Genomic DNA, 57,671 nt, shown 5'->3' with positions numbered 1-57,671 from the left:
AAAACCGGATTTTTTCTCGATCAGAAATACAATCGGGCTGCGATTGCACGCATTGCGAAGGGAAAGCATGTTCTGGATTGCTTTACCCATACCGGCAGCTTTGCTTTGAATGCCGCAAAGGGTGGGGCAGCGCATGTACATGCCGTGGATATTTCTCAGACAGCGATTGATATGGCACAGCACCATGCGGATATAAACGGATTACAGGAGCGGATGAGCTTTGAAACAGCGGATGTATTTGATCTTTTTAAGGCTTTGAAAAAACAGCCGCGTGTATATGATATGATCATTCTGGATCCACCGGCCTTCACCAAATCCAGAGAAACGATTTCTCATGCAGTAAAGGGATATCGGGAAATCAATACTGCTGCTATGAAGCTGTTACCAAGAGGCGGATATCTGGCAACCTGTTCCTGTTCTCATTTCATGAATGAGGGTCTGTTTAAAAGCATGCTGCATGAGGCGGCGCTGGCAGCAGGCGTATCTCTTCGCCAGATTGAGGCAAGACAGCAGAGCTGCGATCATCCGATCCTCTGGAACGTACCGGAAACATCGTATTTGAAGTTCTATATCTTTCAGATTGCATAATTGAAGGAAGCTGCGGTTCATACTAGAAATAAATGAGGTAGTAAAGTTATGGTTCATATATATATTGATGCAGAATTTGACGCAGTAAAAATCAATGGGAAGTACTGTCAGATGGTGGTGTCCCTAGGGGCGGTTCTGAAAAAGGATGCGCAGGAGGCAACCTTTTATTCACTGGTCTGTCCTAAAAACTTTCGGCGTCTGACTTCTGTGGTACGTAAAATGACACATTTAAAGGATAGCGATATCCGCAATGCAAACAGCTTTCCGGATGTTTTAAAACAGTTTATGCAATGGCTGCAGCCCTATATGGAATCTTCTTCCTGCCGTATGTATAGCTTTGGACCGGATGATCGAAGAACCCTGTTGCAGGAATGTGCACGACATCATTGCGATCCGTCTTTGTTTGAAGGAATTCTTGATTTACAAAAGCAGATTTCAGCAAAGGTAACGTATCAGAATGTGCTGGTATCCGCAACCTTATCACTGGATGATTTAAAGACTGCTTATGCGATAGAAGGGGCAGTGGAGCATAATGCCCTGACAGATGCATCCGATCTCATGCGGATTCATCAGGCTTCCCTGCTGCAGGATCCGGACCGTAAGGCTGTACAGGAAATCGTAGAGCGTAAGCTGGCAAAGCAGCGCGAAGTTGCACAAAAACAGCAGGAAAAGCTGCTGCGGATTATGAAGGAGCGTTTTTCACAGTATACCGTATTGAAGTGTCCTGTTCGATTGTATCCGGAAATTGTTGAACAGTTTCGCCTGTGGGAGGAGCGTGATCGTAATTTCCATATCAATATTCAGAAAGACAGCATCCTTCTGGATGGCAGAGAGCTTCCAAGAGAGCAGACGAAGATTTCTATGCGGATTGATATCGAAGAGATTCCAAGTGTAACCCTTAGCTTCACACAGGGCGAGAATGTCATTGAAAAGAAATATCTGCTCATTTACCGCAATGCCACCATGGTGGAGAATATACTGAGAAGGATGCTGCAGCATGGAAACGGCTAAGCGGCAGGCTCAGCTTTTGCATCTGTATCTTCTGGAGCTGAAGAACACCTTGAAAAAAGTGGATGCATTAAACGTATTGCAGAGAAATCCATATATAAGAAGTAAAGCCGCAAAGCTGGTATTGCAGGAAGTAAGTGAAAGTATGCAGCACTGTCTGGATGCACAGCTTGTATTTCTTGCTTCTGTATCCCGTTTACAGCTAAGTGATGAAGCGGGATTAAAAGGTGTGCGGGGAGCCAGTCAGATTCTATTTGATTTTCAGGATGAGATTTTGCGGCAGGAAATTCTGCATCAGCTGCTGTTGAAGGAAGAAACACTGCAGCATCGCTTACAGCAGTTCATGACGGTAAATGAACACCTGCTGCATAAAGTGCTGGAGCTACCAGATCAAACGAGATATGAAAAACAGCCCTGATAGCTGCCTGGGCTGTTTTTATCGTGGTTATTCATATCATTTGGTTATATATGATCATTGTATGGAATCTTTTCACTCTATGGAATAGGAATTTTTATGAAGAAAGGTTTTCTATATGTACCTGTGTGAGTAATGAAAAAGCACTGATTCATTTATGATGGGCTTTACTTGAACGTATGGTTGTCCGAAATAAGCTTTTTGTTCCTGCGTTTCTTTAAAAAACAGCTACTTCTATATTTAATGTGTCTTATTCACTGCATTTTGTAAACAATAAGCTGAGTTCCTCCTGCATGCGATTTGAAATTCATCATCTTAGTTTCCTAGTGCCGTCCTTATGAAAGATTCTGTGCAGTCTGCATTCTACAATAAACAGTGTGAAAAGAAGGACAATACATTGCAGGAAACAGAGAATGACTCCGTAGATTCCGCATGCTGTATCACTTTTTCCATACAGCAACAGCATACAAGGAAAAGAAAACGCAGCACTGAACCAACCCCAGATCAACCAGACTCTGCCAAATTGTACATGTGCTGTTTTCCATGTATCTTCATTTTTCATAGACAGGGGTGTGCGGTATCCGAAAAGTTCATTGATTTCCTTTGGGGGATGCTTTTGAAAATAGAAGCCAAATCCTATCATGGAAAAGGGGATCAGAAGATTCATGATGAGCATAAACAACCAGAAAGCCATAAGAAAACCTCCTATTCAAGCATAGTATAGCATCATTTAACATTCATGTCATGGAAATGTACTGTCTGCTTTTCTTCGTCTTCTCTTTTTGTTTATACAACTAAGAGATTACGTATTCGCGAATCGTGCGGAGAAGCCAGCTAAGCAACTGCCGTGGTATATGAAGATCTGTGAAACTGCTGTTTTCTATTGTAGAATGCTCAGTTGATATATTCATGTTATTTCGTTGAAAACGCTTATTTCATATAATATAGAACAGGGAAAGCCAATCCTTATGAACTCCATGTAAAAAAATCTTGCAATACGTCAGATATATGGTAAAATACTGAGTGATAAAAGGTCCTTTAAGATAATCCAGAGAGGTTATGAAGGCGAACACCAAACCTGAAGTGTATAGAAAGGGTCCTTTTGTGTATCAAAACGGACCCTTTTATGATAGGACCGGCAGGAGGAAAGCATATGAACAAGAACAGTTTACTGAAAATCTGTGACTTAACGAGTGAAGAGATTTTTCACATTCTTGAGGATGCTGCTGCTTTTTCCAGTTCTCAATCAGATTGGCAATTTCCGCGTAAAACGCTGGTTGCTAATCTTTTTTTTGAGCCGAGCACGCGGACACATTTCTCATTTGCCAGCGCGGAGCATCAGCTGGGCGCCTGTGTGGAAAATTTCACTGCACAGGGAAGCAGCGTGGAAAAGGGCGAAAGCCTGTATGACACGGTAAAGACATTTGAAAGCATCGGCTATGATGCCGTGGTCATCCGTCACAGTCAGGATGAATACTTCAAAGAGCTGGAAGATATCCGAATTCCAATCCTGAATGCAGGTGATGGCTGTGGGAATCATCCGACCCAGTGTCTGCTGGATCTGCTTACCATATATCAGGAATTTCAGACATTTCAGGGAATTAAGGTGGCGGTCATTGGTGACATTACACATTCCCGTGTTGCAAACAGCATCAAGGAAGCACTTGGTATGCTGGGGGGAGAGGTAGCCTTCTCCGGTCCCGATGAATGGGTCGCAAAGGATGCCTATTACAAGCGTGTGGATGAGGCAGTACAATGGGCGGATGCTGTTATGATGCTTCGCATTCAGCATGAGCGTCATAAGGAAACCATGGCAATGAGCAGGGCGGAATATCTGGAGCGCTACGGTCTGACGAAACAGCGTGCAGCCATGATGCAGCCGCATGCCATCATCATGCATCCGGCACCGGTCAACCGCGGTGTGGAAATCGACAGCGATCTGGTGGAGGCGGAAAACAGCCGCATCTTTAAGCAGATGAGCAATGGAGTTCTTGTGCGCAAGGCAGTGATCAAACGCGCACTGGGATATGAATTTGAATAAGAAGCTACATAAAAATACATAGAAAAGAGGTGCAGTTATGAAACTGATTCAGCAGGCCCGCATCCTTACAAAAGGAAATGAAACAGAGATAATGGATGTGCTGTTTGATGAAACACAGATTGTGAAAATCGCAAAGCATATCGATCCTGCATTGGCGCAGGAGGTAATACCGGCAGAGAATTGTGTACTGCTGAGCGGATTGATCGATGTACATGCCCATCTGCGTGAGCCGGGCTATACGCATAAGGAAACAATTGCCAGTGGGACGGCTGCTGCAGCCCATGGCGGCTTTACCACCATAATGGCAATGCCCAATGTCATCCCGTATCCGGACAATACGGAAACGATGAAGACATATCTGACGAAAATCAAACAGGACAGCCGTGTGCATGTGATTCCCTATGCCTGTATCACAAAGGCGGAGGCGAGTCAAAAGCTGAGTGATATGGAAGGACTGAGCGCCATGGGGATTCATGCCTTCAGTGATGACGGTGTTGGTGTGGCAACAGCGGATATGATGAAGGCGGCCATGCAGAAGTGCCGTGATGTTGACGGTATCATCGCTGCCCATACCGAGGATATGAGCTATCGCAAGCCGAATGCCTGCATGCACGAAGGCATCCGCAGTAAACAGCTTGGTCTTACCGGGATTCCCAGTGCCTGTGAATATGCACAGTTCCAACGGGATTTGGCACTTGTCAGGGAAACCGGCTGCCGCTATCATGTATGCCATATGAGTGCGCAGGAAAGTGTGGAATCCCTGCGCAGGGCAAAGAAGGAAGGACTGGATGTCAGTGGTGAGGTAACGGCACATCACCTGCTGCTGAATGAAATGGCAGTAGAAAATGCCAATCATAAAATGAACCCGCCACTGCGCAGCGAGGAGGACCGTCAGGCTCTGATTCAGGGACTGCTGGATGGTACGATCGATATGATTGCCAACGATCATGCACCGCACAGCGAGGAAGAAAAAAGCAGAGGGATGGAAAAGGCTCCCTTTGGTATTGTTGCACTGGAAACCGCGTTTCCACTGCTGTACACCCGCTTTGTGAAGGAGGAGGGCATCTTCACGCTGGAACAGCTGGTGTACTGGATGAGCGAGGCGCCTGCCAAACGCTTTCAAATGGAGCGCAGGGGAAAACTGAAGGAAGGAAACGCTTCGGATTTTGTACTGATGGATCTGGACAGCGTACGAAAGATAGAGAAACAGGGATTCTATTCCATGGGAAAAAACACACCGTTTGACGGTATTGTCTGCAGCGGCTTTGCGGTGAAGACATTTGTGGATGGAATCTGCGTATACGATAACAGGGAGGGTTTGCTGAAATGAAAAAGCGACTATTGATTCTTGAAGACGGCAGTGTTTATGAAGGAATCGCCTTTGGAGGCGACCGGTATCAGATGGGAGAGCTGATCTTCCAGACAGGAATGAGCGGGTATCAGGAAATTATCTCCGATCTGTCCTACTATGGACAAATCGTCATGATGACCTATCCTGCCATGGGAAACTGTGGAATCAACCGTGATGACTTTGAGAGTATTTCACCGAAGATGTTCGGCTTTGTTGTCAAGGAATACTGTGAAACACCGAGCAACTTCCGCAGTGATATGACACTCGATGCGTTTATGAAGCTGAAGGGCATTCCGGGAATTGCGGATATCGATACGCGTGAAATTACAAGAAAGATCAGAGATCATGGTACATGCAAGGCAATCATGGCGGATGCGGATGCCGATGTGGAGGCGATTGTGAAGCAGCTGCGGGAAAGTGAGTTACCAAAAGACGGTGTACAGGCAGTATCTACAGTGAAGCCGTTCCCGATTCCATCCCGTGGGCAGAAGGTCGTTATGGTGGACATCGGAACAAAGTTTGCCGTGATCCGCGAGTTTAACATGCGCGGCTGTGATCTGATTGTCGTACCTTACAATATGAGTGCACAGGATATTCTGGCCATTCATCCGGATGGCATCGTCTACAGCGGCGGACCGGGAGCACCGGAAGATATTCCGGAAACGGTAGCTACCTGTAAAGAGCTGCTGGGCAGTGTGCCGATGCTGGGCATCGGTCTGGGACATGAGGTCATTGCGGCTGCATGCGGCGCAAACGTTGTAAAAATGAAGGTTGGTCACCATGGAAACTCTTCTCCGGTGCGCAATCTGAAGAAACAGAAAATCGAGTTTACTGCACAGAATCACGGCTATGAGGTGGAACCGGACTCCATAAAGGGAACCGGACTGATCACCACCTATACCGCACTGAATGATGGCTCCATAGAAGGCTTTACCCATGAAACCTATCCGCTGTACTCTTACTCCTTTGAGCCGGAGGCAGCACCGGGTGCGGATGACTGTACCTATATATTCGATGATTTCTGCAATGTAATGAAGGAAAGGAGTGCTGAATAGAATGCCGAAAAGAAACGATATAAAGAAAATCATGGTGATTGGCTCCGGTCCGATCGTCATTGGACAGGCAGCGGAGTTTGACTATGCCGGCTGTCAGGCCTGCACCTCTTTGCGCGAGGAAGGCTATGAGGTTATTCTGATCAACTCCAATCCGGCAACGATTATGACGGATACTGTTATTGCGGACCGTGTATATATTGAGCCGCTGACGCTGGAATTTGCGAGCCGTGTCATCTATAAGGAACGTCCGGATGCTATTTTGGGCAGTCTGGGAGGACAGACCGGTTTAAATCTGGTTGTTGAGCTGGCAGAAAGCGGTATTCTGGATGAATATCACGTGGAAATTCTGGGAACGGCACTGGACGCCATTGAGAAGGCAGAGGACCGTGATAAATTCCGTGAGCTGATGTATGAAATCGGGGAACCGGTACCGGAAAGTGTGATCGTACATACGATTGAGGAAGCGGTGGCATTCGCATGTGAAAACGGCTATCCGGTTGTGGTACGTCCTGCGTTTACTCTGGGTGGAACCGGGGGCGGTTTCGCACACAGTGAGGAAGAGCTGCGGGTAATCTGCGATAACGGTTTAAAAATCTCTCCGGTTCACCAGTGCCTGATCGAACAGAGCATCGCCGGCTATAAGGAAATCGAATACGAGGTTATGCGTGACAATGCGGATAATGCAATCGTTGTCTGCAATATGGAAAATGTCGATCCGGTTGGTATTCACACCGGTGATTCCATCGTTGTTGCGCCAACGCAGACGCTGACGGACAGAGAATGCGGCATTATGCGTGCATCAGCGCTGAAAATCATCCGCGCATTGAAAATCTGCGGCGGCTGCAATGTACAGCTGGCACTGGATCCAAACAGCTTCAACTACTATGTCATTGAGGTCAATCCGCGGGTATCCCGCTCCTCTGCTCTTGCCTCCAAGGCGACCGGCTATCCGATTGCCAAGCTTGCGGCGAAGGTGGCTGTCGGTCTGACACTGGATGAAATTATCAATCCGGTCACAACGACCAGCTATGCCTGTGTGGAGCCTTGCATCGATTATGTTGTCACAAAATTCCCGCGTTTTGCCTTTGATAAATTCCCGAAGGCAGATCGTACGCTGGGTACACAGATGAAGGCAACCGGTGAGGTTATGTCCATAGGACGTACCTTCGATGAAGCGATTTTAAAGGCTATCCGCTCTCTGGAAATGAAGACGGATCACCTGGAACAAAAGGATATCAACGCGATGAATGAGGATGCCTTATGGAAGAAGCTGGCACAGTGTGATGATGAGCGCATCTATGTCATAACCGCATTGCTTCGAAAGGGTGCGGATATCGAGGATATCTTTGCAGTAACGAAGATGGATCGCTACTTCCTGAACCGCTTTAAAAACATCGTTGCACAGGAAACCGTTATCCGGCAGCATCCGATGGATCTAAACGTTCTGCAGGCTTCCAAGAAAATGGGCTTTGCGGATTCCTGGATTGCAAGAAGCTGGAATGTAGAGGAAGCTGCTCTCTACGATACAAGAAAACAAAACGGCATTATGCCGGTCTATAAAAATGTGGATACGTGTGCAGGGGAGTATGTATCGCATACACCGTATCTGTATTCCACCTATGAGCATGAAAACGAATCCGTATGCAGTGACAACCGCAAAATCATCGTACTCGGCTCCGGTCCGATTCGTATCGGTCAGGGTGTGGAGTTTGACTATGCGACCGTACACTGTGTAAAGACGATTCGTGAACGCGGCTATGAAGCGATTGTTATCAACAATAATCCGGAAACCGTGTCAACGGATTATTCCATTTCCGATAAGCTGTATTTTGAACCGCTGACGATTGAGGATGTTATGCATGTCATTGATCTGGAACAGCCCCTTGGTGTTGTCGTGCAGTTCGGCGGGCAGACGGCAATCAATCTGGCAGACAAGCTTGTTGCGCGCGGTGTAAAAATTCTGGGAACCTCTCTGGAAAATATCGACCGTGCCGAGGACCGTCATGAATTTGAGGAAATGCTGCACCAGCTGGATATTCCGCAGCCGCAGGGAGAAACTGCCGTCGAGGTTGAGGAAGCAGTGAAGATTGCGAATCGTATCGGATATCCGGTACTGGTGCGCCCATCCTATGTATTGGGCGGACGTGCGATGGAAATTGTGCACAACGATGACGACTTGCGTGTCTATATGGCAACGGCAGTGAAGGAAATCAGCCATGATGCACCGATTCTGGTCGATAAATATATCATCGGTAAGGAAATGGAAGTGGATGCAATCTGTGATGGAGAGCATGTGTACATTCCGGGAATCATGGAGCATATCGAGCGTGCCGGTGTGCATTCCGGTGACTCCATCAGTGTCTATCCGGCTCCGACGGCAAGTCAGAAGGTAAAGGATACCATTATCGATTATGCGACACGCATCGGTAAGGGATTCCATTTCATCGGTCTGTATAATATACAGTTCATCGTGGAAACCGATAAGAAAAGCGGGGAAGAAAGAGTGTATGTTCTGGAGGTTAATCCTAGAAGCTCCCGTACCGTACCATTCCTCAGCAAGGTTACGAATGTTGGGATGTCCTATGTGGCAACACGCTGTGTTCTGGGAGATTCTTTAAAGGATCAGGGCTACGAGGAAGGCGTGCATCCGGAAGGGGAGCGTGTCTTTGTCAAGGCACCGGTATTCTCCTTTGCGAAGCTGCGAAGTGTTGATACGACACTGGGACCGGAGATGAAATCAACCGGAGAAGCACTGGGCGGCGATGTAACGCTGGAAAAGGCATTATACAAGGCGCTGCTGGCAAGTGGTGTGAAGATTCCGCTGCACGGCAATGTTCTGATTACGGTTGCGGATGATGACAAGCAGGAGGGGCTGAAGATCGCGAAGCGCTTCTCTGCCATCGGCTATGGTATTTATGCGACGAAGGGAACGGCACAGTATCTTTCCTCCAACGGTATCTATGTGAAAACCGTAGACAAGGTAAAGGAAGAAACAGACAACAATGTGATTGATGTCATCCGTAAGGGACGCGTCAACTATGTGGTCAATACGATGAGTATCTCCAGTGAGGTAAACCGGGACGGCTTTGAAATCCGCCGTGCTGCCGCTGAGAATAATATCAGCTGCTTCACATCGCTGGATACCGCCAATGCGATTCTGCGTGTGCTGGAATCCCAGACGTTTACCACCATTTCCATGAATGAACTGGAGGGATAAGATGCAGGAAGAAAAAGGACTGATTTTAAGTAATAAGAGGATAGCGAAGGATACCTACCGTATGGAAATACAGGCATCCATCGCAAAGGATATGAAGTCGGGACAGTTTGTAAATGTAGCGGTGGAGGGGTTTATGCTGCGCCGCCCCATCAGTATCTGCTCCGTTGAAGATAAAACACGCTTTGTCATCATCTACAAGGTGGTAGGGGATGGCACTGCGAAGCTGGCTACGCTGCGCACACAGGGGATTATCGATGTGTTTGGTCCCCTTGGCAGTAGCTATCCGATTCATGAAGAAGAGCATGAGGTGCTGCTGATCGGTGGCGGTGTGGGTGTGCCGCCGCTGTATGAGCTGGCAAAGCAGTATCGCAGCAGGGATGCACGTGTGTATGTGGTCCTTGGCTTCAACGATAAAGAAAGCGTATTTTATGAAAATGAGTTTCAGCGTCTCGGGTGCCATGTTGCGGTAGCGACAATGGATGGCAGCTATGGGACAAAGGGAACGGTGATGGATGCGATTAAAGAGCATGGCATCACAACAGAGTTTACCTGCAGCTGCGGTCCAAGACCGATGCTGAAAGCAGTGGAGGAGCGCTACACCCGCGGCTATATGTCCTTTGAAAGCCGTATGGCATGCGGTATCGGAGCCTGTATGGCGTGTGTGGCAAAGGATAAGAAGGAAGAAAACATGTACCACCGCATTTGTAAGGAAGGTCCTGTTTTCCCGATCGGAAAGGTGGAATACTGATGGATCTGCATGTAGAACTGCCGGGACTTCATCTGAAGAACCCCATTATTCCGGCCAGCGGCTGCTTCGGCTTTGGCCGCGAATTTGCCGAGCTGTATGATCTGAGTCTTCTTGGAGGCATTGCGATCAAGAGTGCGACACCGCACAGCCGATTCGGAAATCCGACACCGCGTGTTGCGGAAACACCGTCAGGCATGCTGAATGCCATTGGTCTTCAGAACCCGGGAGTGGATGTGATTATGGAACGGGAGCTGCCATGGCTTGCGCAGTTTGATACGGATATTATTGCCAATGTGGCAGGTGCCAGTGAAGAGGACTATGTCGAGGTCATCACGAAGCTGAATCAAAGCGATGTTGTCAAGGCATATGAGCTGAATATCAGCTGTCCGAATGTAAAGCATGGGGGAATCGGTCTGGGAACCGATCCTGCTCTTGCGGCTAAGGTTACCCGCATGGCAAAGGAAGCGGCACAAAAGCCGGTCTATGTGAAGCTGTCACCGAATGTAACAAATATTGTGGAAATTGCCAAAGCCGTGGAAGAGGCAGGTGCAGATGGTCTGGTGCTCATCAACACCTTGATGGGCATGCGTATGGATCTGCGTACGGGAAAACCATTGCTTGCCAATGTGACCGGAGGACTGAGTGGTCCTGCGATCAAGCCGGTGGCGATTCGTATGGTGTATCAGGTGGCATCTGCCGTCAATATACCGATTATCGGTGTCGGCGGTATCACCAGAGCAGAGGATGTACTGGAATTTCTGTATGCCGGAGCAAGTGCGGTAGAAGTGGGAATGCAGAACTTTATCGATCCGCTGTGCTGTGTTAAAATACTAGAGGATTTGCCAAAGGTCCTGAAGAAATATGGGAATAACAGCTTGACTGATGCTGTTGGAAGGAGTTTTCGTTGATGAGTAAAACAATGGTTGCGTTGGATTTCTCCACACGTAAGGAAGTATATGAATTTTTATTAAAGTTTAAGGAACCGATTTATGTAAAAATCGGTATGGAGCTTACGTATTCTTTTGGATTTGAAATTGTTCGAGAAGTGAAGGCGATGGGACACCAGATTTTTCTGGATTTGAAGCTGCACGATATTCCAAATACGGTTAAACAGGCGATGAAGAATTTGGCAAAGCTGGATGTGGATGTTGTTAATCTGCATGCGGCAGGTGGAAGTGCCATGATGAAGGCTGCTATCGAAGGCTTAAAAGAGGGAGCTGTCAATGGCAAACGCCCGCTTTGTATCGCTGTAACTCAATTGACAAGTACATCACAGGAAGCGATGAATGAAGAGCTGCTGATTCCCGGAGATGTAAAGGATGTTGTCATCTCCTATGCGAAGCTGGCAAAGGAAAGCGGACTGGACGGTGTCGTGTGCTCTGTTCATGAAGCAAAGGCAATTCATGAGGCTTGCGGGTCTGACTTTCTGACAGTTACACCGGGGATTCGTCTTGCGGATGATTCCAAGGATGATCAAAAGCGTGTGGCAACGCCGGTATTTGCCAAAGAACAGGGCTGTGACTATATCGTCGTGGGTAGAAGTATTACAAAAAGTGCCAATCCGGTAGCTACCTATCATGAAATTGAAAAAACGATGGAGGGAAAATAAATGAAGATTGAAAAAACTGTCGCAAAGAATCTGCTGGATATCCAGGCAGTATCTCTGCAGCCCAACGATCCATTTACATGGGCAAGCGGAATCAAATCACCAATTTACTGTGACAACCGTCTGGTGCTGTCTTTTCCGGAAAAACGCAGTGTCGTTGTGCAGGGCTTTGTAGAACTGATTCAGAAGGAATATGCAGAGGCAGAGGTTATCGTCGGTACGGCAACTGCCGGAATCCCATGGGGAGCAATGGTAGCTGACAAGCTGGAGAAGCCGTTTGGTTATGTACGCAGCTCCAACAAGAGTCATGGAAAAGGAAATAAAATTGAGGGAAACATCAAACAGGGTGCCAAGGTTGTTGTTGTAGAGGATCTGATTTCCACCGGCGGCTCTGTCAAGGATGTCATTGAATCCCTGCGTGAGGCAGGTGCCGAGGTACTGGGCGTTGTGGCGATCTTTACCTATCTGTTACCGGCATCCACAGAGCTGTTTAACAGCATTTCCTGTGAATTTAAGACATTGAGCAATTACGATGTTCTGATTGATGTGGCATTGGAAAATGACTATATCAAGGATGGTGACCTTGAGAAATTAAAGGCTTGGAAACAGGATCCAAAGGATGAATCCTGGATGGAAAAATAGAAGAAAGAACAGTGCATTGGGGCATAGAATACAATCGTATTCTATGCCCTTTTGGTGGGAATACAGAGTGTAAGGACTTACAGGGAGTTCAAAACATGAACACTCCTGTGACACGAAACAGCAAAGTGCTGCTGCATGCTGTGTCATAGAAAAACCGTGTAAAAGCTCAAACGGAATGTACGAAATGATGGAACATATATCAAATTTATAAGAATTTATGCTCGTGCGTAGCGAGAGAATGGAGGCAAATATGATGAATATGATGTCAAAACGTTTACTGATACTGGAGGATGGCAGTGTGTATGAAGGACACGGCTTCGGATCCCATCATTATCAGGTGGGAGAGCTTGTATTCAATACCGGGATGAGCGGCTACCAGGAGGTGCTGTCCGATTTATCCTATTGCGGACAGATCGTCATGATGACCTACCCAATGATTGGAAACTACGGTGTCAACCGGGATGACTTTGAGAGTCTGGATCCTGCTGTGTTCGGCTTTGTCGTAAAGGAATATTGCGAGCAGCCAAGCAATTTTCGCTGTGATCTGACTCTGGATGAATTTTTAAAGCTAAAAGGGATACCCGGAATTTGTCATGTGGATACCCGCGCAATCACAAAAAAGCTGCGCAGCAGCGGTACGATGCGTGCCATCATGGCGGATGAGGGAGCGGATGTACAGGCAGTGGTAAAGCTGTTGAAGGAAACCGATTTCCTGCATGATCAGGTTGCACGTGTATCCACACAGAAGCCGTTTCCCATCCCATCCCGTGGAAAAAAGGTTGTTTTAATGGATTTTGGCGCAAAGCATGGCATCATCCGAGAGCTGTCACGCAGAAACTGCGATCTTGTCGTTGTACCATACAATACCTCAGCAGAGGCGATTCTTGCCCTGCATCCGGATGGAGTGATGCTGAGCAACGGTCCGGGGGATCCAAAGGATATGACAGGTGCTATCGAGGTCATCCGTGAGCTGATCAAGCATGTCCCCATCTTTGGCATCTGTCTGGGACATCAGCTGATCTCTCTGGCATGCGGCGCTAATACCGTTAAGCTGAAATTCGGTCACCGCGGCTGCAATCATCCGGTCTTGAATCTGACGACTGGTAAAGTGGAAATCACCTCACAGAATCACGGCTATGCAGTGGAAACAGAAAGTCTTGCGGACACGGATTTGATCATGACGCATCAGGCGCTGAATGATCGAAGTGTGGAGGGTGTCAGCCATACACGTTATCCGGTATTCAGTGTACAGTATCACCCGGAAGCTGCACCGGGGCCGGAGGATGCCAATTATCTGTTTGATCAATTCATGGAACTGATGGAAAAGGAGAATGCATAACTATGACAAAGCGTACGGATATTAAGAAAATACTTGTGATCGGGTCTGGACCAATTGTCATTGGACAGGCTGCGGAATTTGATTATGCCGGAAGTCAGGCCTGCCAGTCCCTTCGTGAGGAAGGCTATGAGGTTGTCCTGATCAATTCCAATCCGGCAACCATCATGACCGATACAACGATTGCGGATCGTGTTTATATTGAACCGCTGACGCTGGAATTCGCCAGCCGTATCATTTATAAGGAACGCCCGGATGCCGTCCTGGGCAGTCTGGGAGGACAGACCGGATTAAATCTGGTTGTTGAGCTGGCTGAATCCGGTATCCTTGCGGAATACGATGTGGAGATACTGGGAACGGATTTAACTGCCATTAACAAGGCGGAGGACCGCGAGCTGTTTCGAAACCTGATGTATGAAATCCATGAACCGGTACCGGAAAGTGATATTGTACATACCGTGGAAGAGGCGATTGCCTTTGCGGATTCCATTGGCTATCCAGTTGTTGTTCGCCCGGCCTATACACTGGGAGGAACCGGCGGAGGCTTTGCGGATACGGAAGAGGAGCTGCGTATCATTGCAGATAACGGATTAAAGCTGTCCCCGGTACATCAGTGTCTGATTGAACGAAGTATCGCAGGCTTTAAGGAAATTGAATACGAGGTTATGCGGGACAATAACAATAATGCAATCGTGGTCTGCAACATGGAAAACATCGATCCGGTGGGAATTCATACCGGTGACTCTATGGTTGTGGCTCCTGTACAGACGCTGTCCGATCGTGAGCATCAGATGCTGCGCAATGCCAGTCTGAAAATCATTCGTGCTTTGAATATATGCGGAGGCTGCAATGTACAGCTGGCATTGGATCCCAACAGCTTCAAATACTATATTATTGAGGTGAATCCAAGAGTATCCCGCTCTTCTGCGCTTGCCTCCAAGGCAACCGGCTATCCGATTGCAAAGCTGGCAGCTAAGATTGCGGTCGGTATGACGCTGGATGAGATCATCAATCCGATTACCAGGACGAGCTATGCCTGCTTTGAACCGTCACTGGATTACATTGTGACAAAGCTGGCACGCTTCCCGTTTGATAAATTTGAGCGTGCCGACCGCCGTCTGGGAACACAGATGAAGGCTACCGGTGAAGTCATGTCCATCGGTCGCAATTTTGAAGAAAGCTTTCTGAAGGCAGTACGATCTCTGGAAATGAAATGTGATCACATCGATCATAAGGAAATCAATGCCTGTACCACAGAGCAGCTGTGGGAGAAGATCGCGGTAAAGGACGATCTGCGCATGTTTGGCATCGCTGAGCTGATTCGCCGCAGGGAATCTCTGGCAAGTATTCATGAAATTACGAGAATCGATATGTTCTTCCTGCATAAATTTGCGAATATCATTTCTCTGGAAGAAGAAATGATGGCACTTCCACAGGATCTTTCCGTACTCCGTACGTTGAAGGAAAATGGCTTTGCGGATTCCTATATCGCCCGCAAGTGGGGGATGAAGGAGCGCTCCGTCTATGAGCTGCGGAAGAAAAACGGCATCATACCGGTATACAAAATGGTGGATACCTGTGCAGCGGAATTTGAAAGTGCGACACCGTATTTCTATTCCACCTATGAACAGGAAACGGAATCCTTCCGTACAGACCGTAAGAAAATCATTGTTCTCGGCTCCGGACCGATTCGTATCGGACAGGGTGTGGAATTCGACTATGCGACTGTACACTGTGTCATGACGCTGCGGGAGTGCGGCTATGAGGCAATCGTTATCAACAACAATCCGGAAACGGTATCGACAGATTTCTCGATTTCCGACAAGCTGTATTTTGAACCGCTGACGATCGAGGATGTTATGCACGTTGTGGATCTGGAACAGCCACTGGGCGTGATTGTTCAGTTTGGCGGTCAGACGGCAATCAATTTGGCAGATAAGCTGGTGGAACGCGGTGTGAAGATTCTGGGAACCTCTCTTAAGGACATTGACCGTGCCGAAGACCGTCATGCATTTGAAGCGATGCTGCACACGCTGGATATCCCGCAGCCGAAGGGAGAAACAGCGGTGGAGGTAGAGGAAGCCGTAAACATTGCGAACCGCATCGGGTATCCGGTGCTGGTGCGTCCATCCTATGTCCTTGGCGGACGTGCAATGGAAATCGTGCACAATGATGATGATCTGCGTATTTATATGGCTACGGCAGTTAAGGAAATCAGCCACGATGCACCGATTCTGGTCGATAAATACATTGTCGGTAAGGAGCTGGAAATTGATGCGATCTGCGATGGTGAACATGTGTATATTCCGGGAATCATGGAGCATAACGAACGCGCAGGTATTCATTCCGGTGACTCCATTAGTGTCTATCCGCCGCAGACCATATCGGATAAGGTGCGGGACACCATCGTCGATTACAGTATTCGTATCGGAAAGGGATTCCATTTTATCGGCTTGTTTAATATCCAGTTTATCGTGGAGGCACCAAAGGATGGAAATGAGGAAATGGTATATGTTCTGGAGGTCAATCCGCGAAGCTCCCGTACCGTGCCGTTTCTAAGTAAAATAACCGGTGTGGCGATGAGTCATATCGCAACGCGCTGCGTCCTCGGTGACTCATTGCATGAGCAGGGCTATGCAGAAGGGCTTCGTCCGTTTGAAAACCGCGTTTTTGTCAAGGCTCCCGTGTTTTCCTTTGCAAAGCTGCGCAGCGTAGATACCGTGCTGGGCCCGGAAATGAAATCAACCGGAGAAGCACTGGGTGGTGATGTTACCTTGGAGAAGGCGCTGTACAAGGCACTGCTTGCCAGCGGTATCCGTATTCCGAATCATGGTAATGTGCTGATGACGATTGCGGATGATGACAAGGAGGAAGGCCTGCGTATTGCAAAGCGTTTCTCTGCCATCGGGTACGGTATCTATGCGACTTGCGGCACGGCTGCTTTCTTACAGGGAAACGGATTGTTTGTGAAAACCGTCAATAAGATTTCCCAGGAGGGCGATTTGAATGTCCTGGATGTGATCCGTAAGGGTAAGGTGAATTATGTGATCAATACCATGTCCAGTGAAGATAAGGAGGTAACCAATGATGGCTTCCTGATTCGCCGGGTATCCGCAGAAAACAATATCAGCTGCTTCACTTCCTTTGATACAGCGAATGCAATACTAAAGGTGCTGGAATCTTTAAACTTTACGACCATCTCTATGAATGAGCTGGAGTATTAAATACGTCTTTATCAGAGTTATAAAAGCATAAGGCAAAAAATATTCAGCATTTGCATGTTTTATATCTTCGAGTTCTTATGAAAAAGGAAATCCAAACGATTGAGTAATTTCAATAGTTTTGGATTTCCCTTTTTTGAATATACAGCCTTAAGAAAAAAAGCATATGCATTGTCAAAAAGGCATTGTTATTTCCAATACAGCACTTTATGCTCCACAATCTGACATGCTTCATATAAAAGAAGTCCCAGCAGAGAAAGCAAGAATATTGAAGAGAGAATCATATTTAAATCATACATTTCTGCACCGTTTGTCAGCAGATAGCCAAGACCGGCTTTTGCTCCCATCATTTCTCCGATGACAGCGCTTGTAATTGCCTGTGTAACTGCTATTTTGCTGCCGCTGATGACCTCATGGAAGGCACAGGGAAGCTCCATACGTATGAAAATCTGCCATCGATTTGCCTGTAATATATTCATGAGGTCCATATATCCGGTATTGATTTTCTTCAATGAACTGCTTTCCGCTACCATGATAGGGAAGGATACTACCAGAATAACCAATGCTATTTTGGAAGTCAGTCCAAGCCCAAACCATAAAATGAATAGCGGAGCAATGGAAATTTTCGGTGAAATCTGCATGATGAGAAGCAATGGCATAAACAGATTCTCTAAAAGTCTATTTTTCGCAAGTAAATAACCGAGAATCATACCAAAGATAATACCCCAGAAGGTGCCGATAAAAATTTCATACAGCGTTGTTGTGATATGCAATCCCATGTTGCCGCTTTGCATAAATTGTATAAAATATTTGAAAAAATCAACAGGAGAAGGAAGATAATAGCTGGGGATATGAAATATAATGGTGATAAACTGCCACAGTATCAGCAGGCATGTAAGCAGTACGCACATTTCCACATAGATTCTTGTTTTTTTCATGATGCACCTCCCGGTTGAACTATGAGCTCATCTGCAGGAAAGGATGTCTTGAATAATCCGTTTTTTTGCAGCAGGTCAATGTAAATCTGATAATCATGGAGATTACTGTAGCCATATCCATACACTGCGGTATCTTCAGAAACCCAAAGATTTTTTACAAATTCCTGCGAAATAATATCTATGTATTTCTGTTCACTTCCGGCAATGCTTGGTGTAAATTTTTCCTTTGCGATATTCACAGCTTCCTGCACCTGACCTTCTATAATATCCTGCATACCACGATTCAAGGCATTCGTAAAACCTCTGCATATTTCCGGATGCTCTTTCAAGAAAGTCTGTGAGGTGATTACTACATTTCCATAGGAGGGCATATAGTCGTTGCTGAGAAACTGTTTAACGTCGATTCCACTAGACTGAAGCTCATAGGTGCGAAGCTTAGAAAAGCAAATTGCATCTACCTGATTGGAAACGAGAGCATTCACAATTGCACCTGTTCCGATCACTTTGATTTGCACATCATGGATGGATAGGCCGTTCTGCTGCAGAATAACCTTCAGCTGAATATAATTGGGACTGCCATAACTTGTAATGGCAATTGTTTTGCCCTTCAGATCCTGTATTTTATGAATGCCAGATTCGCTTTTGTAAATGATTGCTCCCAGCCCCTTCTGATAGGTAGTATGAATGATGTTGACTGGAACACCGTTTCCCCGACCCAACAATACAGTATCCGCATTAGGAAAACCGAAGGGTACATTTCCTGCCCCCACGTTTTTAACAATTTCTGCAGCAGATGCATAATAGAAATTGACCTGCAGTCCTTCCTCCTTGAAATAGCCCTTTTCCTGTGCGAGATATAGCGGCGCATAATAAGGTGTTGCAGCTCCATCAATCTGAATATCAACTTCAAATAGTCCATCTGTATTTTTATATGGGTGAAACGAAGAACCAGTACATCCGGATAACAAACATAAAGATAACAAAATGAAACAGAATTTTTTCATTGCTTTACCTCCTGATATCGCTGTAACCGTTGTTCCAGCAGGTTTACAGCTGCATACAGTAAAATTCCCAGCAAAATGGTAAATAGAATACCTGATATCAGCAGCGGACTATCAAAGGTGGAACTGGCAAATGATTGCAAATATCCGATACCCAACTGTCCTGCCATCCATTCCGCTACAGTTGCTCCAATAATAGCCTGTAGGATGCTTATCTTGAAGGAAGAGAGAAGATACGGTATGCAGCACGGAAACTCTAGCTGAGTAAATATCTGTCTGCGATCTGCGTTCAATACCTGCATATATGCATACATTTCTTTTGGGATATGACCGAGACCCAGCAGCACACCTTCTATGATAGGAAAAAAGGACATGATGAAAACGATGAATAATTTGGAGCCATAACCAAGTCCAAACCAGATAATGAAAATAGGAATTAAGGCAATTTTCGGTGATACCTGAAAAAATACAAGCAGAGGCATACTCAGCTGTTTGATATGTGGATGCTTCCCAATACAGTAACCGACTATAATACCAAACAAAACTGAGAGTGCGAAGCCAAACAGAACCTCGCTCAGGGTATATAGCAGATTTTTATAAAAATCCATTTGCGTGAGCTGAAAAACCATTTCCTTAGCAACGGCAGTGGGAGTTGGTAGGATGAAGGAGGGAATATGGAAAAAAGTTACATAAGCATACCATAAAAAGATAAATACAGATAGAGAGAGAAGCGTATACCATATCGCTTCTTTTTTATGCCTGCTCATTCAGCATACCTCGCAATCTGGATACATAATCCGTAAACTCTATAGCTTCTCGCAGCTTCAGGCTTCGTTCCTGTGGGAGATCAATAGTGATGATGTCGCGAATTTTGGAAGGCCGATTACTTAAAACGGCAACGCGTGTGGATAGAAAAACAGCCTCTTCTATGTCATGTGTAACAAATAGAATGGTTTTTTTCGTCTGTTTCCAAAGACGTCTGAGCTCCAGATTCAAATAATCTCGTGTCAGGGCATCCAACGCACCAAAGGGTTCATCCATTAACAGTAGCTTTGGGTCGTAGCTAAGTGAACGAGCGATGGAAGCTCTCTGCTTCATACCTCCGCTCAGCTCCTTTGGCAGAGAATTTCGAAATTCCTTAAGTTTCATCAACTCCAGCAATTTCTCTACACGCATCAATGATTCCGGTGTTTTTTGATGTTTGATTTCCAATGGCATTATGATATTTTCATAAACACTTTTCCAAGGGAATAAAACTGAATCCTGAAATACAAAACCCAGATTTTCTTTTAACGTGTTGTCATGGAATACGATTTCTCCACCGTCACGTTCCTGTAATTCACTTACGATTCGCAGCAATGTGGATTTGCCACAGCCGCTGGGACCAATAATAGAGATGAATTCGTGTTCATGGATTGCAAGAGATACATCTTTAATTGCTTGTATCCGCTCTCCGTTAGCTGTCGTAAAACATTTTGAAATGTTTTTCAATTCAATCATTGTCATTGTCATTCCTCCAATTTTCCATCATATGTGATAATAAGGATACATAAAGGTTTATTTTCTCCTGCATGTCATTCATGTGTAAACCACATAATGCTTCAATTTTCTTCAGCCGATACTGCAGTGTATTAACATGAATAAACAACTCTTTACATGTTTGCTTCTGGTTCTCGTTATTGCGGAAGTATTTGATAAGAGTATCCAACAGAAAAGGATACTCCTTTAGCGGTGCAATGGTCTGCTGAAAATAATTTGTTTTATCCTGCTGCTGAAGCTCCTGTATGATTCGCAGCAGTTGTACCTTTGGATAAAGGATAATCTGCTGTTTCTGTAGTGTCAGACCAACGTGTACAGAAAATTCAGCTTCTTTCATCAGCTCAGCAATATTAGCTGCTTTCTGAACTGAGCTGATTCCAATCTGCAGATCTGGATATACTGGAATCAACTGCTTAAGTTCTTGTATACAGGCTGAAGAAAACTGTGAAGCTTTCAGAATTACGGCTGTATAAATCGCCATGTTCGTATGCATGAAGAGAAAGTCATGAAGCAGATGCTGTTGCTTCATACGCTCATATATCGTACAGACATGCAGAAAAATCGAATAGCGCTTCTGCTCAGAAAGCTGAGCATTCGTAGATTCTCTATCAATTTGAAACTGAATCAGCTGCAGTTCGTTCTGAAACAGTGCAAGCTGCAATGACTGCGTACAGCGTCGGACAATCAAATCCTTGAAAGGATCCGTGCTTAATAGCAGATAACGCATAAGGTATTCCTTAAGGGTATCCTGTTCATCTGCCAGAGAAAGCAGACGATTGATAGCATTCGTTAAGGATAGGTAGGTTCGCTGAGGCGGAATGAGAAAAATGGGAATCTGCCATTCCTGCGCCAGTATGGAAAGTCTTTTTACACGCGCCATATGCTCGTCAGTTTCTCTGCATTTTACCGCAAGAGCAGCGGTTGACAGGCGCTGCATATCATGGAGTAACTCCAGCAGATCCTGCTCATTTTCCGGTAATGTTCTGGAACTTGTCAGAAGCAGTTCACCACCCTTCGCCCATTCCCGTATGGGTAGAGATTCCATAATGGTTACAGAAGCAACCAAGCGCTGTACATTAGCCCCCTCATACAGCGCTTTCAGATCCCAGATATCACTGCTCATGATCGTGCTTAAATAGATCATACGGTATCACCTCCCATTCACAAATTTCGTGTGATGTTTTTGGATACAGATCATACCGGTATATAAATAATATGATTGCGGTTACAATACACCTTATTTATTACTGAATGATATCATACAAGAAGTAAACGTGTAAATTGTGTAGATACACGAAATCACTGGTAATTTTTGGGCTCTTTCTACAATTGTTAGAATGCGCTTTTCTATCTAAAATGGTGGTGTAAGGAAAGGAGACTTTTTATGAGTCAAGAACGTATGAATATGAGTACCTATCAGAAAACGGCATTAGGTACCACAATGGCCGGGCTGGGAATGCAGAGCTGTAGTACGATGCTGTTATCCTATGTACTGACCTCTATTATTGCTGATTTTGCAATCAGCTCAACTGCAGGTGGAGCGATATCCACCATCACCAATCTGGGAATGCTGGCCGGTGGTATCATCTTTGGAACATTGGCAGACAAGTATGGCAGAGTAAAAATTTTTGCAATTACAGTCGCTATTTTCTCTATAGCGACAGGGCTGACAGCTTGTTCTACAAGCATAACTGCCATTTATGTGCTGCGCTTTTTGGTAGGTGTCGGCGGAGGCGGAGAGTATGGTGTGATTATGTCCATCATTGCGGATTCTTTCGCTGAGGGTAAAAGAGGAAGAATTACTTCATTTGTAACAATTGCAGGACAGCTTGGCAGTATCATTGCTGCCATAGGAGCTGCATTGATTATTCCAACATTCGGCTGGAGAGGTTTATTTGTATTTGGTGCTCTTCCAATTTTCCTGGCTGTTTTTATCCTTTGGAAGCTGCCGGAATCTGAAGCATGGAAGGCGGTAAAAAAAGAATCGGTTACTAAAAAATCAGGAATACGTGATCTTTTTACAGAAGGAAGGGCTTTTACAACGATTCGTCTGACCATTATGGCGATTGTACAGGTTGCCGGATACTTTGGGCTGATGAACTGGCTTCCTTCAATTTTGCAAAACAAAGCCGGACTTAGTATTTCCGGTTCATCAATTTGGATGATAGCAACCATTATCGGTATGTCTTTAGGAATGCTGGTCTTCGGTCAGATTATGGATAAGATTGGTGCCAAAACGGCCTATGCATCATTTCTGATTGCATCTGCGATTGCAGTATTTGCATATTCCTTTGCAGATTCTGCAATGTTGATCTTGGTTGGGGGCGCAATTGTAGGTTTTTTTGCCAACGGTATGAATGCAGGCTATGGAGCAATTGTTGGTAATCTATATCCAACACATATCCGTGCAACTGCAAATAATATTATTTTCAATATCGGTCGTGCTATTGGTGGTTTTTCCTCAATCGCTATCGGTTTCTTTTTAGATAACTATTCTCTAACAGTAGCCATGGCATTTCTTACCGTGTTATACTGTATATCTCTGATTACAGTGACAACGCTACAGATACACAAGCCAAAGCCAGCAGAAACACAGGCATAGGAGGTAGATAATATGAGTATACATTTGAAAGAATTAAAGCACGGAGATTTGGGGGAAGCGACCATAATTGTTGGAGATCCTGGTAGGGTTTCACTTCTTGCAGAAGCGTTTGATAAGCGTAGTATTATTGTTAATAATCGTGAATTTCTTTTAATGAATGGTTATTATAAAAATCAGAAGGTATCCGTATGTTCTACCGGTATAGGTGTAGGCTCAACGGAAATCTGTGTGAGTGAGCTGCTGGAAAATGGAGCAAAACAAATCGTACGTTGCGGAGGCTGCGGCGCATGGCGTGACGATATTGAGCCAGGCGATATCATTTTAAATACTGGAATGGCACGAACAACAGGATTGATGACGACTTATGTCCCGGATACGTATCCTGCTGTTGCAGATTCGCTGTTAGTCAGTCGGATTGCAAAACATCTGTCCGGCAGTAAAAAAATCCATATCGGATTGGGACTGACGGCAGAAACATATTACATAGGGCAGGGAAGGGGTATTTCAATAAAGGGAAAAGCACTTCCTGTTCCCAATATGATTGAAGAATGGTCAAGTCTGGGAATTATGAATTGTGAAATGGAAACAGCAGTACTTTATATACTAGCATCCTTATACCAGATTCCTGCTGCAAACTGCCTCGCTGTTCATGTCAGTCGCAAGAACGAGAAATGGGAATGTGAGGAGGATTATCGCAAGCTGCATTATGAAATGGCGCAGCTTGTACTGGATGCGATGCTAGAGCCATCAACGCAGTATGAAAAAGAAGCATAAGGAAGGAGATAAAGAAATAAAGGGAACGAAAGCGTATAGATAAAATGAAATAGCCGTAGCATGGAGGATTTCCAGCTGCGGTTTTCAACTCTGTATAAAGATTGTATAAGTGTAGTATTTTTTCTTTGTAAGCGCTATAATAATACTAAGAAAACAGAAAGGAGCTTTTTATGAATACAGAACGTTTTAAGGATAAAATTATGGTCGTAACCGGAGGAACCTCCGGAATAGGAAAAGCAGTTTGTATCCGTGCCGGTGCAGAAGGGGCAACCGTTGTCATCGCAGGACGAAATGAGGAACGCGGAAAGGCGATTGAAAAGACCATTACGGATCAGGGAGGCAAGGCACTGTTTGTGCGCTGTGATGTGACTATAAAAGAAGATATCATCGCCCTGTATGCGAAAGTGATGGAATTGTATGGACGTATCGATATCGCTATTAACAATGCCGGCATCGTCGGAGATTCCAAGAAAATCGAAGATTTGACAGATGAGGACTGGTTCAGCGTTGTCAATGCCAATCTGAATGCCATGTTCTATTGCATTCGTGAGGAAGTGAAATACATGCTTACCAATGAAACCGGTGGAAGTATTGTGAATACCGCATCCGTGGCAGGTATTCGGGCAACTCCTGCAGGACCTGCCTATGTTGCCAGCAAGCACGGTGTTGTCGGACTGACAAAATCAACGGCAATGGATTACGCTGCGAAAAACATTACCTGCAATGCCATCTGTCCGGCAGGAACCGATACACCGCTGACAGAAGCCGCAAAGCAGAAGATTTATGCCAAGATTGCGGAATTGAAGGCACAGGGAAAAGACCCGCAGGAATTTATGAAGAATTCCATGATTGCCGGTAAGACGGAAACTCTGCAGCATCGCAATGCTACAAGTGAGGAGCAGGCAGCGACGATCCTGTATTTTGCCAGTGATGAGGCAAGACACATCACCGGTAGCATTGTCGCAAGTGATGGCGGTTTTACTGTTTATTAACATACATATGAAGAAAGACGGAGAGGAATTCAAAGCCTTTTCGTTTTTATTTTCTGAAGTTGCGCACCTTATCATCATCAGCTTCTTTTTTAAAGAGTTCAGGATGTTTTCATTGACAGATGCTGAAAAAAAGAGTATTCTATATATGAAGTTAGATTAAACTAACAAAGAGATTGCAGTTCTTTGTTTTCCTTATAACTTTACAACCAGCCCAAATCTGACTTCACGATCAGACTGTCTGTTTCCACGATACGGCGGACAGGCGGTCTGCTTTTGTTACTGTTCACAGTTTATAAACGAATTTTCAAAAAAGAAAAGATGTAATAATCTGACGGGGGAATGACTTTCCATCCTGTGTGATTGTTATACTTCTGTTTGATCCTTCTTTTCGTGGATTTGCTGTGAATCGTGACCTTCTTATTTTGTAAGCTTATTTTGTATGCAAGCCTATTGACGTTCGGCTGAAAAAATGATACAGTTTATTCAGTTATATGACTGACGGAAGTGGAATTGACCACAGGGAGTATAATGTATAGGGGCCGACCGTCTGGGCAGAAGAGCTCGGGACAACTGTCGGCTCTTTTCTTGTGGATGAATCAGTCCTATGATTTATCTTACGAAACCATTTCATAACAGAATGAAACAGGAGGACGCAGGATTTATGATGAATGAACGCAAAGAATGGGAAGGCTTTACAGGCCGCCTCTGGAAAGAGGAAATCAATGTTCGGGATTTTATTCAGAACAACTACAAGCCATATGACGGGGACGAGTCGTTTCTGGCTGAACCGACAGAAGCAACTAACAAGCTGTGGCAGGAGCTGCAGAAGCTGCAGAAGGAAGAACGCGCAAAGAACGGTGTTCTCGATATGGAAACAGAAATCGTTTCCTCTTTGACCTCTTATGGCCCCGGCTACATCAAGGATGAATTAAAGGATATGGAAGCAGTCGTCGGCTTGCAGACAGACAAGCCGCTGAAGCGTGCTTTCATGCCATACGGCGGTATTAAAATGAGTGAAGAGGCATGTACGACCTATGGATATGAGCCAAGTGAAAAGCTGCATGAAATCTTCCATGAATATCACAAGACACACAACGATGCCGTGTTTGACTGCTATACACCGGAAATGCGACTGGCAAGACGGAACAAAATCGTTACCGGTCTTCCGGATACCTATGGACGCGGACGAATCGTTGGCGATTACCGTCGTGTTGCTCTGTACGGTATCGATTATCTGATCGAACAGAAACAGAAGGATAAGGCAAACTGCGGCTGCGGTGTAATGAGCGATGACATCATCCGTCAGCGTGAGGAGCTGGCTGAGCAAATCAAGGCGTTAAAGGGTATGAAGGCGATGGCTGCACTTTACGGCTTTGATATCAGCGGACCTGCTACAACCGCGAAGGAGGCAGTTCAGTGGCTGTATTTCGGTTATCTTGCGGCCATCAAGACACAGAACGGTGCTGCAATGAGTGTCGGACGTGTTTCCACCTTCCTGGATATTTATATCGAACGTGATCTGGAGGCAGGAATTCTTACCGAAAGTGAAGCACAGGAGCTGATCGATCATATGACGATGAAGTTCCGTATGGTGAAATTTGCACGTATTCCTTCTTATAACCAGCTGTTCTCCGGTGACCCGGTATGGGCTACACTGGATCTGGCAGGTCTGGGTATGGATGGTCGCCATATGGTTACAAAATCCGACTTCCGTTTCCTGCATACACTGGAAAATATGGGACCGGCACCGGAGCCGAATCTGACGGTGCTGTATTCCTCTCATCTGCCGGAAAGCTTCAAGACATATTCCGCACGCATCTCGATTGAGACAAGCTCCGTACAGTATGAGAATGATGATGTTATGCGCCCGGTATGGGGGGATGACTATGCGGTATGCTGCTGTGTGAGTGCCACGCAGACAGGTAAGGAAATGCAGTTCTTCGGAGCACGTGCTAACCTTGCAAAATGTCTGTTGTATGCAATTAACGGTGGAATTGATGAAAAGACGAAAGCACAGGTCGGTCCGGAATATCGTCCGATTACCAGTGAATATCTGGATTATGATGAGGTTATGCATAAGTATGACAATATGATGGAATGGCTGGCTGATCTGTATGTCAACATCCTGAACCTGATTCAGTACATGCATGATAAATATTATTATGAAAGCTCCTTAATGGCACTGATCGATACCGATGTGCGCAGAACCTTTGCGACAGGCATTGCCGGATTCTCCCATGTCGTAGATTCCCTGGCAGCAATCAAATATGCCAAGGTTAAGACGGTTCGTGATGAAGACGGACTGGTTATTGATTATGAAATCGAGGGTGATTTCCCGCGCTATGGAAATGATGATGACCGTGCGGATGATATTGCAGTGTGGCTGTTAAAGACCTTTATGGAGAAAATCGAGAAGCGTCATACCTATCGTGACTCTGAACCGACAACCTCGATTCTTACTATCACCTCCAATGTCGTATATGGTAAGGCTACCGGAGCTCTGCCGGACGGACGTAAGGCCGGAGAGCCATTGTCACCGGGGGCAAACCCTTCCTATGGTGCAGAACAGAACGGTCTGCTGGCTTCTTTGAATTCCGTAACCAAGCTGCCTTATGAATATGCATTGGACGGCATCAGCAATACGCAGACCATCAGTCCGGATGCGCTTGGACACAATGAGGATGAGCGTGCCGATAATCTGGTACATGTTCTGGATGGCTACTTTGATCAGGGAGCCCATCATCTGAATGTCAATGTATTCGGTATTGAAAAGCTGCATGATGCCATGGAGCATCCGGAAAAAGAGGAGTATGCAAACTTCACGATCCGTGTTTCCGGATATGCTGTAAAATTCATTGACCTGACGCGTGAACAGCAGCTGGATGTTATTTCCAGAACCTGCCACGCAAGTCTGTAAGTTACAAAGAAAAGAGGTCTGTTATACAAACAGGCCTTTCTACGTTTACGGAGGTGATTTTATGAGTGTAAAAGGAGCGATTCATTCCATTGAAACCTTTGGCTCCGTTGATGGACCGGGGGTGCGCTTTGTTATATTTCTAAAAGGCTGTGCCATGCGCTGCCAGTATTGCCATAATCCGGATACCTGGAAATGCGGGGAGCCGGATACAGACAGTGAAGCATTGCTGAAGCGTGCGATGCGTTATCGCAGCTACTGGGGCAAAAACGGCGGTATTACGGTCAGCGGGGGAGAGCCTTTGCTGCAAATTGACTTTCTTCTGGATTTGTTTCAAAAGGCGAAGAAGGAAAACATTCACACTGTTCTGGATACGGCGGGAAATCCGTTTACCGGTGAAGGGGACTTTTTTGATAAATTCCAGGAGCTGATGAATGTCACAGACCTCATCCTGCTGGATCTTAAGGTTTATGATGAAAAAAAGCATCGTGCACTGACGGGAAAAAGCAACCGCAATATTCTGGATCTGGCAAAATATCTTTCTGATATCGGTAAGCCTGTCTGGATTCGTCATGTGCTGGTACCTGGTATCAATGACAGTGATGAGGACCTTCATAAGCTGGATACCTTTTTGCAGACTCTGCATAATGTAGCGCGTGTTGAGATTCTGCCATATCATACACTGGGTGCCTACAAGTGGGAGGAGCTTGGCTATACCTATGCACTAAAGGATGTCCTGCCTCCGGACAAAGCACTCGTAAAGCATGCGAATGAGCTTCTACATACAGCACAGTATGATTCGTGAATACTCACAAAGCCGGACATCTGAATAGGAGGAACCGGCTTTTTTTATTCCTACGATACTTTAGATATCCCTTTTTTATACCATCCAATGCATTGATGCTGCTGTGACTATGCTGCATACCGATATGTTGAAATACTCAATAGCACTGTTTTTTTGCATCATAAAATGGTATGATGACAATAGATGGAAGGAGGTATCATCATGAGTGATCCAAAACGTATTCGCATGCACACAGGCAAAGGTTTTATTGCGGCGCTTGATCAAAGCGGCGGCAGTACACCGAAAGCACTTCGACTGTATGGTATTGCAGAGGATGCATATCATAGCGATGAAGAGATGTTTGATCTGGTTCATGAGATGAGAACCAGAATAATGACATGCCCTTCCTTTACAAGCGAGCATATACTTGCAGCCATTCTGTTTGAAAACACCATGGAACGGAAGGTGAACAACGAGTACACTGCTGACTATCTGTGGAATCAAAAGGGAATTCTTCCGATTCTGAAGGTGGACAAGGGGCTTGCCCCATTGGAAAACGGCGTTCAGCTGATGAAGGAAATTCCACAGCTGGAGGAGCTGCTCGAGCGTGCAAAACAGCGCCATATCTTTGGAACGAAGATGCGCTCTGTTATCAGGGAAAGCAATACGGATGGTATCCGCGCTATCGTCGAGCAGCAGTTCGCTATCGGTAAACGTATCTGTGCGGCAGGATTGGTGCCGATTCTTGAGCCTGAGGTAGATATTACAGCATCGGACAAGGCGGATTGTGAGGTATTGCTGAAGGCGGAAATCAAAAAGCATCTGGCGAAGCTGACGGCAGATGAAATCATTATGTTCAAGCTGACCATTCCAAGTGTTGACGGTTTCTACACAGAGCTGATGAATGATCCGCATGTTCTGCGCATAGTCGCATTATCCGGAGGGTATACAAGAGATGAAGCGAATGTAAGGCTTGCAAGAAATCCGGGACTGATTGCGAGCTTCTCCCGTGCATTATCACAGGGACTTTGCGTAACCCAGAGTGATGATGAATTTGAAGCCTTACTGAAAAGCTCCATACAGTCTATTTATGATGCCAGCATTACCTGAGAGATAGCATGTATGCATGGAGCCTATAAAAAGATGCAGAAGGTCTGCATCTTTTTGCATGCTTTAAAGCCTAAGACTTACGAGATAGAAGCTTCCTATATGGGAGTTTGCGCAGATATTTCATCCAGTCTGTTTGCATACATACCTTATATAAGATAAGTGTGAGAAGCCCTCCGAGAACGACATCAATGACGGAATGCTGTTTCAGTACAACGGTTGAAAGACATACTGCGATTCCGCAAAACAGGGTAAAGCCTTTGACCAGTGCCGCATGAGAAAACTTTTGATAGCGCATAACAATGATCATAATCGCCACGGTACTGGAAACATGAATGGACGGACAGACGTTCGTCGGTGTATCAATGGCATACAGCATACCGGCAATACGGGCAAGCAGATTGTCACGTACAACAGCAGGACGCAGCTGTAGACCGTTGGGCAGTACGGTATAGATCAGCAGACAGATTGTCATACCGGTGAACATAATAAAGCACAGATCCAGAAAATCCCTTCGCGAGTGGAACAGAAAATAACCAAGAGAGACTGCAAGCATGGGGAACCAGGCAAAATAAGGTATAACAAAGCCTTCATGAAAAGGGATCCAGTCATCCAGCGGACAGTGTATGATAAATTTGGGAACCGCAAAGGCCTCCAAAAGCTCAAAGTAAATCAGATAGGGGATAAAATAAAGAAGGCACAGCGCATAGGGATGCTCCCTGATCCAGGCTGCCGTTTTTTTCAGCATGTGCATCCTCCTTTCCAGGTGGTATTTATTATAGTATGGATTTCCATTTATTTCAAATAAAAAATCCGACCTTCGCCGGATTACGGTTTGATGTAGGAATATCCCGCCTGCTGCTTAACGGCAAGCTCCACAACACCGCTTGCAACCGTTGTCACACCGTTTAAAAGCTCCTGCTCCTCCATCCTCTGCCCCTTCATGGCATTGCGGCAGGCGGCTATGATGACACCGCGTTTTATAAAATTACAGAAAACTGCTTTGTATTCCAGCTGCTCTGCGGCCTCCTCCTTCAGCTGCCGGACGGCTCTTCCATTAACGACGATTTCAATATGGAAATCCTGCTGCAGCTGTTCGCAATAGGCAAGCATATGGGTTACATTTCTCTGTACAAGCGGCCAGCGTTTTTCTTCGTCGATGTGAAATATCACGTTCATATCAGCACCTCCTTCTCTTGGCTCCTTGTCTTTATGCTCATTGTACGATACCTGGCATATACTTGCAAGCAGGAAATCTGCCGTGTTCTCCAAATGTTGTGAAAAAATTCATAAAGTTTTTATTTGAAAGCGTTATCACAGGTGGTAGAATAGCTGTAAAGAAAGGTGAGTGTGATTGGCATATGAAAAATCTGGAGCATCATCTGTTGGGTAAGCATCCCAGAATCGGATTTGCGGAGGGAGCGAATCCCGACGTGATCCGTGCAGCGATACGGCATGTGGAAAACGGCTTTATACTGCCGGTGCTGATTGGTCATAAAAAGGAAATTCTCCGGCATGCGAAGGAGCTTGGCGCTGATATCAGCGGTGTGGAAATCGCAGATATGGAAAGCTTTGCGAATAAGGCGGAAATGGTGTCACGCATGCTGATGATTCGCCGTGGTGACTGGACCAGGGAAGCATGTGAGGATAAACTAAAGGATATCAATTATTTTTCAACAATGTATCTGGAGCTTGGCTATATTGACGGTCTGGTTGGCGGTGTTATCGCAACAACAGCGGAAACCATGCGTCCCGCTTTACAGCTCATTCGGACTGCCGAGAATGAGCGAACCGTTTCCAGCTGTGTTCTGCTGGAGCGGGATAACATCCATTACATTATGGGGGACTGTACACTGAATGTGGATCCATCGGTTCAGGAGCTGGTGGAGATTACCCTCCAGTGTGCCAGAACAGCACGGCAGTTTGGTATTGAACCGAAGGTTGGTATTTTATCGTATTCCTCGTTTGGGTCGGGAAGCGGAGCAAGTGTGGATAAGGTGCGCGTCGTAGCGGAGCATCTGAAACGGATGCCGCTGGATTTTGCTGTTGACGGGGAGATTCAGGTGGATGCGGCAATCTCTCCAATCGTCGCAAAGGTAAAGGCTCCGCATTCAGCCATCGCCGGGGAGATGAATACACTGATATTCCCGAATATCGATGCCGGAAATATCGGCTATAAGATTGCTGTCGAGCTGGGTGGCTTTACCATGTTTGGCCCGATTTTACAGGGCTTGCGTAAACCGGTCAATATCTTGACGCGCAGGGCAAGCGTGGATACGATCTATTCCATCGGTATCATTACCGGTGTGCAGGCAGTTGAGAATCGATCCTGAAAAAAGATGGCAGATGCTGTCTTTTTATGCTTTTAAAATGTCTTGTGCATTAGCGTCAGGAGAGGCTAGACACAGGTGCAGAGGGACCTCTCAGAACGCTAAAAATTTAGATCCACTAGGAAGCAAAGGATAAAAAGGCATTCATATGCGGTGTGAGCCATTTGCTTTTATGATAAACAATCTGGCGGTATACACGCAGCTGAAAATCTCGCGGCCGCAGGATGGACAGACGTCCCTGATCTACATAGGGCTGCACACAGAAGGCGGGAAGAAAGGAAATCTCACATTCACTCAACAGCTCCCGTATGATGAATTCTGTATTCCCTATTTCCAGGTATGGATGCACCTGCTGTTTAATGGACAGGGCATACTGATCCAGCTCATAACGATAGCTGGCTGCACTTTCCGTCAGAATCAGCTCCTCCTGTAATAAGTCCTTGAGAATCAGTGATTTCCGTTTTGTTAGCGCATGAGAGGGATGGCAGACAAACACGATTTCCTCCGGTTCATCAACGACGCGGATCCAGTCGGGATGATACTGGCGGCGGTCGATGAAATAGACGATATCCAGCTCATTATGATTCATCATATCCAGTAAAATTTCCGGTGATGAGGTTTCCACGCTGATGGAGATATGCGGATACGTTGTATGAAAGGCATGCAGCAGTTTTGGAAAGGAGGATGCACACAGGGATTCCGTCATGCCGATGCGCAGATGTCCCTCCAGCTCCTGTGCTTCCTGCAGTGCAAGCTTGGCTTTTTCACTTTCATCGAGGATGCGGCAGGCATAGTCATAAAATATAGTTCCCTGCTGCGTAAGCGAAATCGTCTTGCCGAAACGGTCAAACAGACGGGTGTGCAGCTCTTTCTCCAGCTGCTGAATTTGAATGGTGACCGCAGCCTGTGTATAGCCCAGTGCAGCCGCAGCCTTTGAGAAGCTCTTCAGCTGAGCTACCCGCTGAAATGTTCGTAGTGTACGTAATTCCATAAATCCTCCCATAAAGATAATTTAATCATCTTATAAAATATATAAAATTTTCATAAATATATGGTGATGATATAATACATTTAAAGAGAAGTCAACGCAAAATGCGAAAAGGGAGAAATTTTATGAAAAAACAGGATGCACAGTACAGAGGATATGTGACCCTGCTGAAAAAAGAGCTCGTTCCGGCGATGGGATGTACAGAGCCGATTGCGATTGCCTATGCGGCAGCACAGGCAGCTGCACGCCTGAAGGAAGATATAAAACAGGTGGATATTTATGCCAGTGGCAATATCATCAAAAATGTAAAAAGCGTTACGGTGCCGAATACCGGAGGACGCAAGGGAATCCAAAGTGCGGCAGCTATTGGTATTATCGCCGGTGATCCAACCCTCGGACTGGAGGTTATTTCTCATGTCCGTACGGAGCAGATCGCGCAAATGGAAGCTTTTCTTGAAAAGACAGCAGTGTATGTACATCATGAGCAGTGCAGCTGTGCCCTGCAGGTCGGTGTCAGAGTTACCGGAGAGCAGCATACTGTACTGGTATGTATCCAGAATGAGCATTCCAATATCGTACGTATTGAAGAGGATGGAAGGTGTGTGCTGGACAAAGAGGCACGCAAGGATACACAGGAGCAGCTGGATGCCATGCAGTTTTCGATGCAGGGTATCTATGAGTTTGCAGAAATAGCGGATCTTGCGGATGTAAAGGAGATACTGGATCGACAGATTCAATGCAATACCGCCATAGCGGAAGAGGGGTTAGCCCATTCCTATGGTGCCAATATCGGTTCCGTGCTGCTCTCTACCTATGGTGACAGTGTACAGATACGTGCCCGTGCTCTGGCTGCGGCGGGAAGTGATGCCAGAATGAGCGGCTGTGAGCTGCCGGTTATTATCAACAGCGGAAGCGGAAATCAGGGAATGACCTGCTCTCTTCCGGTAATCGCCTATGCAAGGGAGCTCCAATCCAGTGAAGAACAGCTGTACCGGGCCTTGCTCATATCCAATCTCTCCACACTGTATCAGAAAAAATATATCGGTCGGCTATCCGCTTATTGTGGTGCAGTCAGTGCAGGTGCAGGCGCAGGTGCAGGGATTGCATATCTGCTGGGCGGAGATTATGATCATATCTGCCATGCCATTGTCAATGCACTCGCAATAACGTCAGGTATGATTTGTGACGGTGCAAAGCCGTCCTGTGCCGCAAAAATAGCAACGGCGGTTGATGCCGGCATCATGGGCTGTATGATGTATCAAAAGGGAAAGCAGTTCTATCGCGGAGAGGGTATTGTTTGCCGCGATATTGAGGAAACCATCATGGGTGTCGGTCAGCTGGCAAGAGATGGCATGAAGGAAACGGATGATGAGATCATAAAGCTGATGATACAAAACTAACGGCTGAAAAGAGGCAAGCTGCAGAAAAGCTGTCTGATTCATACACGGACAAACGTGTGATTCAGACAGCTTTTTAGGATGCAGGATTCATGACGGATTGTATACGGCATTCAGTTTTTGTCTAACAGCCTGCTTTCTTCAGGTTTTTAAGCTTATACAAATGGGAACTCATCAGGAAATGCACAGCTTCGAGATTTTTTGCCTGCATTTAGAAATATGCAGCCGTGCTTTTTCATGCGGATAGGATAATGCATTTGCTATATACATAGATATGGCAATGCAAAGCATCACGAACATATGGGTGACTTCATTTTCTGTAAGCTGCTGAATTTGTTTCAGCATGAGCTATAACGCTTCCTGCTAAGTTGACATCTTGGAATTCTGCTTGATTTCCTTCAGACTGCTGCGGCTGATATCCGGAGACAGGATCATGCAGATACCACCAAGCACGGTATTGGTATAGAAGGTGATTGCCCGCCATACCAGCATGATGCTGGCAGCCTGAGCTGCACCGGCGAGAGGAGTAAATATAAGGGTAAAGGTTGTTTCTGCTACGCCGTGCTTGCCATATACCGGAAGAGCAGATAATATCAGATCTACAAAAAAGGATGCTGAAAAAAAGAGTGGGATATCCTGCAGACGGAGATCAATTTGCAGAAAGAATGCGATGAGAAGCGGCAGAGAATGCCGTATACTCAGCTTTACTGTGTTCAGTAGATGAACCCTTAGCATCACTCGGTAATCCTTTTTATACAGACCGTTTGCTGTCTGCAGAGAATCTGCGAAGCGCTGCAGCGCATGCTGGATGGACAGCTTGTCAAATGGCAGCTGCAGTTTGTCAATCAGATAGCCGATACCTTTGCTCAGTCCTGCGAAAACACCCGGCCACAGAAACAGCAGCGCGACAATAAGGATGGGGAAAATACTGATTGCAAAGCCGGAGAGCGCCAGGATGCTTTCCTTTGGAAATAAAGGGATCAGAAAATCACAGCTGATGAAAACAGCACATGCACTGAGCGCCATATAGGATATCTGATACAGAATCTGATCCATGACGAGAATACTGCAGCCCTGCTCCCATGATATGTTCCTGACCTTAAATAACAGCATCTGCGCCGCCTTTGCTACAGCGGAGGCACTGACATTCATCAGGAAAAGGGAAATCATTGCATTGGATATCCCGCTTTTCATTTGATAAGCAGGATTGACCTTCCTGCACAGCACGCAGATTCCGATTCCTCCTATCACATAAACAGAAGCACTGAGCAGTATCAGTCCAAGCGTATAGCGTAGCTGCAAATGCTGCAGCGTATCGAAGATTTCCGCAGCATGGTCCTTGATATTGAAGTAGAGCATGCCGGCAACAAACATCGCCAGCAGTATATATTTTATTGTTTGCTTTATCCATTTCTTCATAAGATTACCTCACATGCATAAGGATACTACAATTTTGTGAAAAGGGACAGATTTCCTGAAAAACATGATAAAATATTATCGTATAAGGAAAAGGTTATAGGAACAGCTTACGGAATGTGCTGCTATAACAAGGAGGGAAATATGAAGCATCGTATCTGTATGTTAAATATCGCACGAATCAATTATGATCATAGGCTTGATATCAGCTGCATAAAGGGAGATGTTGTTGCTTATGAGGATAGTGATCCACAGGAGATTCTACAGCGTGTTCAGGATTGTGAAATTGTAGTCAGTAAGGAGCTTGAGCTTTCCAAAGCGCTGATTGAGCAGTTTCCGGACAGTGTGCGCTTAATCTGTGAAGCAGGGACCGGCTATAACAATATCGATCTGGAGACCTGCCGCAAAAAGGGAATCATTGTGTGCAATACGCCCGCTTATTCCACAAAGCGTGTGGCACATACGGCGATTATGCTGCTTTTAAGCCTTAGCAGCTCCATGCGCGAGCAGCTGCAAATGCTGGAACATAAAGATTACCGAAATTTCACAGACCATATGCTGGTGGAGCATACCGAGGTCAATGATAAGACGCTGGGAGTTATCGGTTACGGCAGTATCGGACAGGAGGTGATTCGTATTGCTAAAGTCCTGGATATGAAAATTCTGGTGTATACGAGAACACCGCGCGAGCATGTGGAGGGAGTACGCTTTGTTTCCCTGCCAGAGCTTTTAAAGGAAAGTGATTATGTTTCTCTGCATTGTCCGCTTACCTCTGAAACCAGACATCTGATCGACGAAGTGCATCTGTCGATGATGAAGCCTTCCGCCGCTATTATCAATACGGCCCGTGGAGCCCTGATTGATGAACAGGCGCTGATTGCGGCCTTGCAGAACAAGCAGATTGCCAAAGCGGCACTGGATGTGCAGGAAGAGGAGCCGATGCGTGAGGATAATCCACTGTACACAATGCCGAATGTCATTATTACACCGCATATGGGATGGCGTGGTCTGGAAACCAGACAGCGTCTTTTACAGCTGGTGTCCGCAAATATCGAAGCGTATATGGAAGGAACTGTTATCAATCGGGTTGTCTGAATGCCTGCATGGCGTGGTTCTTTTGGAATGAGAATGAATTTTACGGGCATTTCTATTTAACATTATCAGATTCCACATATAATAGAGGGGAGAGGATGATATATGTGGATATATTTGAAAAGGCATACCAGTTCCTTCAGGATGAAGGGATTGCGGCAAGAAGACATATTGAATTAAAGCAATATACGACACTGCATATCGGCGGGGAGGCACAGATTCTGGCGGAGCCATCCAGTATTACACAGATTCAGCAATGTCTGGCAGTATGCAAACAGCATCGCATAGAATGGTTTCTGCTTGGTAACGGCAGCAATGTTCTGGCAATGGATGAAGGCTTTCAGGGAATGGTCATCGTCCTGGCAACGAATTTTAACAGCATCCGACTGGAGAAGGAAAATCGTGTGCGTGCACAAAGCGGGGCAGCCATCAAGGCGGTAAGTGCATTTTGTGCAGCGCATTCTCTGAGCGGTCTGGAGTTTGCCTGTGGAATTCCGGGAAGTGTCGGAGGGGCCGTTTACATGAATGCAGGAGCGTATGGCGGAGAAACAAAGGATGTTTTGCTTGAAGTGGTTTGGCTGGATGAAAACGGGAGTCTTCATACAAGCTGTGCAGCACAGCTGGAGCTGTCCTACCGGCATAGTCGTTTTTCAAAGCATGGAGGTATCGTACTGGAAGCTGTGTATGCACTAATTCCTGGAAGACAGGAGGCAATCGTGGCACAAATGGAGGAGCTGATGCGGCGGCGAAGAGAAAAGCAGCCGCTGGATGCCTATAGTGCAGGCTCCACATTTAAACGGCCACAGGGAAATTATGCTTCTGCTTTGATACGGGATGCTGGATTGATGGGGACAGAGGTGCATGATGCACAGGTATCCACAAAGCATGCCGGCTTCCTTATCAATCGCGGGGCTGCCAGCAGTCAGGATTTTCTGGAGCTGATTCACAGAGTTCAGCAGGAGGTCAAAGAGCATAGCGGCTATGAGCTGGAGTGTGAAATCCGGTTTCTGAAAAATGAGCACAGATCGTGACTACAGCAGCTAAAATCGATTATTTTACTATACAGAAATTGGAAAGAGGATTACAATAGCTGGGGGTGAATGCTATGATTTATAAAATCGGTGATATTGCAAAGGTTATGGGTGTTACTACGGAGGCAATACGACATTATGAGCGCATGGGACTCATCAAACCGGAAAAGGATCCGCAGACCAATTACCGATACTTTACCGAGGAGCAGCTGAGCCAGCTGCTGTACATACAACGTTTATCACAGATGGGAATCAGTTTGCAGCTGATACGGGAGCAGTTTCTGAATGGTTCTTTGCATTCCTATGAGCAGGTGATATCGGAAACTCTGCAATCAACGCAGGAGCGGCTGAGAATTCTGCAGATGAAAACAAGCAATTTGATGAACTGTCTGGATATCCTACAGACTGCAGAGCAATCAAAGGGAAGGTGCATTTACGGAATGCGCCCGGATATGTATTTCATATCAACACAGCATTGCATTCAGTCCTCCTTTGCACAGGAGCAGCCAAAGGGATTTCACAATTTTTCCAATCATGCGGATCTTTTTTTCCAAAGCGTTCATTATTATGAAGAGAATGGTGTCTGGAGAAGTGAGAAGGGGTTTGGAATTTATAAGGATTGTGCGGAATATGCACAGTATTGTGAGAATCCATATTTTCACTTACGCAGTGCTGCACATGCTGTTTTATGCACATTTGACAATTTAAAGACGGATGCTGGAATAACGGAAACCGTTCGCTCATTTTTCAGGGAGCATAATCTGAAGCGAAGCGGTGAGGTTTACAGCCGTCAGGTGTACCGCACGTTTTCAAAGGAACAGGAACCGGTGGTGATGGAGCTGTTGGCGATTCCATACATAAGGATATAGGGAATCAGACTTGCGTTTGTATATGTTTCGTGCTATTCTGTAGGGGATTACAGGAGGAGCTTTCATGGAACAGCGTCAGAAGTCGTATCTACTGAATGCGTTTCTGCTTGGTGTTATTACCGGTTTTTTTATAGCACCGCTCAAAAACGGTATTCAGGTTCATGTGAGTAGCAGAGGGACATGTAGTCCTAAAAAATGACATCGGCCATCATGTTTGTAAGAAAAAGGTTTCAGAGGATGTGTTCTGAAATCTTTTTATATTATGGCAGTTCGATGTCAGTGAATAGAGTACCGGTGGAAGCCTTGATGTATGCAATTCCTGTTAGTTTACAGATTTGCAGTCAGACAGCTGTTTGATTGAAATAAAAGGGATCAGCATAAGGAAAAATTCATTCCAATCTAATTCCTTTTTTCATAAAAGAAAAAAATAATGGTGTTTTTCTAGTGATTTCATTGCCTTCATATACATCTACTTTTTCCAGGTTGCTCATATACATCTTTTGCAATCGAAAAAATATCGGCTGAATCTAATTTATGCCCACGAATCACAAGTGAATTTACATCAGAGTCATTCATGGCAGTATTACAGGCAGTGATCCAGATAATATGGAATTTTCTGCTTTTCATTTTTTTAATTCTATCCTTTAATCTGTAATGGAGTGAACCATGTAAACACCACCTTTTGACTACAGTTTCCAAGAAATAGAGAACAAAGACTTCAGGTCTGAAGTTATTTCATCCTTTTTCTTTTTTATGGAAATTGTATGGATTCTCCATCATAGAAAATAAAACTTCTTATGTACAAGCGTGAGTAAACTCATACCCACGCTTTTTTTTCTACGGATCGATAACCGTTGGAGTCCTTCCGATTCCTACTACCTCATTAACGATCCTTGTCCAGGTTCCACATCCGACTACACCATCTGCACTGAGTCCGTTATCACGCTGATATGCAACTAATGCATTCCGTGTATTTCCTCCGAATACCCCATCAAGGGTCTGTGTACTGTAGCCTAATGCATTTAATGCATCCTGTAGAATCAAAACGTAAACACCACGGCTGCCACTGCGTAAAACAGGGAATCCGGCACTGCAGGCCGGTGTGCCATACCGTTTGTCGAAGTGTACCCAGGTCGGTGTCATGTAAATAGGCTCCACATAAACCCAGACACCAAGATTGTTCGCAGTATTCCAGATTCTGTTACGCTCTGCCTGCGTCAATGCCTGTCCCACATCGAAGGAAACACCTGCATAATGCTGTGACTGCTTCCCATGTCCGCCTTCCCAGATTCGTTTAAATGCATATCGAAAAGGTATGGGGGCTCCATAGGTTCTTCGTGTTGCATTCCATGCTTCCATTGCCGCATTTGTTGTCCATAGAACACTGGATCGCGATGATCCTCTGAATTCTCTCACCAGCATTGTTCGATCGTATGCATACGGCATTGGATCATTTTCCTCCAGATAGAAGGTTTCCAATGCCTGCGTATATACATTATATACGATAACCTTTGCCATATATCTGCCTCCTTTCCATACATCCTATGATAAACAGACAAACGTGGATGGGTATTTATAAATAAGCTGGAAGCAAACATGGCTTTCCTCTTTTATAAAACAGAAGAAGATCGGAAGTAACAGATATAATAACTGCTTCCAAGGAGACTCTGGTCTATAAGACACATATCGTGTGAAGTGGACACAATAACGGTGAGTAAGGACACGGATCAGGAGAATGCGCTGTTTTGAAATGCACTGGTAAAATAGTATACTGTCATTGATATCCAAAATATATAATCCTAAACAGGATGCAGTGAAAATTGGAACGAGCTGTATTTCGGTAGCGAATATAGCTTTTCTTGTGACAGGCAGTTACACATACAGATTTCGTAATTCTGATGCAAATTGAATACGTATCTAATAGGAAGAACTGTTCAAAAATCAGGAGATGATAACTACTTTACATGAGTGAAAGACTTATGGCGTTAAGGGTGCAGCCAAACGCAAAGGAAGCCCAACGAACTCGTGAGGGTACGTGCGTAAGGGGTGGAACAAGTAGACAGGCTTAAATAATCAGGGCGCAGTGGCACTTACAGGTGACAACCATGCGGAAAGAGGGAAGTCCTATGTAAAAAGAGAGTTTATAGCGTTTGAATATTTATATACTTTAGAGTATAATGTTTATGAGTGTATAAACGAAACAGGAGGGATACTATGCTAGGAAGAGTAGCTGAATTAAACTATTTGAATGAATTATACGAAAGTGAAAAGTTTGAGTTTTTAGTCATGTATGGTCGAAGAAGAGTTGGTAAGACAACATTGCTTCAAGAATTTTCAAAACATACAAATGCAATCTTTTTTCCTGCACGTGAAAAAAATGATGCATTAAATTTAGAAGATTTCTCAAAAACAATACAACTTTATTTTGATCAGCAATTTATTTCATCATTTAAAAGCTGGGAAGATGCTTTTGTGTATATTGGTAATAAAATACAGAATCGAACTGCACTTATTATTGATGAATTTCCATATATCATTGAAGAAAACCCTTCTGTTAAATCACTTCTACAACATGCCATTGATCATAGCTGGAAGAATAAAAATATCTTTTTAGTTCTTTGTGGTTCTTCAGTTAATGTCATGGAGAATGAAATCATGGGAAGAAAAAGTCCATTACATGATCGGCAAACGGCAACCCTTGAAATAATACCATTCGATTATTTAGAAAGCAGTAATTTCTTTCCTAACTATAGCAATGAAGATAAGTTGATTGCTTATGGTGTTTTAGGTGGTATTCCAAGATATTTAGAAGCATTTGATGCTGATAAATCCATTGGAGAAAATATAGCATCTAAAATTATTCGAAATGGTTCCTATTTATATGAAGAACCTGAAAATTTATTGAAAGCAGATTTACGAGAAACAAACACCTATAATTCCATACTTTCTGCAATCGCGAATGGAAGAAACAGAATCATCGAAATTGCAGATTATATATACGAGAGTCAAACAAAAGTTTCTAAGTATTTAACAACGCTTCAAACATTACACCTGATTGAAAAAAGAGTTCCATGTGGCGAAAACGATAAATCTAAAAAATCAATTTATGTAATAAAAGATAACTTCTTAAGATTTTGGTTTCGCTATGAATTTACAAACAACGCTTATTATGCAATGTTAGGCGCAAAAGACGCTGCTGAAGAAATTATGAATGATATTTCAAACCTTATGGGTGATGTGTTTGAAGGTGTATGTAAAGAATATTTAATTCATCAGGCAAAGCAAAGAAAACTTCCTTTTATTCCATTTTCTATAGGAAAATGGTGGGGGAATAATCCAAGTATCAAAGCACAAGATGATGTTGATGTTTTAGCAATTGATCGAAGTGGAAAAAAAGCAATCTTTATGGAGTGTAAATTCACATCTAGTCCTATGCCTCTTGAAGAATATACCGATCTCGTAAATGCTACAAAAGCATTTCCAAATATCAAAGAAATATATTTATATTTTGTAAGTAAATCCGGATATACGGAACCAGTAAAACGACAAGCAGAAATAGATTGTGCAATTCTGTTAACGATTGATGATTTATTTGAGTAATCTGTATATAGTTTTCTTAAATTAAAAAAAATGTGTTAAGGGTTAATTATGTTATTCATCAATCGTTTTTTGACAATATATGACTAATATTAAATTAAATCCTGATTTAAGAGATAAATACGCCAAAATTGAAAATATCAGTGATGAGAAACATTCTGTATATGTTTAAAGTTAGATGAAACAAACATGATGGCGGAGCAAATTGAAACACGATAGTTACATGAACAAGCTTTTGGAAGGGAAAGAAAAATAATTAAAATATGGATTACTTTATTAAATTCGATTATGTAGACTTGATATCATAAATAAGCCGGAAGCAAACATGGCTTTCCACTATTATAAAACAGAAGAAGATCGGAAGTAACAGATATAATTGCTTCTAAGGATACTCTGGTCTTAAGACACATATCGTGTGAAGTGGATACAATAACGGTGAATAAGGACACGGATCAGGAGAATGCGCTGTTTTAAAATGCACTGGCAAAATAGTATACTGTCATTAATATTCAAAATGTATAATCCTAAACAGAATGCAATGAAAATTGGAACGAGCTGTATTCTGGTAGCGAATATAGCTTTTTGCTGTATGCAGATAGTTGTTTCTGTTTTACTTTCTGCCTCCTGCTTTTCTCATTGTGGGCATATGGTAAGAAAGCTTTTCTCCTGATGAAAAGAATGCTATAATAATCAAAACAAGGAGAGAGCGGTATGAGCATGAAATTCAGACGTTTTCTATGCTTTCTGACAGCTCTGCTGCTGATCAGCGGTTGTGCAGGCAAGGAAGACGGTAAGAAGTATCCAAGCGAATATGAACCATCACCGAGTCCGAAAATGTCTGAGCTTCATCTGCCCAGCAGCCCCGGAGAGCAGGTGGCTGTGGATTCCAGCGGACTGGTACAAATCGATTACAGCAATACAAGCAGCGGATATCTGCAGGCCAAGCTTTTGCACAAGCCTGAAAAAAGGATGCGCCTCCAGATAACCAAGGACGGTGTAGGAAACATCGCATATGATTTTACAAAGGAAAACGAATATGAAACCTTTCCCTTTGAGCAGGGAAGCGGAACATATCTGGTAAAGGTACTCGAAAATCGTTCCGGGAAAACCTATACGATCACATTGACCCTGTCAGTGGATGTCAAGCTTGAAAATGAGCGGATACCGTTTTTATATCCAAATCAGACGGTGAACTATGACAGTCATACAGCAGCTGTAAAAAAAGCCTTTGATCTGACGAAGGATGATGATACCGTATTGAAGCGGATTGCAACACTGTATAATTATGTTGTGGATAACATCAGCTATGATTCCAAAAAGGCGAAGGAAGTAGAGGATATTTATGTGCTTCCTGTCGTGGATGAAACACTGGAAAGCAAAAAAGGGATATGCTTTGATTATGCGGCTCTGCTTGCGGCGATGCTGCGCAGCCAGCAGATTCCAACCAGACTGGTAACGGGAAATACCACGATTGAATATCATGCCTGGGTTGAGGTATATATTGAGGGAAAGGGATGGATCAATCCCGATATTCTGCTGCATGCAAAGAAATGGAGCCGTATGGATCCAACCTTTGATGCCAGTGACATTGATTATGAAGATGACTATGAAGATAAGTATTACTACTAGGAGGAAAACGGTATGACACATACAACATTACGCTCTGAGGAAATGTTTGATTTATGTACCCAGATGTCGATGATTCTCGCAGGCGGACTATCTGTCGAGGAGGGGCTGGAAATCATAGGGGACGATACGGAGAATCCGCATATGAAGGAGGCAGCCGGATGTCTGCTGGAAAAGGTACATGTCGTGGGTTCCTTCAGCGCGGCGCTGGAAGAGGCTCCGTATTTCGACACGTATGCCAAGAAAATGGTTGAAATCGGGGAAATCAGCGGTCATCTCGATAATGTTATGAAGGAGCTGGCGCTATATTATGAGCGCAGCAGTGACCTGAAGCAATCCTTGAAGGAGGCACTGACCTATCCCTCGATTCTGTTATTGATGATGTGGGCGGTAGTCGGCATTATCGTATGGAAGGTTCTGCCGATATTTGAAAAGGTTCTTTTGCATATGGGAGCTGCCCTTCAGGGGACGGTCGTCTCCATGATGCGCTTTGGACAGCTGTTTGCCACAGCCTCCTTTATCATACTGACACTGTTCCTGCTGGGGGGGATTCTACTTGCAGTGACCTTTAGAAAATCAGGAGGAAAATCGTTCCTTTCCCATCTGTTTATGACAAAGCAGCTCTACCATAACATGGTCATGGCGAAAATGACCTATGCCCTGTCGCTGTTCATTACGAGCGGGTATGAAATGGAGGAGGCGCTGGGGTATCTTAGAGATGTTGTCGGGGATGAGGCGGTTCAAAAGAAAATTGATGCCTGCCGCAGTGATATGCTGGAGGGGAAAAGCTTTTCGCAATGTCTGCGCGAGCAGGCGCTTTATCAGGGAGTATATGCGAGTATGATCATCACCGGCTTTCACAGCGGGAAAAGTGATGAGGTCATGCAGAAGGTGAGCACCCTGTACGAGAAGGATGTGGATACCAGTATCTCAACCTTCCTGAATACCATTGAACCTGTCATTGTGATTGTTTTATCTGTAATCGTAGGAATCATTCTGCTCTCTGTCATGCTGCCGCTGATGAGCATTATGTCATCCATCGGATGATGAAACATAAGAAAAAAATGCTGGGTCTGCAGCTTTTTATGTTCATGGGAATCCTGGTCATGCTCTATTACGGATTTTCGACAGCTGACAGCGGACTCAGCAGGGAGGATGCACAGCGTGCTAAGGAGGCAATTCAGAAGGCAGCACTGGAATGCTACAGTATCGAGGGCGCATACCCCCAGTCGCTGGAGTATCTGAAGCAGCACTATGGTTTGTATATACAGGAGGATGCCTATCGCATCCGCTATCATTACATCGGGGCAAATATCATGCCGGATACGGATGTGTATCCAAGGAGTGAACAGCCATGAGACAACGACATTCCATTGATATTTTGTTCTCTCTATCGTTATTTACTGTATTTGTAATCTGTGCGTTTCTGGTGCTTCTGTTTCAGGCCGGAAGCTATCAGGCTATCATTAAGCAGGGGGAAGAGGTCGAGCGTATGCATACACCCCTGGCATATCTACGCGCAAAAATCAGAAGTGCGGACGAAGACGGGGCCGTATCTGTGAGACAGCTGGAGGACACGGATGCGATTGTAATACACGATAAGAAAGAACGTACTGTTACCTATATATATGAATATGAGGGAAAGCTGCGGGAGCTGTATGCGAGTGAGGAAGTGAAGCCGATGCTTTCTGCAGGGACATCACTGTTTACCGTTTATGACTTTGAAGCACAGGAAAATGGAGGTCTGCTGCAAGTGAGCATCCACGATGAGCAGGGGAAAGCCAGCCGTATGATGATGGAGCTGAAGAGTGAGTAAGGAGGAAGCGCTATGCGGGAGAATCATGCAAATAAATCGATATCGTTTCTGATGGAGCTCATCTTTGTGCTTTTCTTCTTTACCCTGGCGAGTGCGGTTTGTGTGCTCGTTTTGGGAACGGCAAAGGATAAAAATAATCTGGCTGCAGATACGCGGAATGCGCTGCAATATGGAGAAAATCTGGTGGCACAGCGAAAGATTCCCCAGGTACAGCAGGCAATGCAGAAGAAAATCTTTTACTTGGATGAGAACGGAAACCGGTCATCTTCGCAGGCAGGATATTATCGGGTTGAAATTGAACAGAAGAAAGCGGTTGAAAAAAGTGGTCGGGCACTTTGTGAGCTTTGTATTTACCGCGATGACAAAGAGCTTGTACGTCTTCCCTTTCTGCTGGAAGGGGGCGTTCAAAAATGAAGCTTGAAAAGCGCGGCGTGCAGATTGGTCTGGGAGCATCCAGTATCTTCATGATTTTCGTCGTTTTGTGTATGATGATCTTGTCAGTACTTTCGTACACACGCTCATTACAAAACGAAAAAATTGCACAGCGAGAGAAGCTGTATCAGGAGGCAGTTGCCAAAAGTGATGCGGGAGCACAGCTGCTGATTGATGAACTCCGGCAGTATCCAAAGCAAACCCTGCAGCAAAGTCTGAAACAAAGCAGGGTGCAGTCGCTGCTGCAGGAATATGCGATGAAAACGGATTGGGAGCAGGATGAGCTGCTTGTGACAATACCGGTTCAGGATGCACAGCAGCTGCAGCTGAGATTGCAGAAGCAGGGAAGTGCTGTTCATATAAAAGCATGGAAAACAATTACGAAGGGAGATGCACTGTGATGGTGACAATCGAACAGATGCTGAAGGAAGCAATCGCAAGGGATGCTTCGGATATATTTTTAGTAGCAGGGCATCCATATGCCTTTAAAATCAATGGAGAAATTCACTCCATGCAGGAAACCAGGCTGATGCCCAATGACACAGCTCAGCTGATTCAGGAAATTTATCAGTATGCGCTGCAGAATACCTATGAGGATTTTCTCAAAAAAAAGGATGATGATTTTTCCTTTTCCATACCGGATGTCGGGCGGTTTCGCTGCAATGTCTATCTGCAGAGAAATTCGCAGGCAGCGGTTCTGCGCGTTGTCCGCTTTGAACTTCCCGATCCTGTTGAATTGAATATACCACAGGTCATCACATCTCTTGCGGCGGTGAAAAAGGGAATGATTCTGGTAAGCGGGCCGGCTGGGTGCGGAAAATCAACGACGCTCGCCTGCATCATTGATAAAATCAACGAAAGCCGCAACGTACATATCATAACGATAGAAGATCCGATTGAATATCTGCACGCCCATAAAAAAAGTATTGTTTCTCAGCGGGAGGTGTATCACGATACACAGGATTATTTAAACGCGCTGCGTTCTGCCCTGCGGGAAGCCCCGGAGGTCATACTGGTTGGAGAAATGCGGGATCTTGAGACGATCAATACGGCAGTTACTGCCGCAGAGACCGGACATTTAATTTTATCGACCCTTCATACCATGGGGGCAGCCAATACCATTGACCGCATGATTGATGTATTTCCAAGTGAACAGCAGCAGCAGATTCGCGTACAGCTGTCCATGACGCTGCATGCTGTTATCAGTGAACAGCTGGTGCCGGCCACAGATGGGGGTATCATACCTGTTTTTGAAATTATGATTGTCAATCCGGCGATTCGTACGCAAATCAGGGAAGGAAAAATTCATCAGCTGGAAAATTCCATGATTGCAGGAAGGGATCAGGGCATGATAACCATGGATGAGAGTCTTATGAAGCTGTATGAAGAGGGCAGAATTGATAAGGAAGCTGCACTGATGTATGCGAGTAACTCGGAACGCATGCGTAAAAAGTTAAATATGTGACGGCGAAGGCGCATGGCTTTCGCTTTTTTTCATATACTAAAGGAAAACAGACAAAGTATTAAAACTGTATAAATACACAGGCATGAAAACGCGCTATACTGAAACCAGATAGAAGTAGCATATGTATATCAAAACATAGGAGGAGATTTGTATGAAGAGACAGACAAAGAAACTTGCTGCAGGTGCAGCGGCTGCTGCAGCGGGTATTGCAGCAGCAACGGCAGTGCGTCATGTTACGAAGAAACGCGAACAGAGTGCCCAGAGCATGGTGAGCAGCGGAAGAGAAGGGGAACGGCAGGCCTATCTGATTGGCGGCGGTCTGGCTTCCTTATCGGCAGCGGCTTACCTTATTCAGGATGGCGGCTTTCATGGAGAGAATATTCATATCATGGAAGGGATGAGCATCCTTGGCGGAAGCAATGACGGTGCAGGGACGATGCAGAATGGGTTTGTCTGCCGCGGGGGCAGAATGCTGAATGAGGAAACCTATGAGAATTTCTGGGACTTGTTTTCCTCCATTCCTTCTCTGGACTGGCCGGGAAAAAGTGTGACCGAAGAAATATTGAATTTTGATCACCTGCATCCAACGCATGCGCAGGCAAGACTGGTGGATCGTTATGGCGTGATTCAGGATGTGCGCAGCATGCAGTTTAACAATACCGACCGCTTTCTGATGACAAAGCTGCTTGCAACACCGGAAGAAAAGCTGGATGATGTAACCATTGAACAGTGGTTTAAGGATAGTCCGCATTTCTTCACTACAAATTTCTGGTATATGTGGCAGACAACCTTTGCTTTTCAGAAATGGTCTAGTGCATTTGAATTCCGCCGGTATATGAATCGTATGATTCTGGAGTTTCCACGCATTGAAACGCTTGAGGGAGTAACCAGAACACCATACAACCAGTATGAATCTGTGATTCTTCCGTTAAAGGTATATCTGGAGGGCTTTGGTGTGGATTTCAGCATTCGTGCTGTTGTCGAGGATCTGGATTTTAAGGAAGACAGTGTAACAGTTACAGATATTCATCTCTTGGAAAATGGAAAACAGCGCACCATCCATCTGGAGGACAGTGATTTATGTATTATGACAAATGGCTGTATGACAGATTGTGCAACGCTTGGTGATTTTAAAACACCGGCACCTTATGAACCAAAGGATCCGATTTCAGCGCAGCTGTGGAAACGAGTTGCAGAAAAGAAGCCGGTTTTGGGCGATCCAACGCCATTCTTTGGTAAGCCGGAGGAGACCAACTGGGAGAGCTTCACTGTCACGATGAAAGGGAACAGGATGCTGAAAATGATTGAGCAATTCTCCGGCAATATTCCGGGCAGTGGTGCACTTATGACCTTTAAGGATTCCAGCTGGCTGATGTCCATTGTAGTGGCAGCACAGCCACATTTCAAGGCACAGGATGCCAATACAACAATTTTCTGGGGCTATGGCCTGTATACGGATGCGCTTGGTGATTACGTGAAAAAACCGATGCGGGAGTGCAGCGGTGAGGAAATCCTGATGGAGCTGATTCACCATCTGCATTTTGAAGAGAATACGAAGGATATCATGGAATCCGTAGTGAACGTCATCCCATGCATGATGCCGTATATCGATTCACAATTCCAGCCAAGAGCGATGAGTGATCGTCCGCTGGTTATCCCAAGCGGCTCTACCAATTTTGCCATGATTTCACAATTTGTGGAGATTCCGGAGGATATGGTATTCACGGAGGAATATTCTGTACGCGCAGCACGTATGGCAGTTTACGGACTGCTTGGTATTGAGAAGAAGTTGTGCCCGGTGACACCGTATCATAAAAATCCAAAGGTTCTCGCAGTCGCAGCAAAAACAATGCTTCGCTGATAAGTCCATACACGTTTAGAAAGCAGTTATCAGCAGTTGAAGCTTTCGCACAACCTGCAGAAGATTGGGGTTACTGAAGATCTCTTCCTGCTTTGACGAAAAAACAACAGGATAAACAAAAAGGGTCACTTTCATCTTTTTTACGATGATATGGATCCTTTTTTCATGATTCTGGGATTTATCTGTTAAGAATCCTTCTCCAGATCGGTCTTCTGATGTTTAGAAGCAGAGACATGGCTGTGAGAAATTTGCCATTTGTGATTGTCCTGCAGCTCCATAAATTACAGATTACCTAAACATTGCAATACAATACTGCAGACATTCGATATAGTAAAAGGGAGGCAGCAGTAGGATCAGCTGATGTATACCTTTGATATTGAGGAATGCAGGTTAACGCTGCCACCGCAGATCGGCGAAGACTTTGACCTTTCGCAGATTATGTATGAAGTGCCAATGAGTATTGTGAAAGCCGGTACGGTAGAGAGAGGAAGCATACCGGAATTCATACACTTTTATAATGCGATGCTGTCCGGGGAACCGCATGGCTATTTCGAGGTGAAAAACGTAAAAAGGATGGTACCTGCTGCTGGTATTCCGCAAAGTATTCCATGATTTATGATAAAAGAATACGCTTTGTTTTTTTCATAAGGCACATCCTGATAAGAAAAAGCGAAAATCAAGCTTGCTCCATGACTCCCGCTGATTACTTATCACCATTTTCAAATGTATTATACGGCATCTCCTTTGTTTTATAAACGCTTTCTGAAGGGCGAACATATCGCTTAGAGGGATAGAATAGTTTGAGTTTAGATCTTAAAGCTCTGCGATATAAGAATAAAATAAGATGTGCATCAGCGTATTGATAGCGATGGCAGCATGTAGACAGCCTGCATTTGCGCACTTTCTCTTATGCTGCATATTTCTGTATAAAAAAACGGTAGGGTTCTCTGTAATTTTTGAGAGGCTATAGAATCGGAAGCCTATAAGGGCAATAAGAAATACCCTTAACTGTAAAGAAAGCTACGCTTTTGTCAAAACACGCAGGTGTTCTTCAGTACAGCCATAAAGTTGATCAAGTTTTCAAAAAGCACAAAAAAAGCCGATAATTATCGACTTATTTGATATATGGAGGGAGAACGGATGATAAAACAAAATATTATCTCCTCGACCTCGACACCTCTGGTCAACTACATTTTATACCCTATATATAGAATTGTAAACCTTTTTTTCAAAAAATTAAAATGGCAATATCTACATCTGCCTTCTGTTATTCACTTCTCTAATTTTTCAATTTTGATGATGGTCTTGGTATTTAAATCTAAATGAATACAAAGGAATGATCTTTTGATGATCTGTTTTTGTTCTAAATATGTATACTCATTGAATTTTTTTATTGCTTTATTTCTCAATCTTTTCATATCCTTATCTAGATTCCTTTTCTTAGATAGCAGTTTCTTGCGCTCTGCGATATAAGAATCATCATCGAGGTAACCCTCTTCATATTCAAAGTCAAGGAATTTTAATCGTTTCCCTATTTTGCCTATCCTTCTGGAGATACCTTCTACAACTTCAAAATTCGTAGTCTCATCCAGAATTTCATTGATATGATGGATTATTTTATTTAAAAGGATCTGTTCGTTGATCCTCTTTTTACAACTAGGACAATAATAATATTTATAGACTCTTCTTCCTTTTCTATTTCCGTTGCGCGGATAGTGGATCGTAGGAATCTCACTACACCAGCAATCACAGTCTTCACATTTGATTAGATTTTTGAATAGATATTTGTAATGATATTCTTTCCTTCTCCCATGCAATATTTTCTGTATCTCTTCGTAATATTTCTGTGAACAATATGCCGGAGAATGATCTCGTATGTCAACATACGATGTCAAGAGTCTTCCATATATGATAGGATCCGTGACTGCTCTGTAGATTTTTGTATAAGACCAGTGTACTCCACAAGCCTGTTTGGAATTTAATTCGATTGCCAGTGAGTCCAATGATCTTTTGTAATCATGAATCTGAGTCAGGATATATAGCATCGTTTCGACATATGCAATATCGATTTCTACTTTTCTTCCTTTAGCATTCTCACCTGGATTATTCTTAAATAGATATCCGGTAGGTGGCGTCTTTCCTCCTTTTGTGTAATTACCTTTGTAAGCTGATGTGGTTAGACCTATACGTGTTCTCTTACGATCACGATGCACTTCTGTTTCATCGGAAAGTGTAATGATTCGTGGACCGATCGTCTTATCCGGATGTAATTCGATATCTTCTAAACTAGCCCAATCTCTATTATCAGAGATGACGGTGACATTGTACTTGCTAAAAACATAACGAAGAGAGTTGCAATGATTCGCATCTCTGGATAATCTGGATGCTAACCAGACATAGATGATTATTTCTTGATTCGCTGCAGCTATGGCCTTCAACATTTCCTGCATGTGAGGACGCTTTAAGGTTGTTCCGGAATATCCTTCATCAATATACCATTTTTCAATCGTCCTGTTATCTCTTGCAGCAAGCTCATTGCATACACGTTTTTGTGATTCTATGCTGTAGTTCGATTTACTTTTTTCTGACGAACTTCTTCTGGCATAGCCAAATACTTTCATAGTTTTTTCCTCCTTCGTGTGAGAATATCACACACTTTCTGAGGATGATTTTTATCTCATATGTCAAAGTTCCTTTCTTTGACATATGAAGAGAAAAATTATATTCCATATATCTCCGCCCTTTATTTGCTTTTTAGGACAAAAAAAGCATCCACGTATGAATCTACAAGGATGCTTTGATTGAACTAACCAGTAGGTGTATTCTAAGGAATACATCATCATAATACAAATATTAAGAAAAAATGTCAAGCAAATCATCTTTGAGACAGGGTAAAAATAGTAAATTAGATACTTTTGAAAGTAGATTCTATTTTCAAAAAATATTTGTCCCATTCAAGTGTTGATTTATGTAATTGGTTACCTTTGAATATAAATGACAATATTGTAAATACTAATGCCACCACACCTTTGGTTATTAAAACTTTTATGGAGAACAATTCCTGTTAGTAGTAAATCAGCTTTTAAATTGAGATTAGAACTAAAAGGAGATTTATCTTATGAAACAACAAAAAAAATTAAAAAGCAATTCATTATATTTTAAAAATAGGGTGTGTTATTTGGAAATATTAACTGCTTCATTTTTATATTCAAATCACAAATATTTTTTGACACAATTGCAGGCTCCGTCTGGACTGTGCCATTTTCTCTACTTTTAATCATATCTTCTTAGCCATAAGCTAGATTACCTCTGGTGTTTCAGGAAGACGCTCAATGGTAAGAGAATAAGTCAGTATGGCTGATATACATGATTATGGTAAGCAGAATGACGTTGAGGAGAATTGAGAAAAGAAGAATCTAGGGCTTCAAAATCACATTATATTAAAGAGGTTTTATTATTTTATTGCATCCAAGACAATTAGACTTCATCTACCCTGAAGTTCTGGTAAGCAGTACTAATTCAATATGTTAAGCTTAAGCGTAAGGAGGAATCAACAATGTGTACAGCACTGAGATTTAAACAATTTTTTGGAAGAAATTTAGACTACGAATTTTCCTATGGGGAGAAAATTACCGTTTCGCCCAGAAATTATAATTTTAAGTTTCGCCATACTAATAAACAAGGAAAACATTATGCTATAATAGGTATGGCATATATTGTAGGAGATTATCCATTATACTACGATGCCATAAACGAAAAAGGAGTAGGAATGGCAGGATTAAATTTTGTCGGAAATACATATTTTAATGCTCATGTAGATGGAAGGGATAACATTACATCCTTTGAGTTTATTCCATGGGTATTGTCTCAATGTGCGAATATTAAAGAAGTCAAGGAATTACTTGAACATACTAATGTAGTGAATACCGCCTTCAACAGTAAACTTCCACCTGCACAATTGCATTATATGATTAGCGATGACACAGACAGCATTGTTATAGAATGTATGAAAGATGGTATGCATATATATGATAATCCTACACATGTTTTAACCAACAATCCACCATTTAAAGAACAGATTTCTAGGTTGAATGACTACATGTATTTGACCAATAAGCAACCAGAAAATACATTTTCAAAGGATTTAAATCTTGCCCCGTATTCACGCGGATTTGGTGCATTTGGATTGCCTGGAGATTTATCAAGTCCGTCTCGATTTGTTCGTGTTGCCTTTACTCGATCCAATGCAACAAGCGACGAAAATGATTTGAGTCAGTTCTTTCATATCCTTGGATCAGTAGAGCAGCAAAAGGGACTTTGCGAGGTGAGTGAAGGTGAATATGAATATACCATCTATTCTTCTTGTTGCGACTTGTATAATGGAATATATTATTACACAACGTATAACGGACACCAAATTATAGGTGTGGATATGTTTAAGGAAGATTTAGATTCTGATAAAATCATATCTTATCCAATGATGGAAAAAGAAATAATCAGTTTTCAAAATTAGGTTGTATTCATTGTTTGAAGGTAATGGTTATATGCTATTATACGAGGGATTGTGTATGAAGTGTTTTAAGCAATTTACCAAAAACTCAAGAACGACTAAACAGTGCCCCATGTACTACCATAACTGAATATTTTAATATCTTAGCTCATATATTCTTCATGTTATGTGTGGGTTATTTTCTTGCTCTTTTTTCCGTATTGCCCAAAGGTATAGTCGGAATCTCCGTTTATATATTTCAGCGTTTGCGGAAAGAGAGCGAGATTAAGAACACATCTTCTTTTTAGCATATCATTAGAATACAGTTAATTGCTTTCACTTGTGAAGGTCATGACACAAAGGCTTATTCGTGCTCCTCTTTTTAAGAAAAATTGGAGAGCTCTTATCACACATATATTTCATCATGACACTTCACTTTGTCTATTTGGCCATTACATGGAGTTTTTAGATAGTTGAGGAGAGAATACAATGATAATGGAAACTGAATGTTTAAAGCAAATAACTTAAATAAGATATGAAAAGTGTGCTGAAGCCGAAATTGCTGATGAATTAGCAACCTACGATTACAAGAAAAAAACACGAAAACTGCTTGAATATCTGAGATGCAATGGCGTTATGATTGTGTATAATAAAAAGGAAAGAAATTGAAAAACAGAAATCTGATTTTATATTGCTGATTTACCTTTTTAATCATCTTTTTTATAATGTCTTCTAAAAGTAAATTATTTTCTGATGGAACATTTTGCTTTTTTCTTTTGTTTTTCCTTTGAAAAAACTTTCCTTGTAAACAATATAATATTTATTGACGAAGCACTTTACTTTTATGGTGAGGTGTTTTTTTATTTTTAGTGTTTCATATATTACTACATCAAAAAGGAGGACCAAGAAGTATGGCACAAAGTTATGGATATGTAAGAGTTTCAAGTATAGATCAGAATGAGGAACGACAAATAGTTGAGTTAACACATAGAGACGTAGTTCCTAGTAATATTTTCATAGATAAACAGTCTGGAAAAAGTTTTGAACGTCCGCAATACAAAAGACTTGTTAAAAAATTAAAATACGGCGATTTACTTTATATTCTGAGTATAGACCGTCTAGGCAGAAATTATCTGGATATACAGGAACAATGGAGAATTCTAACTAAAGAGAAAGGAATCGATATATGTGTGCTCGATATGCCCTTACTGGACACACGAAATGGAAAAGATTTGATGGGAACTTTCATTGCTGACCTTGTGTTGCAGATACTATCATTTGTAGCACAGAATGAGCGTGAAAATATAAGGAAAAGACAGGCTCAGGGTATTGCCGTTGCCAAAGAAAAAGGAATAAAATTTGGCAGACCAGAAATAGCATTACCAGATAATTTTGGAAAACTCGTTTCCGAATGGGAAAAGAAAAAACTTCCGATAGAGGAGGTGTTAAAAGTATGCGGAATAAGTAAAGCAACCTTTTATAGACGCTTAAAAGAATATAGGATGAAAAGCAAAGTGTCATAAAGTAGACCTTTTGACACCTCCTCTCTTCATCTATATTAAAACAAATTTACAAATTTTACCAGTGTTTTTTTATCTTTAAATAAGAATATCGGCATACATAAATAATTTTTATAACTTATTTCAAAAAGTCTACTTATTGATAAATTTAAGGAGGGAAATTATGCGAAAATTGAAAATGAGTAAACTTTTTAGTATTTTTCTTACATATATCCTATGCTTATCGTTTTTGCCAACTGATTTAATGGCAATGAACGATGCTGATACAGTTAAAAACGGCTATTATAACGAGTCTAATACTTGGGTTGAGGGTGAATTGGATCAAGCATTACCAGAAGGTATCCATTCCGTTAACAAAACAGCTGTCAAAAGTGAAAACGACGACAACACTTACGATATTACTTTGGAAGTCGTAACAGAACAAAATCTAAGCAAGCTCACGAAGAAATCTGCAACGATCCTCGTGATAGATACATCAGGAAGTATGGGAGATTATCAACGATTGATAAATGCAAAGAACACAGCCAAGGAGTTCGTTAAAAAGTATGCAGGAGATGAGCCGGATAGTGGACGTTATCTCGCTATCGTGAATTTTGCTACTAACACGAATATTATCTTAAATTGGACGGATGTTTCATCTGCAGATGGGAAAGCGTCTGCAGATAATGCTATAAATCAATTATATGCGGATGGCGGAACAAATCTACACGCAGGTATCAAACAGGCTAGCCAACTATTTGATGATACTGCGATTCAGGATATTGAGAGCAAGAATACGATCGTACTGACAGATGGTGCACCAACTTATTATTTGAAGAACTGTACCTCTGATATCAATTGTATCTTTTATACACATGTAACCATCTCCAACACCAGATATCATGTAGGTGGTGACGGAGATAAAGGAAGTGAAACGATCAACGACGCTACTGCTGCTGAAGCAAAAACACTCAAAGGCAAATCAACTGTCTATACGATCTGTTACGGTGCGAGTCGTGAAATGACCTATCAGGGAGGACCAACAGTCTCTGCATATTTAAAAAAAAATATTGCCAGTGAAATGAAGAATGCTTATGATGCAGATGATTCTGATGATCTGGTGGATGCGTTTAAGGCGATTACAGAAACGATCACGAGCGGTCTTGACGGTAAAGGATTATCTGTATTCGATGGTTCTGCGCCATTCGTTTCAGTAAGTGGATTACCCGAATCGATCGTACAAGATGAAGAAGGTTTTACATGGAAGCTTGAGAATGCAGAAGAATCCACTGAGGGAAATAAAAAATATTATACGTATCGATTAACTTATAAAGTGACCTTGAATGCAGATGCTATTGATTTCGATGAAGGAAAATGGTATCCACTCAATGGAAAAACATATATCACACTGGCAGATGGGGAAAAAGTTTATTTTCCTATTCCGGCAGGACAAGGTGTCAAAACGCGTTATACTGTAACATATACAGATGGAGTAGAGGATGAAGAAGTGTTTGAAAATCAGATTACGACTGATCTGGTCTATGGAGCTGAAACGCCTTCCTTCAAAGGGACTCCGGAAAGAACCGGATATCTCTTTACCGGATGGACACCTGAAATCAGTGAGACTGTGAGCGCTTCTACGACATATGTAGCAACATGGAAGAAAAGGATGGAGCCATTAAACAAAGTCCCTGAAATCAACGCAGAAGATAAAACACTTATAGTAGGAGACACATTTGATCCAAAGAAGGATGTGGCAGCTACTGACAAGGAAGATGGCGACCTTACAGCTAAGATCGAGATCGTCAAGAATACAGTAGACATGACAAAAGCCGGAACATATGAAGTTACATATAAAGTAACAGACAGTGAAGGAGCGTCCAC

General features: G+C 43.8%; 50 protein-coding genes and 1 riboswitch (1 of these 51 only partly in view). Of the genes, 38 read left to right on the top strand and 12 right to left on the bottom strand.

The genetic code is table 11. The annotated features are described in order from the left end of the window. The 3 genes in view from ACESPQ_RS09110 to ACESPQ_RS09100 are tightly spaced (at most 48 nt apart) and all read left to right on the top strand, a layout consistent with a single transcriptional unit that may run on beyond the window. A protein-coding gene (locus ACESPQ_RS09110) for a class I SAM-dependent rRNA methyltransferase (protein WP_257335708.1) crosses the window boundary here: on the top strand, positions 1-588 show its end. The gene continues 645 nt to the left of window position 1, outside the view; 588 of the gene's 1,233 nt are visible here — the last part of the coding sequence; its start codon lies off the left edge, out of view; it ends in the stop codon at positions 586-588. 48 nt (positions 589-636) lie between these two features. Then, positions 637-1,599, top strand: a complete 963-nt coding sequence (locus ACESPQ_RS09105) for an exonuclease domain-containing protein (RefSeq protein WP_257335706.1) — start codon at positions 637-639, stop codon at positions 1,597-1,599. Further along, positions 1,586-2,014 (top strand): hypothetical protein, encoded by a 429-nt coding sequence (locus ACESPQ_RS09100; RefSeq protein WP_002610578.1) that lies wholly within the window; start codon positions 1,586-1,588, stop codon positions 2,012-2,014. Before ACESPQ_RS09105 ends, ACESPQ_RS09100 begins: the two co-directional genes overlap by 14 nt. A gap of 307 nt (positions 2,015-2,321) precedes the next feature. Here ACESPQ_RS09100 and ACESPQ_RS09095 read toward each other — a convergent pair whose 3' ends face one another. Further along, on the bottom strand, positions 2,322-2,705 hold the full coding sequence (locus ACESPQ_RS09095) for an SdpI family protein (protein WP_257335702.1): 384 nt from the start codon (positions 2,703-2,705) through the stop codon (positions 2,322-2,324). Between the two features lie 459 nt (positions 2,706-3,164). On the opposite strand from ACESPQ_RS09095, the gene ACESPQ_RS09090 reads away from it, so the two are divergent. The 10 genes from ACESPQ_RS09090 to carB (ACESPQ_RS09045) all read left to right on the top strand — a co-directional run bounded on the left by ACESPQ_RS09090 (position 3,165) and on the right by carB (ACESPQ_RS09045) (position 17,231). Next, positions 3,165-4,052 (top strand): aspartate carbamoyltransferase catalytic subunit, encoded by an 888-nt coding sequence (locus ACESPQ_RS09090; protein WP_002610581.1) that lies wholly within the window; start codon positions 3,165-3,167, stop codon positions 4,050-4,052. A gap of 37 nt (positions 4,053-4,089) precedes the next feature. After that, the gene (locus tag ACESPQ_RS09085; RefSeq protein ID WP_022300364.1) at positions 4,090-5,382 is read left to right on the top strand and encodes a dihydroorotase; all 1,293 of its coding nucleotides are present in this window, start codon (positions 4,090-4,092) and stop codon (positions 5,380-5,382) included. Then, a complete protein-coding gene (gene carA, locus ACESPQ_RS09080) occupies positions 5,379-6,458 on the top strand; it encodes a glutamine-hydrolyzing carbamoyl-phosphate synthase small subunit (protein WP_002610586.1) in 1,080 nt (359 codons plus the stop codon). Before ACESPQ_RS09085 ends, carA begins: the two co-directional genes overlap by 4 nt. A 1-nt stretch (position 6,459) precedes the next feature. Beyond that, positions 6,460-9,675 (top strand): carbamoyl-phosphate synthase large subunit, encoded by a 3,216-nt coding sequence (gene carB, locus ACESPQ_RS09075; protein ID WP_118001905.1) that lies wholly within the window; start codon positions 6,460-6,462, stop codon positions 9,673-9,675. 1 nt (position 9,676) lies between these two features. Beyond that, entirely contained in the window at positions 9,677-10,423 is a 747-nt protein-coding gene (locus ACESPQ_RS09070) for a dihydroorotate dehydrogenase electron transfer subunit (protein ID WP_002610590.1), read from the top strand. Beyond that, a complete protein-coding gene (locus ACESPQ_RS09065) occupies positions 10,423-11,331 on the top strand; it encodes a dihydroorotate dehydrogenase (RefSeq protein WP_109770657.1) in 909 nt (302 codons plus the stop codon). Before ACESPQ_RS09070 ends, ACESPQ_RS09065 begins: the two co-directional genes overlap by 1 nt. Beyond that, positions 11,331-12,032, top strand: a complete 702-nt coding sequence (pyrF, locus tag ACESPQ_RS09060; RefSeq protein WP_002610596.1) for an orotidine-5'-phosphate decarboxylase — start codon at positions 11,331-11,333, stop codon at positions 12,030-12,032. The genes ACESPQ_RS09065 and pyrF overlap by 1 nt, the downstream gene beginning before the upstream one ends. Beyond that, positions 12,033-12,671 carry an orotate phosphoribosyltransferase gene (gene pyrE, locus ACESPQ_RS09055; RefSeq protein ID WP_109770656.1) on the top strand — a complete coding sequence of 213 codons (639 nt, stop codon included), beginning with the start codon at positions 12,033-12,035 and terminating at the stop codon, positions 12,669-12,671. 262 nt (positions 12,672-12,933) lie between these two features. Next, complete coding sequence (locus ACESPQ_RS09050; RefSeq protein WP_109770727.1) at positions 12,934-14,010, top strand: carbamoyl phosphate synthase small subunit; 1,077 nt, start codon at positions 12,934-12,936, stop codon at positions 14,008-14,010. Between the two features lie 2 nt (positions 14,011-14,012). Beyond that, positions 14,013-17,231, top strand: coding sequence for a carbamoyl-phosphate synthase large subunit (carB, locus tag ACESPQ_RS09045; protein WP_373144279.1), 3,219 nt, complete (start codon positions 14,013-14,015; stop codon positions 17,229-17,231). A gap of 185 nt (positions 17,232-17,416) precedes the next feature. Here the strand turns inward: carB (ACESPQ_RS09045) and ACESPQ_RS09040 are convergent, their stop codons facing one another. The 5 genes from ACESPQ_RS09040 to ACESPQ_RS09020 form a co-directional block, all read right to left on the bottom strand. Then, the gene (locus ACESPQ_RS09040) at positions 17,417-18,166 is read right to left on the bottom strand and encodes an ABC transporter permease (protein WP_002610604.1); all 750 of its coding nucleotides are present in this window, start codon (positions 18,164-18,166) and stop codon (positions 17,417-17,419) included. Continuing rightward, positions 18,163-19,170, bottom strand: a complete 1,008-nt coding sequence (locus ACESPQ_RS09035) for an ABC transporter substrate-binding protein (RefSeq protein ID WP_008817482.1) — start codon at positions 19,168-19,170, stop codon at positions 18,163-18,165. The genes ACESPQ_RS09040 and ACESPQ_RS09035 overlap by 4 nt, the downstream gene beginning before the upstream one ends. Next, positions 19,167-19,775 (bottom strand): ABC transporter permease, encoded by a 609-nt coding sequence (locus ACESPQ_RS09030; RefSeq protein ID WP_224721022.1) that lies wholly within the window; start codon positions 19,773-19,775, stop codon positions 19,167-19,169. Before ACESPQ_RS09030 ends, ACESPQ_RS09035 begins: the two co-directional genes overlap by 4 nt. 145 nt (positions 19,776-19,920) lie before the next feature. After that, on the bottom strand, positions 19,921-20,673 hold the full coding sequence (locus tag ACESPQ_RS09025; RefSeq protein ID WP_002610609.1) for an ABC transporter ATP-binding protein: 753 nt from the start codon (positions 20,671-20,673) through the stop codon (positions 19,921-19,923). Continuing rightward, on the bottom strand, positions 20,660-21,850 hold the full coding sequence (locus ACESPQ_RS09020; RefSeq protein ID WP_373144278.1) for a helix-turn-helix domain-containing protein: 1,191 nt from the start codon (positions 21,848-21,850) through the stop codon (positions 20,660-20,662). The genes ACESPQ_RS09025 and ACESPQ_RS09020 overlap by 14 nt, the downstream gene beginning before the upstream one ends. Before the next feature lie 240 nt (positions 21,851-22,090). Here ACESPQ_RS09020 and ACESPQ_RS09015 point away from each other — a divergent pair, with 240 nt between their 5' ends. The 6 genes from ACESPQ_RS09015 (at position 22,091) to ACESPQ_RS08990 (ending at position 29,882) form a co-directional block, all read left to right on the top strand. Continuing rightward, entirely contained in the window at positions 22,091-23,308 is a 1,218-nt protein-coding gene (locus tag ACESPQ_RS09015) for an MFS transporter (RefSeq protein WP_008817480.1), read from the top strand. Between the two features lie 12 nt (positions 23,309-23,320). After that, positions 23,321-24,082: a nucleoside phosphorylase gene (locus tag ACESPQ_RS09010; protein WP_002610615.1), complete on the top strand. Its 762-nt coding sequence runs from the start codon at positions 23,321-23,323 to the stop codon at positions 24,080-24,082. Between the two features lie 170 nt (positions 24,083-24,252). Continuing rightward, positions 24,253-25,074: an SDR family NAD(P)-dependent oxidoreductase gene (locus tag ACESPQ_RS09005; RefSeq protein WP_109770654.1), complete on the top strand. Its 822-nt coding sequence runs from the start codon at positions 24,253-24,255 to the stop codon at positions 25,072-25,074. A 481-nt stretch (positions 25,075-25,555) separates the two neighbouring features. Further along, a riboswitch (ZMP/ZTP riboswitch) is annotated at positions 25,556-25,634 on the top strand. Positions 25,635-25,735: 101 nt separating this feature from the next. Next, positions 25,736-27,991: a formate C-acetyltransferase gene (pflB, locus tag ACESPQ_RS09000; RefSeq protein ID WP_002610618.1), complete on the top strand. Its 2,256-nt coding sequence runs from the start codon at positions 25,736-25,738 to the stop codon at positions 27,989-27,991. A 61-nt stretch (positions 27,992-28,052) separates the two neighbouring features. Next, positions 28,053-28,793 carry a pyruvate formate-lyase-activating protein gene (gene pflA, locus ACESPQ_RS08995; protein ID WP_002610620.1) on the top strand — a complete coding sequence of 247 codons (741 nt, stop codon included), beginning with the start codon at positions 28,053-28,055 and terminating at the stop codon, positions 28,791-28,793. A gap of 201 nt (positions 28,794-28,994) precedes the next feature. Beyond that, positions 28,995-29,882: a fructose bisphosphate aldolase gene (locus ACESPQ_RS08990; protein WP_002610622.1), complete on the top strand. Its 888-nt coding sequence runs from the start codon at positions 28,995-28,997 to the stop codon at positions 29,880-29,882. Between the two features lie 70 nt (positions 29,883-29,952). Here ACESPQ_RS08990 and ACESPQ_RS08985 read toward each other — a convergent pair whose 3' ends face one another. Then, positions 29,953-30,627, bottom strand: a complete 675-nt coding sequence (locus ACESPQ_RS08985; protein ID WP_002610624.1) for a phosphatase PAP2 family protein — start codon at positions 30,625-30,627, stop codon at positions 29,953-29,955. Between the two features lie 80 nt (positions 30,628-30,707). Then, positions 30,708-31,058, bottom strand: a complete 351-nt coding sequence (locus tag ACESPQ_RS08980) for a DsrE family protein (protein WP_008728816.1) — start codon at positions 31,056-31,058, stop codon at positions 30,708-30,710. A gap of 182 nt (positions 31,059-31,240) precedes the next feature. Here ACESPQ_RS08980 and ACESPQ_RS08975 point away from each other — a divergent pair, with 182 nt between their 5' ends. Next, the gene (locus ACESPQ_RS08975; RefSeq protein ID WP_008728817.1) at positions 31,241-32,212 is read left to right on the top strand and encodes a phosphotransacetylase; all 972 of its coding nucleotides are present in this window, start codon (positions 31,241-31,243) and stop codon (positions 32,210-32,212) included. Between the two features lie 115 nt (positions 32,213-32,327). On the opposite strand, the gene ACESPQ_RS08970 is transcribed toward ACESPQ_RS08975, so the two are convergent. Next, the gene (locus ACESPQ_RS08970; RefSeq protein WP_002610629.1) at positions 32,328-33,200 is read right to left on the bottom strand and encodes a LysR family transcriptional regulator; all 873 of its coding nucleotides are present in this window, start codon (positions 33,198-33,200) and stop codon (positions 32,328-32,330) included. Between the two features lie 122 nt (positions 33,201-33,322). Here ACESPQ_RS08970 and ACESPQ_RS08965 point away from each other — a divergent pair, with 122 nt between their 5' ends. After that, on the top strand, positions 33,323-34,597 hold the full coding sequence (locus ACESPQ_RS08965; RefSeq protein ID WP_002610631.1) for a serine dehydratase subunit alpha family protein: 1,275 nt from the start codon (positions 33,323-33,325) through the stop codon (positions 34,595-34,597). Positions 34,598-34,957: 360 nt separating this feature from the next. Here the strand turns inward: ACESPQ_RS08965 and ACESPQ_RS08960 are convergent, their stop codons facing one another. After that, entirely contained in the window at positions 34,958-36,013 is a 1,056-nt protein-coding gene (locus tag ACESPQ_RS08960) for a lysylphosphatidylglycerol synthase transmembrane domain-containing protein (protein ID WP_065531630.1), read from the bottom strand. Positions 36,014-36,154: 141 nt separating this feature from the next. Between ACESPQ_RS08960 and ACESPQ_RS08955 the strand changes: the two genes are divergently transcribed. The 4 genes from ACESPQ_RS08955 to ACESPQ_RS08940 all read left to right on the top strand — a co-directional run bounded on the left by ACESPQ_RS08955 (position 36,155) and on the right by ACESPQ_RS08940 (position 39,201). Further along, entirely contained in the window at positions 36,155-37,105 is a 951-nt protein-coding gene (locus ACESPQ_RS08955; RefSeq protein ID WP_002610635.1) for a 2-hydroxyacid dehydrogenase, read from the top strand. A gap of 104 nt (positions 37,106-37,209) precedes the next feature. Next, a complete protein-coding gene (gene murB, locus ACESPQ_RS08950; protein ID WP_373144276.1) occupies positions 37,210-38,133 on the top strand; it encodes a UDP-N-acetylmuramate dehydrogenase in 924 nt (307 codons plus the stop codon). A 74-nt stretch (positions 38,134-38,207) separates the two neighbouring features. Continuing rightward, complete coding sequence (locus tag ACESPQ_RS08945) at positions 38,208-39,002, top strand: MerR family transcriptional regulator (RefSeq protein ID WP_002610639.1); 795 nt, start codon at positions 38,208-38,210, stop codon at positions 39,000-39,002. A 64-nt stretch (positions 39,003-39,066) separates the two neighbouring features. Further along, complete coding sequence (locus ACESPQ_RS08940; RefSeq protein ID WP_002610642.1) at positions 39,067-39,201, top strand: hypothetical protein; 135 nt, start codon at positions 39,067-39,069, stop codon at positions 39,199-39,201. Positions 39,202-39,839: 638 nt separating this feature from the next. Here the strand turns inward: ACESPQ_RS08940 and ACESPQ_RS08935 are convergent. Further along, on the bottom strand, positions 39,840-40,520 hold the full coding sequence (locus tag ACESPQ_RS08935) for a peptidoglycan-binding domain-containing protein (protein WP_009270968.1): 681 nt from the start codon (positions 40,518-40,520) through the stop codon (positions 39,840-39,842). A 696-nt stretch (positions 40,521-41,216) separates the two neighbouring features. On the opposite strand from ACESPQ_RS08935, the gene ACESPQ_RS08930 reads away from it, so the two are divergent. From ACESPQ_RS08930 to ACESPQ_RS08885, 10 genes are all read left to right on the top strand, one after another. Then, positions 41,217-42,602, top strand: coding sequence for an ATP-binding protein (locus ACESPQ_RS08930; RefSeq protein WP_109770650.1), 1,386 nt, complete (start codon positions 41,217-41,219; stop codon positions 42,600-42,602). A gap of 708 nt (positions 42,603-43,310) precedes the next feature. Beyond that, the gene (locus tag ACESPQ_RS08925; RefSeq protein ID WP_002610647.1) at positions 43,311-44,228 is read left to right on the top strand and encodes a transglutaminase-like domain-containing protein; all 918 of its coding nucleotides are present in this window, start codon (positions 43,311-43,313) and stop codon (positions 44,226-44,228) included. Between the two features lie 12 nt (positions 44,229-44,240). After that, entirely contained in the window at positions 44,241-45,272 is a 1,032-nt protein-coding gene (locus ACESPQ_RS08920; protein WP_109770649.1) for a type II secretion system F family protein, read from the top strand. Continuing rightward, positions 45,272-45,583, top strand: coding sequence for a hypothetical protein (locus ACESPQ_RS08915; RefSeq protein WP_224721023.1), 312 nt, complete (start codon positions 45,272-45,274; stop codon positions 45,581-45,583). The genes ACESPQ_RS08920 and ACESPQ_RS08915 overlap by 1 nt, the downstream gene beginning before the upstream one ends. Further along, positions 45,580-46,041, top strand: a complete 462-nt coding sequence (locus ACESPQ_RS08910; protein ID WP_002610652.1) for a DUF4860 domain-containing protein — start codon at positions 45,580-45,582, stop codon at positions 46,039-46,041. The genes ACESPQ_RS08915 and ACESPQ_RS08910 overlap by 4 nt, the downstream gene beginning before the upstream one ends. A gap of 12 nt (positions 46,042-46,053) precedes the next feature. Beyond that, positions 46,054-46,455: a hypothetical protein gene (locus tag ACESPQ_RS08905; RefSeq protein ID WP_373144273.1), complete on the top strand. Its 402-nt coding sequence runs from the start codon at positions 46,054-46,056 to the stop codon at positions 46,453-46,455. Next, positions 46,452-46,874, top strand: coding sequence for a hypothetical protein (locus ACESPQ_RS08900; protein WP_002610656.1), 423 nt, complete (start codon positions 46,452-46,454; stop codon positions 46,872-46,874). The genes ACESPQ_RS08905 and ACESPQ_RS08900 overlap by 4 nt, the downstream gene beginning before the upstream one ends. Then, entirely contained in the window at positions 46,874-47,938 is a 1,065-nt protein-coding gene (locus tag ACESPQ_RS08895; RefSeq protein WP_002610657.1) for a type IV pilus twitching motility protein PilT, read from the top strand. The genes ACESPQ_RS08900 and ACESPQ_RS08895 overlap by 1 nt, the downstream gene beginning before the upstream one ends. A 151-nt stretch (positions 47,939-48,089) precedes the next feature. Next, positions 48,090-49,799, top strand: a complete 1,710-nt coding sequence (locus tag ACESPQ_RS08890) for an oleate hydratase (protein ID WP_002610659.1) — start codon at positions 48,090-48,092, stop codon at positions 49,797-49,799. A gap of 360 nt (positions 49,800-50,159) precedes the next feature. Next, positions 50,160-50,411 carry a hypothetical protein gene (locus tag ACESPQ_RS08885; protein WP_109770648.1) on the top strand — a complete coding sequence of 84 codons (252 nt, stop codon included), beginning with the start codon at positions 50,160-50,162 and terminating at the stop codon, positions 50,409-50,411. 659 nt (positions 50,412-51,070) lie between these two features. Here ACESPQ_RS08885 and ACESPQ_RS08880 read toward each other — a convergent pair. After that, complete coding sequence (locus ACESPQ_RS08880) at positions 51,071-52,420, bottom strand: recombinase family protein (protein WP_109770647.1); 1,350 nt, start codon at positions 52,418-52,420, stop codon at positions 51,071-51,073. 935 nt (positions 52,421-53,355) lie between these two features. Here ACESPQ_RS08880 and bsh point away from each other — a divergent pair. From bsh to ACESPQ_RS08865, 3 genes are all read left to right on the top strand, one after another. Then, positions 53,356-54,312, top strand: a complete 957-nt coding sequence (gene bsh / locus ACESPQ_RS08875) for a choloylglycine hydrolase (RefSeq protein WP_109770646.1) — start codon at positions 53,356-53,358, stop codon at positions 54,310-54,312. A gap of 887 nt (positions 54,313-55,199) precedes the next feature. Then, positions 55,200-55,811, top strand: a complete 612-nt coding sequence (locus ACESPQ_RS08870; RefSeq protein WP_002610666.1) for a recombinase family protein — start codon at positions 55,200-55,202, stop codon at positions 55,809-55,811. A 160-nt stretch (positions 55,812-55,971) separates the two neighbouring features. Next, on the top strand, positions 55,972-57,671 hold a 1,700-nt coding region (locus tag ACESPQ_RS08865; protein WP_373144270.1), incomplete at its 3' end, for a VWA domain-containing protein.

The sequence above is a fragment of the Clostridium sp. HGF2 genome (assembly GCF_964240115.1).
Classification (GTDB): Bacteria; Bacillota_I; Bacilli_A; order Erysipelotrichales; family Erysipelotrichaceae; genus Clostridium_AQ; species Clostridium_AQ innocuum.
The sequence above is the reverse complement of the archived record's forward strand: the minus strand, read 5'-3'. Positions and strand labels throughout refer to the sequence as shown.

Excerpts from the sequence above, each read along its gene's own strand:
- bsh (WP_109770646.1), top strand. The coding sequence starts at position 53,356 with ATGTGTACAGCACTGAGATTTAAACAATTTTTTGGAAGAAATTTAGAC.
- ACESPQ_RS09095 (WP_257335702.1), bottom strand. The coding sequence starts at position 2,705 with ATGGCTTTCTGGTTGTTTATGCTCATCATGAATCTTCTGATCCCCTTT.
- ACESPQ_RS09015 (WP_008817480.1), top strand. The coding sequence starts at position 22,091 with ATGAGTCAAGAACGTATGAATATGAGTACCTATCAGAAAACGGCATTA.
- ACESPQ_RS08970 (WP_002610629.1), bottom strand. The coding sequence starts at position 33,200 with ATGGAATTACGTACACTACGAACATTTCAGCGGGTAGCTCAGCTGAAG.
- ACESPQ_RS08980 (WP_008728816.1), bottom strand. The coding sequence starts at position 31,058 with ATGAACGTGATATTTCACATCGACGAAGAAAAACGCTGGCCGCTTGTA.
- ACESPQ_RS09030 (WP_224721022.1), bottom strand. The coding sequence starts at position 19,775 with ATGGATTTTTATAAAAATCTGCTATATACCCTGAGCGAGGTTCTGTTT.
- ACESPQ_RS09070 (WP_002610590.1), top strand. The coding sequence starts at position 9,677 with ATGCAGGAAGAAAAAGGACTGATTTTAAGTAATAAGAGGATAGCGAAG.
- carA (WP_002610586.1), top strand. The coding sequence starts at position 5,379 with ATGAAAAAGCGACTATTGATTCTTGAAGACGGCAGTGTTTATGAAGGA.
- ACESPQ_RS08925 (WP_002610647.1), top strand. The coding sequence starts at position 43,311 with ATGAGCATGAAATTCAGACGTTTTCTATGCTTTCTGACAGCTCTGCTG.
- ACESPQ_RS09105 (WP_257335706.1), top strand. The coding sequence starts at position 637 with ATGGTTCATATATATATTGATGCAGAATTTGACGCAGTAAAAATCAAT.
- ACESPQ_RS08935 (WP_009270968.1), bottom strand. The coding sequence starts at position 40,520 with ATGGCAAAGGTTATCGTATATAATGTATATACGCAGGCATTGGAAACC.
- ACESPQ_RS08870 (WP_002610666.1), top strand. The coding sequence starts at position 55,200 with ATGGCACAAAGTTATGGATATGTAAGAGTTTCAAGTATAGATCAGAAT.
- pyrF (WP_002610596.1), top strand. The coding sequence starts at position 11,331 with ATGAGTAAAACAATGGTTGCGTTGGATTTCTCCACACGTAAGGAAGTA.
- ACESPQ_RS08910 (WP_002610652.1), top strand. The coding sequence starts at position 45,580 with ATGAGACAACGACATTCCATTGATATTTTGTTCTCTCTATCGTTATTT.
- carB (WP_373144279.1), top strand. The coding sequence starts at position 14,013 with ATGACAAAGCGTACGGATATTAAGAAAATACTTGTGATCGGGTCTGGA.
- carB (WP_118001905.1), top strand. The coding sequence starts at position 6,460 with ATGCCGAAAAGAAACGATATAAAGAAAATCATGGTGATTGGCTCCGGT.
- ACESPQ_RS08900 (WP_002610656.1), top strand. The coding sequence starts at position 46,452 with ATGAAGCTTGAAAAGCGCGGCGTGCAGATTGGTCTGGGAGCATCCAGT.
- ACESPQ_RS08895 (WP_002610657.1), top strand. The coding sequence starts at position 46,874 with ATGGTGACAATCGAACAGATGCTGAAGGAAGCAATCGCAAGGGATGCT.
- ACESPQ_RS09040 (WP_002610604.1), bottom strand. The coding sequence starts at position 18,166 with ATGAAAAAAACAAGAATCTATGTGGAAATGTGCGTACTGCTTACATGC.
- ACESPQ_RS08920 (WP_109770649.1), top strand. The coding sequence starts at position 44,241 with ATGACACATACAACATTACGCTCTGAGGAAATGTTTGATTTATGTACC.
- pflB (WP_002610618.1), top strand. The coding sequence starts at position 25,736 with ATGATGAATGAACGCAAAGAATGGGAAGGCTTTACAGGCCGCCTCTGG.
- ACESPQ_RS08885 (WP_109770648.1), top strand. The coding sequence starts at position 50,160 with ATGTATACCTTTGATATTGAGGAATGCAGGTTAACGCTGCCACCGCAG.
- ACESPQ_RS09065 (WP_109770657.1), top strand. The coding sequence starts at position 10,423 with ATGGATCTGCATGTAGAACTGCCGGGACTTCATCTGAAGAACCCCATT.
- ACESPQ_RS09090 (WP_002610581.1), top strand. The coding sequence starts at position 3,165 with ATGAACAAGAACAGTTTACTGAAAATCTGTGACTTAACGAGTGAAGAG.
- pflA (WP_002610620.1), top strand. The coding sequence starts at position 28,053 with ATGAGTGTAAAAGGAGCGATTCATTCCATTGAAACCTTTGGCTCCGTT.
- ACESPQ_RS08940 (WP_002610642.1), top strand. The coding sequence starts at position 39,067 with ATGGAACAGCGTCAGAAGTCGTATCTACTGAATGCGTTTCTGCTTGGT.
- ACESPQ_RS08965 (WP_002610631.1), top strand. The coding sequence starts at position 33,323 with ATGAAAAAACAGGATGCACAGTACAGAGGATATGTGACCCTGCTGAAA.
- ACESPQ_RS08960 (WP_065531630.1), bottom strand. The coding sequence starts at position 36,013 with ATGAAGAAATGGATAAAGCAAACAATAAAATATATACTGCTGGCGATG.
- ACESPQ_RS08905 (WP_373144273.1), top strand. The coding sequence starts at position 46,054 with ATGCGGGAGAATCATGCAAATAAATCGATATCGTTTCTGATGGAGCTC.
- ACESPQ_RS09050 (WP_109770727.1), top strand. The coding sequence starts at position 12,934 with ATGTCAAAACGTTTACTGATACTGGAGGATGGCAGTGTGTATGAAGGA.
- ACESPQ_RS08985 (WP_002610624.1), bottom strand. The coding sequence starts at position 30,627 with ATGCTGAAAAAAACGGCAGCCTGGATCAGGGAGCATCCCTATGCGCTG.
- ACESPQ_RS09025 (WP_002610609.1), bottom strand. The coding sequence starts at position 20,673 with ATGACAATGATTGAATTGAAAAACATTTCAAAATGTTTTACGACAGCT.
- ACESPQ_RS08880 (WP_109770647.1), bottom strand. The coding sequence starts at position 52,420 with ATGAAAGTATTTGGCTATGCCAGAAGAAGTTCGTCAGAAAAAAGTAAA.
- ACESPQ_RS08945 (WP_002610639.1), top strand. The coding sequence starts at position 38,208 with ATGATTTATAAAATCGGTGATATTGCAAAGGTTATGGGTGTTACTACG.
- ACESPQ_RS08930 (WP_109770650.1), top strand. The coding sequence starts at position 41,217 with ATGCTAGGAAGAGTAGCTGAATTAAACTATTTGAATGAATTATACGAA.
- ACESPQ_RS09035 (WP_008817482.1), bottom strand. The coding sequence starts at position 19,170 with ATGAAAAAATTCTGTTTCATTTTGTTATCTTTATGTTTGTTATCCGGA.
- ACESPQ_RS09085 (WP_022300364.1), top strand. The coding sequence starts at position 4,090 with ATGAAACTGATTCAGCAGGCCCGCATCCTTACAAAAGGAAATGAAACA.
- ACESPQ_RS09020 (WP_373144278.1), bottom strand. The coding sequence starts at position 21,850 with ATGATCTATTTAAGCACGATCATGAGCAGTGATATCTGGGATCTGAAA.
- ACESPQ_RS09010 (WP_002610615.1), top strand. The coding sequence starts at position 23,321 with ATGAGTATACATTTGAAAGAATTAAAGCACGGAGATTTGGGGGAAGCG.
- ACESPQ_RS08975 (WP_008728817.1), top strand. The coding sequence starts at position 31,241 with ATGAAAAATCTGGAGCATCATCTGTTGGGTAAGCATCCCAGAATCGGA.
- ACESPQ_RS08955 (WP_002610635.1), top strand. The coding sequence starts at position 36,155 with ATGAAGCATCGTATCTGTATGTTAAATATCGCACGAATCAATTATGAT.
- pyrE (WP_109770656.1), top strand. The coding sequence starts at position 12,033 with ATGAAGATTGAAAAAACTGTCGCAAAGAATCTGCTGGATATCCAGGCA.
- ACESPQ_RS08990 (WP_002610622.1), top strand. The coding sequence starts at position 28,995 with ATGAGTGATCCAAAACGTATTCGCATGCACACAGGCAAAGGTTTTATT.
- ACESPQ_RS09005 (WP_109770654.1), top strand. The coding sequence starts at position 24,253 with ATGAATACAGAACGTTTTAAGGATAAAATTATGGTCGTAACCGGAGGA.
- ACESPQ_RS08915 (WP_224721023.1), top strand. The coding sequence starts at position 45,272 with ATGAAACATAAGAAAAAAATGCTGGGTCTGCAGCTTTTTATGTTCATG.
- ACESPQ_RS08890 (WP_002610659.1), top strand. The coding sequence starts at position 48,090 with ATGAAGAGACAGACAAAGAAACTTGCTGCAGGTGCAGCGGCTGCTGCA.
- ACESPQ_RS09100 (WP_002610578.1), top strand. The coding sequence starts at position 1,586 with ATGGAAACGGCTAAGCGGCAGGCTCAGCTTTTGCATCTGTATCTTCTG.